Source organism: Psychrobacter piscatorii, assembly GCF_001444505.1.
In the GTDB taxonomy this organism is placed as follows: Bacteria; Pseudomonadota; Gammaproteobacteria; order Pseudomonadales; family Moraxellaceae; genus Psychrobacter; species Psychrobacter piscatorii_B.
In genome coordinates this window covers 1-55,721 of sequence record NZ_LNDJ01000048.1, presented here as the reverse complement: position 1 = coordinate 55,721, position 55,721 = coordinate 1, and the positions used below count along the sequence as shown (strand labels likewise).

General features: G+C 44.2%; 45 protein-coding genes and 1 pseudogene. 13 read left to right on the top strand and 33 right to left on the bottom strand.

All coding sequences use genetic code 11. The annotated features are described in order from the left end of the window. The 3 genes from AS194_RS03000 to AS194_RS02990 all read left to right on the top strand — a co-directional run. The coding region (locus AS194_RS03000; RefSeq protein ID WP_058023994.1) for a transposase at positions 1-453 on the top strand (453 nt) is incomplete at its 5' end. A gap of 48 nt (positions 454-501) precedes the next feature. Continuing rightward, positions 502-1,788 carry a saccharopine dehydrogenase family protein gene (locus AS194_RS02995; protein ID WP_058023993.1) on the top strand — a complete coding sequence of 429 codons (1,287 nt, stop codon included), beginning with the start codon at positions 502-504 and terminating at the stop codon, positions 1,786-1,788. Between the two features lie 723 nt (positions 1,789-2,511). Further along, positions 2,512-3,042, top strand: a complete 531-nt coding sequence (locus tag AS194_RS02990; protein ID WP_058023992.1) for a hypothetical protein — start codon at positions 2,512-2,514, stop codon at positions 3,040-3,042. 114 nt (positions 3,043-3,156) lie between these two features. Here AS194_RS02990 and AS194_RS02985 read toward each other — a convergent pair whose 3' ends face one another. After that, positions 3,157-5,700: a Tex family protein gene (locus AS194_RS02985; protein ID WP_058023991.1), complete on the bottom strand. Its 2,544-nt coding sequence runs from the start codon at positions 5,698-5,700 to the stop codon at positions 3,157-3,159. Positions 5,701-6,076: 376 nt separating this feature from the next. Between AS194_RS02985 and ompR the strand changes: the two genes are divergently transcribed. Next, positions 6,077-6,835, top strand: coding sequence for a two-component system response regulator OmpR (gene ompR, locus AS194_RS02980; RefSeq protein ID WP_058023990.1), 759 nt, complete (start codon positions 6,077-6,079; stop codon positions 6,833-6,835). A 64-nt stretch (positions 6,836-6,899) separates the two neighbouring features. Next, the gene (locus AS194_RS02975) at positions 6,900-8,114 is read left to right on the top strand and encodes a CobW family GTP-binding protein (RefSeq protein ID WP_227511561.1); all 1,215 of its coding nucleotides are present in this window, start codon (positions 6,900-6,902) and stop codon (positions 8,112-8,114) included. Positions 8,115-8,185: 71 nt separating this feature from the next. Here the strand turns inward: AS194_RS02975 and AS194_RS02970 are convergent, their stop codons facing one another. From AS194_RS02970 to ubiG, 4 genes are all read right to left on the bottom strand, one after another. Beyond that, the gene (locus AS194_RS02970) at positions 8,186-8,452 is read right to left on the bottom strand and encodes a DksA/TraR family C4-type zinc finger protein (RefSeq protein WP_058023989.1); all 267 of its coding nucleotides are present in this window, start codon (positions 8,450-8,452) and stop codon (positions 8,186-8,188) included. 150 nt (positions 8,453-8,602) lie between these two features. Continuing rightward, a complete protein-coding gene (locus AS194_RS02965) occupies positions 8,603-9,439 on the bottom strand; it encodes a YciK family oxidoreductase (protein ID WP_058023988.1) in 837 nt (278 codons plus the stop codon). A 98-nt stretch (positions 9,440-9,537) separates the two neighbouring features. Further along, positions 9,538-10,248, bottom strand: coding sequence for an HAD family hydrolase (locus AS194_RS02960; protein WP_058023987.1), 711 nt, complete (start codon positions 10,246-10,248; stop codon positions 9,538-9,540). Between the two features lie 69 nt (positions 10,249-10,317). Then, on the bottom strand, positions 10,318-11,166 hold the full coding sequence (ubiG, locus tag AS194_RS02955) for a bifunctional 2-polyprenyl-6-hydroxyphenol methylase/3-demethylubiquinol 3-O-methyltransferase UbiG (RefSeq protein ID WP_058023986.1): 849 nt from the start codon (positions 11,164-11,166) through the stop codon (positions 10,318-10,320). A gap of 521 nt (positions 11,167-11,687) precedes the next feature. On the opposite strand from ubiG, the gene AS194_RS02950 reads away from it, so the two are divergent. Continuing rightward, positions 11,688-12,308: a thiol:disulfide interchange protein DsbA/DsbL gene (locus AS194_RS02950; protein ID WP_058023985.1), complete on the top strand. Its 621-nt coding sequence runs from the start codon at positions 11,688-11,690 to the stop codon at positions 12,306-12,308. A 97-nt stretch (positions 12,309-12,405) separates the two neighbouring features. Here AS194_RS02950 and yjgA read toward each other — a convergent pair whose 3' ends face one another. From yjgA to mazG, 8 genes are all read right to left on the bottom strand, one after another. After that, the gene (gene yjgA / locus AS194_RS02945) at positions 12,406-12,918 is read right to left on the bottom strand and encodes a ribosome biogenesis factor YjgA (protein WP_058023984.1); all 513 of its coding nucleotides are present in this window, start codon (positions 12,916-12,918) and stop codon (positions 12,406-12,408) included. 48 nt (positions 12,919-12,966) lie between these two features. Further along, positions 12,967-13,947, bottom strand: a complete 981-nt coding sequence (rapZ, locus tag AS194_RS02940; RefSeq protein WP_058023983.1) for an RNase adapter RapZ — start codon at positions 13,945-13,947, stop codon at positions 12,967-12,969. Between the two features lie 50 nt (positions 13,948-13,997). Continuing rightward, a complete protein-coding gene (gene panC, locus AS194_RS02935; RefSeq protein ID WP_083499577.1) occupies positions 13,998-14,900 on the bottom strand; it encodes a pantoate--beta-alanine ligase in 903 nt (300 codons plus the stop codon). A gap of 50 nt (positions 14,901-14,950) precedes the next feature. Further along, positions 14,951-15,751 carry a 3-methyl-2-oxobutanoate hydroxymethyltransferase gene (gene panB / locus AS194_RS02930; protein ID WP_058023982.1) on the bottom strand — a complete coding sequence of 267 codons (801 nt, stop codon included), beginning with the start codon at positions 15,749-15,751 and terminating at the stop codon, positions 14,951-14,953. Between the two features lie 118 nt (positions 15,752-15,869). Then, positions 15,870-16,379: a 2-amino-4-hydroxy-6-hydroxymethyldihydropteridine diphosphokinase gene (gene folK, locus AS194_RS02925; RefSeq protein WP_058023997.1), complete on the bottom strand. Its 510-nt coding sequence runs from the start codon at positions 16,377-16,379 to the stop codon at positions 15,870-15,872. 13 nt (positions 16,380-16,392) lie between these two features. Next, complete coding sequence (pcnB, locus tag AS194_RS02920; RefSeq protein ID WP_058023981.1) at positions 16,393-18,537, bottom strand: polynucleotide adenylyltransferase PcnB; 2,145 nt, start codon at positions 18,535-18,537, stop codon at positions 16,393-16,395. Between the two features lie 166 nt (positions 18,538-18,703). After that, positions 18,704-19,096 carry a ComEA family DNA-binding protein gene (locus tag AS194_RS02915; protein WP_058023980.1) on the bottom strand — a complete coding sequence of 131 codons (393 nt, stop codon included), beginning with the start codon at positions 19,094-19,096 and terminating at the stop codon, positions 18,704-18,706. Continuing rightward, complete coding sequence (gene mazG, locus AS194_RS02910; RefSeq protein ID WP_058023979.1) at positions 19,080-19,946, bottom strand: nucleoside triphosphate pyrophosphohydrolase; 867 nt, start codon at positions 19,944-19,946, stop codon at positions 19,080-19,082. Before mazG ends, AS194_RS02915 begins: the two co-directional genes overlap by 17 nt. Positions 19,947-20,190: 244 nt before the next feature. Here mazG and AS194_RS02905 point away from each other — a divergent pair, with 244 nt between their 5' ends. After that, positions 20,191-21,678 (top strand): phosphomannomutase/phosphoglucomutase, encoded by a 1,488-nt coding sequence (locus AS194_RS02905; RefSeq protein ID WP_058023978.1) that lies wholly within the window; start codon positions 20,191-20,193, stop codon positions 21,676-21,678. A 66-nt stretch (positions 21,679-21,744) separates the two neighbouring features. Here the strand turns inward: AS194_RS02905 and AS194_RS02900 are convergent, their stop codons facing one another. The 12 genes from AS194_RS02900 to sdhC all read right to left on the bottom strand — a co-directional run bounded on the left by AS194_RS02900 (position 21,745) and on the right by sdhC (position 39,226). Continuing rightward, a complete protein-coding gene (locus tag AS194_RS02900; protein WP_058023977.1) occupies positions 21,745-23,151 on the bottom strand; it encodes a UDP-glucose 6-dehydrogenase in 1,407 nt (468 codons plus the stop codon). 34 nt (positions 23,152-23,185) lie between these two features. Next, positions 23,186-24,865 carry a glucose-6-phosphate isomerase gene (gene pgi, locus AS194_RS02895; RefSeq protein WP_058023976.1) on the bottom strand — a complete coding sequence of 560 codons (1,680 nt, stop codon included), beginning with the start codon at positions 24,863-24,865 and terminating at the stop codon, positions 23,186-23,188. Positions 24,866-24,867: 2 nt separating this feature from the next. Beyond that, positions 24,868-25,743, bottom strand: a complete 876-nt coding sequence (locus AS194_RS02890; protein WP_058023975.1) for a UTP--glucose-1-phosphate uridylyltransferase — start codon at positions 25,741-25,743, stop codon at positions 24,868-24,870. A gap of 336 nt (positions 25,744-26,079) precedes the next feature. Beyond that, positions 26,080-26,955, bottom strand: a complete 876-nt coding sequence (gene sucD / locus AS194_RS02885) for a succinate--CoA ligase subunit alpha (RefSeq protein ID WP_058023974.1) — start codon at positions 26,953-26,955, stop codon at positions 26,080-26,082. 98 nt (positions 26,956-27,053) lie between these two features. Beyond that, on the bottom strand, positions 27,054-28,220 hold the full coding sequence (gene sucC, locus AS194_RS02880) for an ADP-forming succinate--CoA ligase subunit beta (RefSeq protein WP_058023973.1): 1,167 nt from the start codon (positions 28,218-28,220) through the stop codon (positions 27,054-27,056). A 158-nt stretch (positions 28,221-28,378) separates the two neighbouring features. Continuing rightward, on the bottom strand, positions 28,379-29,833 hold the full coding sequence (gene lpdA / locus AS194_RS02875) for a dihydrolipoyl dehydrogenase (protein WP_058023972.1): 1,455 nt from the start codon (positions 29,831-29,833) through the stop codon (positions 28,379-28,381). Between the two features lie 256 nt (positions 29,834-30,089). Continuing rightward, the gene (odhB, locus tag AS194_RS02870; protein ID WP_058023971.1) at positions 30,090-31,325 is read right to left on the bottom strand and encodes a 2-oxoglutarate dehydrogenase complex dihydrolipoyllysine-residue succinyltransferase; all 1,236 of its coding nucleotides are present in this window, start codon (positions 31,323-31,325) and stop codon (positions 30,090-30,092) included. A 153-nt stretch (positions 31,326-31,478) separates the two neighbouring features. Next, complete coding sequence (locus AS194_RS02865) at positions 31,479-34,364, bottom strand: 2-oxoglutarate dehydrogenase E1 component (RefSeq protein WP_058023970.1); 2,886 nt, start codon at positions 34,362-34,364, stop codon at positions 31,479-31,481. A gap of 942 nt (positions 34,365-35,306) precedes the next feature. Continuing rightward, positions 35,307-36,017 carry a succinate dehydrogenase iron-sulfur subunit gene (locus tag AS194_RS02860; RefSeq protein WP_058023969.1) on the bottom strand — a complete coding sequence of 237 codons (711 nt, stop codon included), beginning with the start codon at positions 36,015-36,017 and terminating at the stop codon, positions 35,307-35,309. A 210-nt stretch (positions 36,018-36,227) separates the two neighbouring features. After that, positions 36,228-38,078, bottom strand: coding sequence for a succinate dehydrogenase flavoprotein subunit (sdhA, locus tag AS194_RS02855; protein ID WP_058023968.1), 1,851 nt, complete (start codon positions 38,076-38,078; stop codon positions 36,228-36,230). 354 nt (positions 38,079-38,432) lie between these two features. Further along, positions 38,433-38,819 (bottom strand): succinate dehydrogenase, hydrophobic membrane anchor protein, encoded by a 387-nt coding sequence (gene sdhD / locus AS194_RS02850; protein ID WP_227511562.1) that lies wholly within the window; start codon positions 38,817-38,819, stop codon positions 38,433-38,435. Positions 38,820-38,839: 20 nt separating this feature from the next. Continuing rightward, complete coding sequence (gene sdhC / locus AS194_RS02845) at positions 38,840-39,226, bottom strand: succinate dehydrogenase, cytochrome b556 subunit (protein ID WP_075105828.1); 387 nt, start codon at positions 39,224-39,226, stop codon at positions 38,840-38,842. Between the two features lie 1,029 nt (positions 39,227-40,255). Between sdhC and gltA the strand changes: the two genes are divergently transcribed. Then, the gene (gltA, locus tag AS194_RS02840; RefSeq protein ID WP_058023966.1) at positions 40,256-41,536 is read left to right on the top strand and encodes a citrate synthase; all 1,281 of its coding nucleotides are present in this window, start codon (positions 40,256-40,258) and stop codon (positions 41,534-41,536) included. A gap of 118 nt (positions 41,537-41,654) precedes the next feature. Here gltA and AS194_RS02835 read toward each other — a convergent pair whose 3' ends face one another. Together AS194_RS02835 and AS194_RS02830 are read right to left on the bottom strand one after the other, a co-directional pair. Beyond that, on the bottom strand, positions 41,655-42,551 hold the full coding sequence (locus AS194_RS02835) for a hypothetical protein (protein WP_058023965.1): 897 nt from the start codon (positions 42,549-42,551) through the stop codon (positions 41,655-41,657). 84 nt (positions 42,552-42,635) lie between these two features. After that, entirely contained in the window at positions 42,636-43,169 is a 534-nt protein-coding gene (locus AS194_RS02830) for a hypothetical protein (RefSeq protein ID WP_058023964.1), read from the bottom strand. 415 nt (positions 43,170-43,584) lie between these two features. Here AS194_RS02830 and AS194_RS02825 point away from each other — a divergent pair, with 415 nt between their 5' ends. Beyond that, complete coding sequence (locus AS194_RS02825) at positions 43,585-44,874, top strand: replication-associated recombination protein A (RefSeq protein ID WP_058023963.1); 1,290 nt, start codon at positions 43,585-43,587, stop codon at positions 44,872-44,874. Positions 44,875-45,184: 310 nt separating this feature from the next. Then, positions 45,185-46,297: a bifunctional 3,4-dihydroxy-2-butanone-4-phosphate synthase/GTP cyclohydrolase II gene (ribBA, locus tag AS194_RS02820; RefSeq protein ID WP_058023962.1), complete on the top strand. Its 1,113-nt coding sequence runs from the start codon at positions 45,185-45,187 to the stop codon at positions 46,295-46,297. Positions 46,298-46,428: 131 nt separating this feature from the next. Here ribBA and AS194_RS02815 read toward each other — a convergent pair whose 3' ends face one another. From AS194_RS02815 to AS194_RS02790, 6 genes are all read right to left on the bottom strand, one after another. Continuing rightward, positions 46,429-46,917 carry an acyl-CoA thioesterase gene (locus AS194_RS02815; RefSeq protein WP_083499576.1) on the bottom strand — a complete coding sequence of 163 codons (489 nt, stop codon included), beginning with the start codon at positions 46,915-46,917 and terminating at the stop codon, positions 46,429-46,431. Between the two features lie 53 nt (positions 46,918-46,970). Then, positions 46,971-48,008 carry a hypothetical protein gene (locus tag AS194_RS02810; protein WP_058023961.1) on the bottom strand — a complete coding sequence of 346 codons (1,038 nt, stop codon included), beginning with the start codon at positions 48,006-48,008 and terminating at the stop codon, positions 46,971-46,973. 179 nt (positions 48,009-48,187) lie between these two features. Further along, positions 48,188-49,177: a uroporphyrinogen-III synthase gene (locus AS194_RS02805; protein ID WP_058023960.1), complete on the bottom strand. Its 990-nt coding sequence runs from the start codon at positions 49,175-49,177 to the stop codon at positions 48,188-48,190. A gap of 95 nt (positions 49,178-49,272) precedes the next feature. Continuing rightward, complete coding sequence (gene hemC, locus AS194_RS02800) at positions 49,273-50,316, bottom strand: hydroxymethylbilane synthase (protein ID WP_058023959.1); 1,044 nt, start codon at positions 50,314-50,316, stop codon at positions 49,273-49,275. Between the two features lie 204 nt (positions 50,317-50,520). Next, entirely contained in the window at positions 50,521-51,258 is a 738-nt protein-coding gene (locus tag AS194_RS02795) for a LytR/AlgR family response regulator transcription factor (RefSeq protein ID WP_058023958.1), read from the bottom strand. A 244-nt stretch (positions 51,259-51,502) separates the two neighbouring features. Continuing rightward, positions 51,503-52,528: a histidine kinase gene (locus AS194_RS02790; protein ID WP_227511560.1), complete on the bottom strand. Its 1,026-nt coding sequence runs from the start codon at positions 52,526-52,528 to the stop codon at positions 51,503-51,505. Between the two features lie 239 nt (positions 52,529-52,767). Here AS194_RS02790 and argH point away from each other — a divergent pair, with 239 nt between their 5' ends. The 3 genes and pseudogenes from argH to AS194_RS02775 form a co-directional block, all read left to right on the top strand. Beyond that, a complete protein-coding gene (gene argH / locus AS194_RS02785; RefSeq protein ID WP_058023956.1) occupies positions 52,768-54,141 on the top strand; it encodes an argininosuccinate lyase in 1,374 nt (457 codons plus the stop codon). A 474-nt stretch (positions 54,142-54,615) separates the two neighbouring features. Continuing rightward, positions 54,616-54,906: an oxidative damage protection protein gene (locus tag AS194_RS02780; protein WP_058023955.1), complete on the top strand. Its 291-nt coding sequence runs from the start codon at positions 54,616-54,618 to the stop codon at positions 54,904-54,906. 402 nt (positions 54,907-55,308) lie between these two features. Then, positions 55,309-55,721 (top strand): annotated as a pseudogene (locus AS194_RS02775) (hypothetical protein); the annotation flags it as partial.

Sequence of the window (55,721 nt, the reverse complement as noted above, 5' to 3'; positions counted from 1 at the left end):
ATGGATGAAAGCGGCTTTGAGGCTGAAACCATTCGTTCTCATGGCTATGCACCGATAGGTAAACCCTGTATCGATAGCTACAACTGGCAAGCTCCGAGACGAACGAATGTCATCGGAGCTCTCTATGAAAAGATGCTGTTTGCCCTTGATTACTTTGAGCAGAACATCAATAGCAATATATTTTATGACTGGTGTAAGTTCACACTTATTCCAAGTCTTAAAACCAAGTGCGTGATTGTCATGGATAACGCTCGGTTTCATAAAAGTAGACGCATTCAAAAACTACTCAATAGGCATGGCCATCGTATTCTTTGGCTGCCGCCGTACAGCCCTGATCTAAACCCTATCGAGAAAAAGTGGGCACAGGCTAAGTTTCTGCGCCAAGGGTGGATGGAGAATAATCTACCTAAACTGTTTCATGATATGGGCTGTATCGATTTTATAAAGATTTAACTATAGTTTAAAATCACATTATCATCCAATCTATTAAGGACAATACTTATGAGTACCGAGACGGATACCACAAAACCCGCACAACAAGATACTAGCGACAACCGCCCTTATGCCGTCATCTTATATGGCGCAACAAGCTTTGTCGGACAAATCACCGCTCACTATTTAACCAATTTTTTATCCAATGCTAAAAATAAAGATGGCTCTAAGGTCACTTGGGCAATTGCAGGACGTGATGAAGAAAAACTCAATGAGCTACAGTCGAAACTTGAGAGCAAAGTAGATATTATCATTGCCAATAGTAAAGACTCTGCCAGCCTTGATGAGATGACCAAACAGACACAAGTCATCATCTCAACCGTCGGCCCCTACCTCAAATATGGTGAGCCTCTTATTAAATCTTGTGCCGAAAATGGTACCGATTACGTCGACCTTACTGGTGAAGCGATCTTTATCAAAGACATGATGGACAAATATCAAGATACTGCCAAACAAAGCGGCGCACGGATTGTCAACTCTTGCGGCTTTGATTCTATCCCATCAGATTTGGGCGTTTACTTTACGCAAACCAAAGCAGAAGAGAAGTTCGGAGAAGCTTGTAACGTGATTCACATGCGCGTAAAAGCGGCAAAAGGCGGCATCTCTGGTGGTACGATTGCCTCGATGGCTACGATATTTGAAGAAGTTGGTGAAGATAAATCACGCCGTCAGCAAGTAGCCAACCCTTATCTGCTAAACGATGACACAGATGTGCCCAATGTACGTCAAGACAATGTCAGCAAACCAGAATACGACAGCACCCATAAACGTTGGTTGGCGCCCTTTGTGATGGCGAGTATCAACACACGTATTGTCCATCGCAGTAACCAGCTACTTGGTTATGAATACGGTCGCGATTTTAAATATGACGAAGCCATGTGGATGAAAGATGGTGTCAAAGGTAAGTTATCAAGCTACGCGATGAGCGCGGGTCTACTAGGATTTGCCACTGCCATGATGATTAAACCAAGCCGTGAGTTATTGTCCAAGCATGTATTGCCCAAAGCAGGCACAGGCCCTTCTAAGGATGAGCAGGAAAATGGCTACTTTGATATTCGCCATTTCGGTCAAACAGCTAAAAACGACACCATCACGGTCAAAGTTACCGGCGATAAAGATCCTGGTTACGGTAGCACTTCTCGTATGCTCGCGCAGGCAGCATTATGTCTGGCACAAGATATCAGTAAAGAAGACGTTGGCGGCGGATTCTGGACGCCTGCCTCTGCGATGGGTGATAAGCTCATAGCCCGTTTAGAAGAACATTCAGGTCTAAGCTTTGAAGTTATCGATGGTTAACCGAATGTAAAACATTTAAATAATGATTTATTAACGCTGATGATTTTAATGACCGTATCTTGATAACAAGGTGCGGTTTTTTAATACGCAAATTTTATAGCGCTCAGCTATCATATTAGCGAATACTAATAGCGTACTTTTTTGGTAATCAATGTTGCGGCTTTTCGATTTTTTAGTACATTATGCTACAGATTTTTAGTCTAATGTCACAGCCATATTCTCCTCAATACGCTAGGATAAAATACGTTATGGTTTGGTTATTATAGAGAATATTCATTTAAAAATTTTAATCAAAGTTCACTTCAAAAAACATCCTCTAGTAAAAATATTTCTCTAAAACAATGTTATTGATCGAATTGATATTAGTCAAAATTTTCCAGTAGTTCGTGTGCCAGATAAAGGTTTTTAGCAGCCTGTTATCGATACAAATACTGGTAAATATATCATTGTTGAATAAAATAGATCCAAATGCTTACTTCATTTCTTAAATGAGATGTGGGTTTAATAGTTTCATAACGTCACAACAATATACCAAGCTGTTAGAACCTTAATGAGTTTACTACTGAAATGTCTGTTATATAACTGGTACTTTGTTTTTACAAATTATAGTAAGGTCAAACCAAAATCTGGCTGTCCTCAATTATCTGCATTTTAGACATAATTATATATAGATATGGCAGCTGTTTTTAATCATTGTTCATTTATTGAATTTGGAGTTTTTTAATGAGAAAAAATATTTTATCGTTAGTCTTAGGAGCGACCCTTGTTTTGCCAGCGGCAGCAATAGCTGCACCTGTCAATACCAGTGACATTATGCTAGCAGATATGCGTACCACTCCTGTCGATAATACTTTGCAAGCCGAAATAGAAGGCCCTGATGGCGAGCTTGTCGCTACTCAACCGGGTGCTGTTGATAACAACAACATGGACGCGATAAATGACGATATGGAATCTGAAGAAGGTGACATGGACGAAGATATGACCGTTACAGCGGACGAAAAAATGTCTGAAGATCAAGTTAAAGCTGAAGTTGCTCAAGCCAGAGCTGAATTGGCTCAGGCCCGTGCTACCGCTGAACGCCCTACTCAGATGACAAATGACGTTCAAAGCAGCCAAGCAACACCTGCTGACATGCGCGAAAAGCCAGTCGAGATTACCTTACAAGAAAAGAAAAAAGACCGTCGTGGTGAGCTTTTAGCGACTCAGCCTGGTCAAGTGGAATTTAACGAAAACCGTCGTTTCACCATTCGTTAATAATGACAGTGCTTGATTGAATAGTATGATTAATAGTTTACTACTATCAATAAGTGACACAAAAAAGGCAGCCAATTGGCTGCCTTTTTTGTTGCACACGGCTATAAATTTTGGCTATTTCTTAGTTTTAGTCACGCCAGCTTCTTGTAACAAGGCGCCAAGTGTACCCATTTTACTAGGTGCTTCCGCTTTATCGTTTTTGATCGGTTTGCTACGGTTACTATTCGTATTATCCTGACGTTTACCACGTGGCTTAGACGAACGCTTATCAGCAGCAGAACGACTATTATTTGGACGGTCACTATTCGCTTGATTACTGCGTGGACGGCTCACTTTTTCACCATCTGTACTGGTTGCAGTAGACTTAGCAGCCGTACGGACAGGTTTTTCAGACTCAGGCTTCATACTGAATCCGATACGACCACGTTTTTCATCGATAGAAATAACACGAACCGATACGATATCACCAGGTTTGACGCGGTTCATGGGATCTGCGACAAAGTCATTGGCCATCTGAGATATATGGACCAAACCATCCTGATGTACACCGACATCAACGAAACAGCCAAAGGCCGTTACGTTTGTGACCACGCCTTCAAGCTGCATACCTTCGCTCAAATCTTTGATACTATTGACATCATCACGGAAGTTAGCCGTTTTAAACTCAGGACGTGGATCGCGTGCAGGTTTAGCAAGCTCTTCGATAATCGCTTTTACGCTGATATTATCATCGTTAGCAGGCAGCGCAGTCGTATCGATAGCATTCAGTACACCATCGTTACCGATGACTTCTGACAGCGGTTTGTCGGCTTGTACTAACAGGCTGTCGACCAACGCATAGCTCTCTGGATGCACGCCTGTCGCATCTAGTGGATTGCTACCATTATGAATACGTAAGAAACCTGCTGCTTGCTCAAACGTCTTAACGCCTAGACGTGGGACATTTTTGAGTGCTTCACGGCTATCAAATGCCCCATGCTCACGGCGATAAGTCACGATTTGCTGCGCCACATTACGGTTCAGACCCGCAATATGTGCCAAAATAGCAGGACTCGCTGTATTTACATCAACACCAACCGCATTCACGCTATCTTGAGTGACTTTATCAAGACTATCTGCGAGCTGGTTTTGGTTCACATCATGCTGATACTGACCTACACCGATGGCTTTTGGATCGACTTTGACAAGCTCTGACAATGGATCCTGCAAGCGGCGTGCGATAGACACCGCACCGCGCACCGACACATCTAAATTGGCAAGCTCATCACTAGCAAGCTCGCTCGCCGAATAGACGGAAGCGCCTGATTCATTGACGATGACAGCTTTGGCTTTAAGTGCAGCGTTCGCGGCCAAAATCTCTTTAATCATCGCATCGGTTTCACGACTTGCCGTACCATTACCGATCGCGACCAAATCAACGTTATAAGTGCTTAATAGCTCATCAATGACTTTTTTGGCTTCATCCATTTTGTTGTCAGGGGCAAACGGATAAACGGTTGCGATGACAGGTTTTTCTTCGCTATCTAACATGACATGACCTTGCGCATCCACAATAGCCATTTTTACGCCATGACGGATACCAGGATCGACACCTAAGATCACTTTAGGGCCTGCTGGTGCAGCCATCAATAAATGCTGTAAGTTACTAGCGAACACATCAATCGCATCTGCTTCTGCAGCTAGGCGCTTTTCGGTCAGTAAGCGGTGCTCGATATGTGGACGCCATTTGTCTTTCCACAAACTACTGGCCGCCTCTATCAAAAACTCACGGCGTGCTGCTGGCGCTTTGGCATCGACATCGAAATGATTGATAATTTTTTCGATAAACGGTGCGTCTTCGCCTTCGATTTTTAGACCCAAGACGTTTTCTTGACGACCGCGTAACATCGCTAATAGGCGATGGTTTGGCAGTCGAGCCAGGCTTTCGCTATGCTCAAAGTAGTCTTTGAACTTTTCGCCAACTTCACGCTTTTCTTCGCTCGCAACGCTCGATACGATACTGGCAGTTTTGGCAAAACCATTGCGTAAGTTATCCAACAACCCCAATGCTTGCGTCCACTCATCAACGATAATGGCTTGCACACCAGCAAGCTGCTTGTCGATATCGCTAAAGTCAACGTCGATCTCATTACCACTATCATCAGTGATACTTGACTGAACTTGATAATCAGCCAGCGCCTCTGTCGGGGTGATCTCTTGCGTCAAGACAGCTTGCGCAGCAGCATCGAGTCCAGCGGCACGTGCTTTGGCAGCCGGTGAACGACGACGCGGACGATATGGCAGATAGATGTCTTCAAGCTCAAGCTTAGACGTCGCGTTATCGATACGCGTCTGTAGCTCATCGGTCAGATTGCCCTGTGTGCTCAGTAACTCAGTGATTTTGAGGCGACGGGTGGCCATGTCACGCTCATAATTCAGAGACTTCTCGAGAGCACGCAGCTGCGCGTCATCAAGGTTCTGCGTCTTTTCTTTGCGGTAACGCGCAATGAAAGGAACCGTTGCGCCTTCATCATAAAGCTTCACAAACGCATTGACTTGAGCAGTCTTAATGCCAAGCGCGCGAGCAAGCTTGTCGTGAATATTCGCGTGTGTGGTTGCATCCAAAACCTGTGCATTTGTCGAGGTTTGAGATGACGTTAAGGTATCAGTGCTACTCATATACGTATCAATCGTTGAGAAATGTAGTTTTGCATTATAGCAAAAGCTGCATGAATAAAAATCCTTTTTATCTTTTCGTTAATTATCGCCTGTTTTGCGGCATAAAACGTTTTATATCAAACGTTCTGTAGCCTTGTTAAACAAACGCATACAGCATTTATTCTTATGAGTGATGCAATTCGCAGTGCAATCTTATACACTAAAGTATCCATAGCACAAATATTGAGATGTGCTGATATATTGAACAATAGTTTTTGATTTTATGACGTGCTTGTTTTGATCCATCATTAAATAACGACAATTAATGGCAGTGCTTTATTCATCGCTTTTTACTCGTCATTTCTGCTAACAATAATTTTTATAAGAGGATGCCTGTATGACTGATAACAACAGCCCCGATACTTTGACTCAGCGTATTTTAGTTGTCGATGATGACGCTCGCCTGCGCTCTTTGCTACAGCGCTTCCTAGAAGACGATGGTTTCGTCGTTCGTACTGCCCATGATGGTAGTCAGATGGACAAACTCATGCAACGTGAGCTCTTCTCTTTGGTTGTGTTAGATTTGATGCTACCGGGCGAAGACGGTATCAGCATCTGTAAGCGCCTACGTGAAGACAATGCGGACATTCCAATCATTATGTTGACCGCCAAAGGTGGCGATGCTGACCGTATCGCAGGTTTGGAAGCGGGTGCAGATGATTACCTGCCTAAGCCGTTTAACCCAAAAGAGCTATTGGCGCGTATCAAAGCCGTGTTGCGTCGTCAAAACCGTGAGCTTCCAGGGGCACCAAGTCACCAATTAGAAGTGGTTGAATTTGGTCCATGGACACTAGATCTATCGACTCGCACGCTCAAACGTGATGGGAATGTCGTCACTTTGACGACAGGTGAGTTTTCGGTGTTAAAGGCTTTAGTTCAGCATCCACGTGAGCCGTTGACCCGTGACAAGTTGATGAACCTTGCTCGTGGTCGTGAGTGGGGTGCGATGGAACGCTCTATTGATGTGCAAGTATCACGCTTGCGTCGCTTGATTGAAGACAATCCATCACAGGCCCGTTACATTCAAACGGTTTGGGGTGTGGGTTATGTGTTCGTTCCTGATGAAGCTGAGGTAGAAACCGTCAAGAGTGAATAACCTTTGACTGATGACATTTCTTTTAATATAGGCCGTGTTTGGTTATTCATAAATACGTGCCGATATGATGAGCATACCTGTGAAAAACCCTATTATTTTTCAAAACATACCCTGCACGTTAGTGACAGGGTTTTTAGGTGCTGGCAAAACCACCGTCATCAATCAGCTACTTGCCACAAAACCTAATGACGAGCGCTGGGCTCTATTAATCAATGAGTTTGGCCGTATCGGGATTGATGGTGCACTATTGGCAAGCTCTCAAGATAACGATCTTGAGCAACAGAATATCGCCATGCGTGAAGTCAGTGGCGGCTGTATTTGCTGTACCAGTCAACTGCCCTTACAAATTGCGATCAGTCGTCTGCTTAATGACCATCACCCGCGAAGACTGCTTATTGAACCCACAGGATTGGCACATCCACGCGAGCTGATATTACAGCTCAGTGCGCCGCATTGGCAAACCGCACTACAGATGAATGCGGTGATAACTGTACTGAGTGGCGAGCAGTGGCAACAGATTAAGTATCGTGACCATGAGGGTTTTCAAGCGCATGTTCGTGATGCCGATGTGCTGATCGTCAATCGCTATGATCAACTAAGTAGTAGCGAAAAACACACCTTGATAGAGTGGATAGCCACGCTAAACTCACATGCAAAAATCATTTGGGCAGTATCCGAACTAACAACTGAGACAACAGACGCATCAAACACCCCATTAACCAAGGAATACATAGCAGGTCTAAACTACCAACTCGACAAGCCCAGCCATATCATTGCAAATCAACGAAAAGTCAGTATCGCTCATCTTCACAAACCGATGATCGGCTTGCAATCTCAAGCCCATTCTTTAGCAACTGTACCATCATCGAGTTCATCTACCGATGAGACAGAAGCTCAGGCTAGTGCTAATAGTGATCTGCCCTATCGCTATCATGAAGAGCAGCAGGATTTTCAGTTGGCTGGATGGCGATTACCTGCACACTACATACTAAACGCTGACGATTTACAGAATTGGTTGTTAGCACTGCCAAATTGGCAACGCATCAAAGGCGTGGTTCATACTTCTGATGGCTGGCTGCAGATCAATTTTAACCCTGGTAGTCTATCCACCAAAACAATCGATCCACATACTGATAGTCGATTGGAAATTATTTTGCAACTAGGCAATGCTGTAGATACAGCTACAGAAAAAACAGAAACTGAGCATGATGCCAAAGCGTCAGCAGCTTCTATAAATTGGGAGGATTGCGATCGCGAACTGATGGCAATGGTTATATAGCAACAGACAGAAAAAAGGCGGGCATTGCTATGTTATCTAGCAATGCCCGCCCTTTTGCTTTCTTCTTCCTTTTAGCGCAATTGGCTGTCTTTACTGCCGCGACGATTAAATAGCTCCACCGCCTTTGCCTCTTGCTCAAGCGCTGTTTGGCAACTGACGCAATGCTGGATACCAGGCACCGCTAGTCGCCGCGCCTCCGGAATAGAATTACCGCATTCGTCACAAAATTCTGCACTCACACCTGTTGGCAATGAGCGTCTTGCGCGCTCTAACGCATCATTGACCGTTGCATCCATTTGCTCATGCTCAGCACCATCTCTTGACCAGCCACCTGCCATAATTTTATCCTATTTGTTTTTTATTAGTCATTATTTTGTATATAAGTTCTTTAATAACAAATATATGGGGCTAGGTACGACTGATTACAACCTAATAATCGTCGCAATATCATAAATAGAACATGACCACATAAAGCAAAAATATCACTGTTAATCTTTTGGCTGCAACTCAACAACTTGCCCGCGCACGCCAATACTCGCATCACTCATCAAACAGACGTAGCCTGCCATAATATCTTCAGGTGTTTTTAAGCTCATAGGGTTCTCCCCTGGATAAGCATGAGCGCGCATATTGGTGCGAGTAGCACCCGGATTGACACAGTTAAAGCGCAGGTTGGTAGTGTTTTGAGTTTCTTGCGTGAAGATATCACTCATACCTTCAACCGCTTGCTTAGAGAGCGCATAAGCGCCCCAAAACGCACGAGGATGCGTACCTACAGTGCTAGACGTAAAGACGATAGAGCCATGATCGGCATCTTTTAGCAGTGGTAGCAATGCTTGGGTGAGCATAAAGGTCGCTGTAAAGTTAACCTTCATGACTTGAGCGAATGTATCAACGTCATACATCTCAAGTGGCGTCAATTGTCCAAGCACACCAGCATTATGCAAAACACCATCCAGCTGACCAACTTCTTTATCAATCAATCCTTCTAGCTGCTGCATTTCAGCATAGGTTGCCCCTTCTAGATTCATCGGCAACATAGCAGGCTGTTTACCGCCAAGGCTCTCAATCTCGTCATAGACATACTCAAGCTTACTGCTGGTACGACCCAAGAGCAACACCGTAGCACCATAACGAGCATAAGTCAGTGCCGCAACACGGCCGATACCATCCCCTGCACCTGTCACTAAGATAGTTTTTCCATCTAGACAATGAGTAGGTGGCACAAAATTGCGAATATCGTCATGAGTCAAAGGTTGAGTAAGACTTTGAACGTTTTTTTGGTTGTTTTTCTGATTAGCTGGCTGATTGATATTGTCACTCATGGTATTACTCACTACTTATCGTTGAATCATTAAAATATATGCTTATCAGTATGAACTCAAGATGACTCATACTGACCATTTACTACCCAAAAACCAGTCTATAAATACTCAAATTTGCCAGAAGAAAGCAGCAATTTGTTCAACTGCTCAGGGGTCTCAACAATATAGTCAGCTCCCCACTTTTTGAGCGTTTTTTGATCTTCAGGTGGAATATAACCATAAGCGGCCAAAATGGTTGGCATACCAGCGGCGTTGCCCGCTTCGATATCACGGATATGATCGCCCACATAGAGCACAGAGCCAGCAGCACCGCGAGGGATACCCAGTTTCTCTAGGGCCATATACATCGGCTCAGGATCCGGTTTTGAGCGTGATACATCGTCTGGACAGACCAAAGCGGCACAGCGCTCATCAAGTTGCATTTTATTGAGCAGTTTTTCTGCCAGATAGCGGGGCTTGTTGGTGACAATACCCCACGGTACGCCTTTGCTCTCTAGATCTGCCAGCACTGCGTCAAGGCTATCAAACAAGCAGCTATCGACACAGATGTCGGCTTCATAGTCATCTAGGAACTGTTGACGAAAATTAAGTAACTCGTCCTCGCCAACCTCTAGCTGATCGTTATGTCTGAGCATCAATTGCACCATAGCGGATGCACCCGCAGAAACTTGCTCGCGGATTTCTGTCTCAAGCGGCGCCTGCCAATTATTTTCAAGGCTCATTTTACCAATGATACGCACAAAGTCCGCGGCAGTATCGATTAACGTGCCATCAAGGTCAAATAAAACAGCTTTTACAAATTGGCTCATAGTGGATGCTCTTGAGATTGATAACGTGTTTAATAAAAATACAATGGATATCGCTGGTCCCTGACAATGTTAACCCAGTGGCTTTTGAACGGCGATCATATAATTGACATCGACATTTTGAGCAAGCCAATAACGCTTGGTCAAGGGATTGTAATGCAAACCGATGATATCTTGGCGTGCAAATCCTGTATTGATGGCCATTTTGTCTAGCTCAGCTGGCGTGATAAATTTGGCATAATCATGCGTACCGCGATCAAGCAATCGCAATACATACTCTGCCCCAACGATGGCAAACAAATACGATTTTGGGTTGCGATTGATGGTTGAGAGCACGCAGACGCCGCCAGGGGCTAGTAGCTCATAACACGCTTGTACAATTGAGCTAGGATCAGGCACGTGCTCCAGCATCTCCATACAGGTCACCACATCGAACTGACCTGCATGCGTTTTTGCTAGCTCTTCAACTGGAATATGCTGATAGCGCAATGTGTTCTCTAACCCGCCCTGTGAGGCATGTACGGTTGCGGCCTTGAGATTTTCAGTGCCCAAATCAATCCCTGTCACATCCGCACCGCGGCGCGCCATAGATTCCGACAATATGCCACCGCCGCAGCCGACATCCAGTACTTTTTTGTCAGCGAGCCCCTGCTCTGCTGTTTTGATCGCGCCAGTTTTGTTGCCATTGTTAGCGTCGTTTTGATAACCCCGTTTGACGTTTTCTTCTATCCAATTTAAGCGTAATGGATTGATTTCATGTAAGGTTGCAAATGCACCTGTATTGCTCCACCATTCACTCGCCAAGTTGTTAAATTTTTCGACTTCGCTGGGATCGACGTTTATCGTATTCGTTACTGTATCATCGAAGCGTTTTTTGGTTGTATCGCTCGATGTTGGCGAAGAAGATAAGGCTGAGCTCATAGTATTTCCTTTGTTGTCGTTATCGTTATTATCGTAGAAGGTGCACGATTATGTGTTCAATATTATCATGAGCGCAGCTTCTTTGTCGTAAGTACATCGTCACTGATTGTGAATAGACTGGGCAAACACCTAAGTTTGTGTGCCAGCTGCTTTGTAATAGCGCCGTTATACGGCCTATTATAAAAATATTCATTCATATTATCGACAATTACTCCTAGTATAGAGAGATCTGATCTAAAAATATAAATGAGCGGATAATATTGATAAAAATACAAAGCAGCGTAAGTAAGATACCTTAAATAATAGCTAACAGCTTTACAACTGTCGGTTAAGAATCCGATTCACAAGCGCCCACGTTTTACGTTATCATAGTCGATACCTCAATATTGTATTGGTGATACTCAATATTATGTCACTTAAGTATATTGAAATTCTTTTCGCTCAGATATCATGTATTATAAGCGCCATAGATACACAAACCCTTTAACAAACTCTAAATCCCTACATCTTAAGGATAAAGTATGAAACGTGTCATTACATTGACTGGTCTGGCAATGGCCATTGGACTTGCTTCTATGGGCGCACAAGCTGCAGACTATGTCGCTGGAAAAGATTATCGTGTGCTAGACAATCCAGAGACCATCAGCGGTGATGCTATTATTGTTCGTGAGTTTTTCTGGTACGGTTGCCCGCATTGTAATATTCTCGATCCACACATGGAAAAATGGGCAAAAACCAAAGACAAAGATGTCGTATTCTTCAAAACACCAGCAGCACTAAACCCTGTTTGGGAAGCCAATGCTCGTGGTTTTTATGCCGCTCAGCTTTTAGGATTTGAAGACAAAACCCATTCTGCCTTGTTTGATGCGATTCATAAAGATGGCAAAAAACTGTTTGATCAATCATCATTGAGCAAATGGTATGCATCAAAAGGCGTGAATGAGAAGAAATTCAACAGTCTTTACAACTCATTTGCTGTCGGTACTAAAATTGGTCGCTCACAAGAAGGCGCTAAGCGCTATCAGCTTACTGGCGTACCTGCTGTAGTCGTACAAGGCAAATATGTGGTCACAGGTGAAGATGCTAAAGTGCCTAAAGTGGTTGAATATCTAGTCGATAAAGCCCGCGCTGAGAAAAAATAGCCTCTATATACAAGCTTATACAGCGCATACAAAAAAGCCAATCAGTCATTGATTGGCTTTTTTGTATTGGGGTACACGTCCATATCGTCTGAGAGGTCTATTTTTTCAATTGCGACAAGATCGCCACTTCGCGAATATAAGTTGCCAAGTCTTCTTTTGATTCCGCCATCAACTCATCATCTTGCATATGCTTGGCGTATTCAATCCACAATAGTAACTGATACATACTATTATGTTCAGAAGCTTTGTATTGTTTTACAAATTGCTTGAGCGTTCCCTCATCATTGATATTTAGGCGATCGTACCAACTTTCAATTTTAGACACCTGCTCCTTGGGGAAAAACGCATCAAACAATGCCTTGACCAACTCGTGGCGATTTTCTTCGCTGATGAGCTTACCGACGCGTTTGGTCTGGCGATTACGGGCATTGGCGCTAGTAATGTCAGCTAATGCCATGAGTTCCGCCATAAAATAATCGCTGGCTGGCAACGTTTTTAACTGCTTTTTTGAGAGGCTAGCGAGTGGTATGGATAACTGCTGTAAGCGCTCGTGGGCTTTTTTGAGCTCTGTGCGCGAAACGCGCATATCTTGTTCTGACCAGTCAATCATAAAAGCTTTCCAAAATAACAAGTAATAAATTAATAGTGCTGAATACAACTACCAACGACTTTTTTCGCGATGTTTTGCCAGTACCTTTACACCTTCTGGCATCGTATCAGCGAGGCGACGCTGTAGATGATCGGTGATAAATACTGAACGATGCTTACCGCCGGTACAACCGATTGCAACCGTCACTGTATGACGATTATTATGCAAAAACTCTGGTAGCCAACGTGTCAAAAACTTATCGATATCATCTAGCATTTCAGCCACTTCAGGATACTCTGCAAAAAACGTGCTGACTTCAGCATCGAGCCCTGTCGAGGCACGTAGCTCAGGATTCCAATGTGGATTGGGCAAAATCCTGACATCAAATACAAAGTCAGCATCAATGGGACTACCGTGCTTAAAACCAAATGACAGTAGGTTAATGACAATTTGATTGTCCATGCCAATGTGTTCGCGTAACCTGTCTTTTAACTGATGAATATTTAAAGTCGTTGTATCGATCTTGATATCTGCTTGACTGGAGATGGGCTTTAACAGCTCAACTTCTTTTTTGATCGCGGCAGGTAGATTAAATACGACATGGTTTGCATTATCACTATCGACATCCTGAGACATGAGTGGATGTACACGGCGCGTCGCATTGAAACGTGCTATTAGGGTGCTCTCCTGTGCGGTCACATATAGGACTTGTACCGCTTGCGCCCCATAGGTTTCTTTCAAAGAAGCATAGATTGCTGCAAAATTGGACAGATCAGCTCGTGGCGTCCGTATATCAACACCTAGCGCAATGCGATTGATACCGCTCTCTTTTACCAGCTTGTGGGCGGCGCTCGGCAATAGAGACAACGGTAGATTATCGATAGAGTAATATCCTAAATCTTCTAGGATATTTAACACTGATGTTTTGCCTGATCCTGAACGGCCTGATACCACTAGAATGCTGAGCTTATCCGTTGATATTTTTGGCGCTGATATTTTTGGCGTTGTCGATGCAGCTTGATTCTCGCTTTGATCCTGACTTATATCCATGATCTACCCATTCTAGTTCATTGCATCCGATACATTATGTACCGAAGGGTTTACCCCACCACTACTAACTGATTATCCAATAAACGTGCGCGTCCCAGCCATGCTGCAACCAAAATAACAATGTTTTTATTTTCTATATTGAAAGTTGTAGAGTCACTTACGACAGAACCCAGCGCTTCAGTTTTTACTTCTAGATAATCGATCGTGAAACCTGCATCACTAATGCGTGTACGCTTGTCTTTTAGTAATGATTCAAACGCTTGCTGACTAATACCACCACCTTTCAACTGCTTTGCCAAATCTTGTAGCTCTCGATGCAGTATAGGCGCAACTTGTCGCTCAGATTCGGTTAAGTATTGATTACGTGAGGAGAGCGCTAGCCCATCATCAGCACGAATAATAGGTGCACCAATAATCTCAATTGAGTAGCTCAAATCACGCACCAACTGCTTAATAATAGCCAGCTGCTGATAGTCTTTTTGGCCAAATATCGCCACATCTGGTTGCACAATGTTGAAAAGCTTAGAGACAACGATACCAACGCCATCAAAATGACCAGGACGTGATTGACCACATAGTTGGCTACTAATAGCGCCAGCTAATACAGTAGTCGGTGGTGGTAATACTGGGTACATCGCATCAACGCTTGGCGCAAACACATAATCTGCACCAACAGTGGCAAGCTTAGCCACATCCTCGTCTAGTGTACGCGGATAACTATCAAAATCCTCGCCCACACCGAACTGAGTAGGATTGACAAAAATACTAACGACGACGATATCCGCATGCTGTTTAGCAATTTTTACCAGCTCTAGATGACCCTGATGCAGATTGCCCATTGTTGGTACTAACGCAATACGCTGCTGACGGTCTTGTTTGTCAATTTGGTGACCACGATAAGGCTGAAGCGCTGCACGTAGTGATGGGATATCATGATAAATAATTGGAGACATGGTAGTTTTTCTTATATTTCAATATTCTGATATTTGAAAGCTCAAATAGATTAGCTAAATTGATGCTGTTCAGTTGGGAAACTGCCCTCACGTACTGATTGCTGATATAACGCAAAAGCCCCTTCAATACTATGTGCACTGTTACGCTCATCGGTCAAAAAGTCATGTACAAAACGTGGCACACGACCGTGTACCATACCGAGCATGTCATGCATCACCAGTACCTGACCATCAGTATCTGCGCCTGCACCGATGCCAATGACTGGTACAGCGACAGCATCTGTCACTGTTTTGGCAAGTGCTGCCGGCACACACTCTAGCACCAACAGCGCTGCACCAGCATCAACCACTGCCTTAGCATCAGCGAGCAATTTGTCAGCCGCTTCGTCACCGCGGCCTTGAATCTTATAGCCGCCAAAGACATTGACCGATTGCGGAGTCAAACCAAGATGTACACAAGTAGGCGTTCCTGCTTGCGCTAAAGTCCTCACCAATTCACAGAGCTCACTACCGCCTTCGACCTTAATCACATGCGCGCCTGCTTGCATCAATTGGCGGCTATTGGCAATGGCTTCTGGCAACGTCACATAACTCATGAACGGCAGGTCAGCCAATATCAAAGCGTGTTTATTACTACGGGCGATATTGGCTGTGTGATATGCCATATCATTGACGGTTACAGGTAGTGTTGAGTCATGGCCTTGCACGACCATACCTAGACTATCACCAATCAAAATCGTATCGATCTGTGCCTTATCCATCATCCGTGCAAACATTGAGTCATAGCACGTCAAGCAAGTAAACTTAGTACCCTCTTTTTTAAATTTATTCAACGTAGATAATGTTGTCATATGACCCTCAATTAACTTGCAATGCCTTTAATTATCAACGTCTATCATTTTAGCTGGCGTTAGTGAGCTATCATAAAAAGTATCTGATACTTAATCAGTTATGATAAGCCACTGCAGATCAGTCGTTTGATAATAATTTTAAGCCTGTCCAATCATGACTTTGTGAGTAATCAGCTATTGGTGTTTCTACGATAGTCAAATGTGGCGCTAACTCTCGCAGTGGTATTAATACAAAATTACGCTCGCATAGTCCAACGTGCGGAACCGTTAGCTGTGGTTCGGCAATCTGCATATCACCATATAGTAAAATATCGACATCTAGACTACGCTCACCCCAGCGGCGCAAACGTGCCCGCTTGGCCATGCTCTCTAACTGCTGACAAAAACTAAGCAGCTCAAAAGGCGTCATTACCGTTTCAAACCCAGCAACCGCATTGATAAAGTCTGGCTGGTCTTGTGGACCCATTGGCGCTGAGGCATAAAAAGAAGACACGCTACTTTCGCGTATTTTCTCACTCTTTTTCATGCTTTCAAGCGCTTGCTGCAAATGGTCTATAGGCGAGCCCAACTCATTAGATAGATTGCTACCTAGGCCCACATAACAGGTAACCCAGTGACTATCATTCATACTGTTATTCATATCAGGCACTTTCAGTACTAGGCTGACGGCGACGGCGTTTTGATGGCACAGGGCCTTTATCATCGGTCACTTTAACAGCAGGAGCTTGATTACTATCAACTTGCTCAGTCTTTGCTTTGACTGGTTTCTTGGCCTTTGTTGGTGTAGCCGCTTTCTTTGTCCCTTCACGCGCTACAGTTTTTGCTTCTGTAGTATCAGCTGGACTAGCTGATGTCGCTACTGACTTAGGTGCTTTTCTCGCATACTTCGCTGTTGATTGTTCTTTATCATTCTTACTTTGCAACTCGACACTATTTGTACTATCAACAGTAGGCTGACGACGGCGACGCTTGTGCGGAATCGGCTCGTTATTCATACTGACAAGCGCAGGCGATCTGCCGATTGAGCGAGTTGGTTTTACCTGATCAGATGATGCCTTAACCTCTGACGAATTAGCTTTAGACAACTGAGTACTATCTGAACGATCAGCTTTATCCGTTTGCACAGGTGCATTCTTGCGCTTCGGCTGCGATGCACTCTCAGCTGGCAGCTGCTTTTGTAGCGGTGGCACAACTTTTTCGTGCTCTATAACGAACAGTGGCGCAGGTTTAGAGTGATGGCGTTTGTTTGTCGCTTGGTTATTACCAGCAAGCGATAGCTGCTGTAGCTGAGCAAGCTCATTGCTATCTTGCTTTACCTGCTGCGTATCATATTCTTTACCAGTGTTTTTGGTCTGACTGACAGCGCGACGACGGCGTGCTGGGATATTTGATGGGTCATTTACCATTGTCTGATCATTCCTACCTTTATCAGTACTAGTATTGGCTTTACTTTGTTTTGCACTGTTCTGATTAGATGGTGAATGATCAGTGATATTTGCTTCTGGTTTTTGACGATTGCGTCCGCGGCTACGTTGCCCTTTTTTATAGGCACCGCGGCGAATATTTTCATCAAAATCATCAATCGCTTGCTGCTGCTCTCGTTCAGACAATGTCTGATACGTCTGCCACCACTCGCCCATGCCATTCGTCGACTCTGACAATGGGTGCTCAGCATCACCGCATTGCTCACGCAATAATAAAAAGTCAAAACCCGCACGAAAGCGCGGATGCTCAGAGAGCTGAACGATTTGCTTGCTACGCGGAGCGGCAAGTTTTGGCTGCAATATCCAGATATCACGGATAAACTGCTCAGCAAATTTTGGAATAGCGGTTTTGATGCGTTGACGGTCAATGACTTTACCAGCGGCATGCATTTGTGCTTCAGCAAACGGCATATTGCGCTTTTTAGCTTTTGCCAATTGATGCAGATAGTTTTCCCACAATAGCGCCGCATAAAAGAACGCTGGATTGATGCTTTTGCCTGCCGCAATACGCTTGTCGGTATTGATGGCCACTTGATTGACTAAGGCGCTTGGCTCGGCTGGTGGATAAATAATGAGGCTATCGATCGCGCCAGACTCAAACAATAGTGGCAACAGTGGCACTAGATAGCCACCGGTAAACATCTTCTGTGTTTCATCGTAGAGACGATGTGGCGATATCTGCTCAAGCAGCGCCCAATTACCATCATGAAACTGATCGGATAATGCATCATCAAACTCAAAGCCCAATTTGGCTTTAAATCGCAGCGCACGTAATAGTCTTACTGGATCTTCTTCAATACGCACTGGCGCATGACCCAATAGACGAATAATTCTATTATCGATGTCTTCAAGCGCACCACAAAAATCATGCACCACGCCTTTGAGCGGTTGATAATAAAGCGCGTTGATAGAAAAATCACGACGAGCAAAGTCTTGCTTGATATCGCCCCAGACATTGTCGCGCAGGATCATACCGTCTTGGTTGGTATTGGCATTGCTCGTTGGTGGACCACGGAAGGTAGCAACTTCAATTAACTCGCGACCTGAATACACATGCGCCAATTGGAAGCGGCGACCGATGATACGGCAACGCTTGCCAAAGACGTCTTTAATCTCGTGCGGCTTGGCATCAGTCACGGCGTCAAAGTCTTTTGGGCGCAGACCCAATAAGGTATCGCGCACACCGCCACCAACGATATACGCATCAAACCCAGCTCGGGTCAATGTGGCAATCACTTCAGTAATGGAATTGGGTAATTCAGATTTGTTCAGTTCTAACTGCTTGGCGGCACGCTCGGCCATGCATCTACTCCTCGCCGGTATTCTTTAACCACCCCTGAATAACACAGCGTTTATCAGGCGGATGTACCCGCTAGTTTAACAAATTTTGCACGTGCTGGGTGTGTTATGACATTTACTTACATGCTATTTTGTCAATATTGGGATTGATTAATGCAAAATACCGCTATTAATCTTGCACACTTAAGCGTCTTCGATTTTTCTCAAGCGTTTTTGCACCAATACCTTTCACCTTTGTTAACTCATCTACTGTTTTGAATTCACCAAACATTTCACGATATAAAATAATCGCCTGAGCTTTACTGCTGCCAATACCATTCAGCGATACCAGCTCGCCTTCACTGGCAAGATTGATATTTACGGTGGCTTCATCTCGTGCCTGTATTTTGGCATTTTCTTGTGCCAACAGATAATTGTAAGCGCGCTGAGGGTTGTCAAAACAGGGAGCAGCGTGGGCATTATTAAGCATCAGCAGAGCGCATAAAAGACTAACAATAGACATTACTATGTAGCTGCTGGGCGAAATATAGCTACTAGGTAGAATTTTATGATGAGCGTTCATGTTGTTTCGCCGCTTCCCACAATGCATCCATTTCGGTTATATCGCTGTCCTCCAAACGCTTACCACTTAATGCTAATTGCTCCTCGATATAACCAAAACGTGATTTAAATTTATGTACGCAGGTTAAGGTAGCCGCTTCTGCATCAAGGTTTAGTTTACGTGCGACATTGACGAGCGCAAACATGCAATCGCCTAATTCCTTTTCTACCTCTCTGATATTGGCTTTGATCTCGACTATAGATTTATCTGTTAGCTCATGCTTTAGCTCGGCAATCTCTTCGTCTAGCTTTTCGACTGCACCAGCAACACCCTCCCAATCAAAACCCAGCGTTGACGCTTGGTTTTGCACATCTTGTGCCTGCATTAAGGCACTACCCGCTTTCACTTGATCTAAGCGACGTTTTGATTTGCCGCGTGCTTCGCGTGCCTGTTGCTCTTCCGCTTTAATTTCATCCCAGCGTACTTTTACTGCCGCATCATCTTTGAGCGTTTCGGCTTCAAATACATGAGGGTGACGGCGAACCAGCTTTTCTTGTAAAGTCGTAATGACATCACTCATATCAAAACGCCCTTGTTCAGCGTACATCTGACAATGAAAGATGACTTGTAACAGGACATCTCCCAACTCACCTTTGATATCTTCATCATCATCGCTTTGCACCGCTTCGCCCAGCTCATAGGCCTCTTCGATAGCATAAGGAATCAGGCTATGGTTGGTCTGCTTCCTATCCCATGGACAATCTGCTCGTAGACGAGCCATCAAAGCCAGAAGATCATCAAGCTCGCCGCTTGCTTTTGGTGTGCCTTGCACGGGCTTAGGTACGGTAATTTTATTGTCTAAAATACTCATAGGAAATACTCTTATATCTTATTTATCATGCCATTTTTTGGCTTGGTATAGCGTATAGTTTATCATTCTCGTATGTCAGTGTAGTACGAGGCTTAGTGATCGATCAGCATAAATCTGCGTCATACATATCGACATGTATCTAACTCATTGAGTAGTTAATGTATCATTGAACCCTGATTGGCTTATAATTATGCTATCTACTTTCTTATTTTATCATTGCTCATGCGCAAGGAATTTTATCATTATGTCGACTTCTGCGACCACCAGCTATCAGCCAGCCACGGAATTCAATGCTATCACCATCAACTCGTTTAAAGCCTATGATATACGCGGTGAGCTTGGCGTCAATCTCGATGAAGACATCGCCTACCGTATTGGTCGGGCTTTTGCTCAGATTTTATATCAGCGCTATCAGGCAGCCATTGAAACTCAAACCAATGATATGGCAGATCTAAAACCAGCTATTGTCATTGGTAGTGATATTCGCCACTCTAGTGAGCAATTAAAACAAGCCGCTATCAGAGGCATCGTTGATGCAGGCGTCGATGTAATCGATTTGGGCATGAGTGGTACGGAAGAGGTGTACTTTGCCACCAGTTATTATCAGGCGCTGGGCGGTATTGAGGTGACTGCCAGTCACAACCCTATCAACTATAATGGTTTAAAACTGGTCAAAGAACATTCAAAACCTATCAGTGCTGATGACGGTTTGGCAGAGATTCAGGCATTGGCAGAATCAGGACAATTTACCACTGACAATCAATCAGGACAGTTGCAATTATTGACTGATAAAAGTGCTTATATCGATCATGTCATGACTTTTATCGATATTGATAAACTAAAACCACTCAAACTGGTCGTTAATTCAGGCAATGGTAGTGCAGGTCCAGTCGTTGACTTGTTAATCAATAGACTGACGCAAGCTGGTGCACCCATTGAAATTATCACGTTGCATCATACGCCTGATGGTAGCTTCCCTAACGGTATTCCTAATCCAATGATTGAAGCCAATAGACTGGCGACCCAGCAAGCCGTACTAGAAAACAAAGCGGATCTTGGTATTGCTTTTGACGGTGACTTTGATCGCTGCTTTTTGTTTGACGAAAATGGCGTGTTCATTGATGGTAGCTACATCGTCGGTATGCTCGCTCAAGCATTTTTGAACAAATACCCGAGTGAGTCAATCGTCTATGATCCACGAGTGATATATAATACTGAAGCGGTTATCGAAGCGCATAATGGCAATGCCGTCATCAGTAAGTCTGGACATTCTTTTATCAAGCAAATCATGCGGGACTCAGGTGCGGTCTATGGTGGCGAGATGTCGGCCCATCATTACTTCCGTGACTTTTTCTATTGTGACAGCGGTATGATTCCTTGGTTACTCACCATTGAGCTGCTGTCTATCACAGGTAAGACCTTATCAGAATTGGTCACAGGCTATATTCAGTCTTATCCCAGCTCAGGCGAACTAAACTTCCGCCTCACGACTCATGATGCCCCAACCATCATCAGTGCCATTGAAGAAAAATTTAGTGTAGACAGCCCTAATAAATCTCTGCTTGATGGCTTAAGCCTAAATTTTGGCGAATGGCGCTTCAATTTGCGTGCTTCAAATACTGAACCACTGATTAGATTGAATATCGAAAGTCGCGGCGATCACTCGTTATTGGCTAGTAAAACGCAAGAAATTCAACAATGGCTAGCGGTACAAGGAGCAGTACCAGCGTAAACTCACAAAAAAAGCTCGCTAATCATGATTAGCGAGCTTTTTTAATAATGAAGAACTTCAATAACATTATTTAGATCGGCCAATGCCCACATAGTCGCCTACTAAGCGAGCAATTTGCGATCGAGTAAATGTATTTTGCGCATCAAATACTGGCATGGCTTGCTGATTGATTTTATCAATATCCAATCGATCTCGTGGCAACCAACTGATCAAAAAAACGGCCTGAGCATCATTGATTCTCTGATAAGGACTACTAATCAATTCAAACAATGGTTGTTGTTCGTACAGTGCAGCAAGCTCACCCTGTGCCTTATCACTATAAACCAGTGTACGGATACCATAAGACCAGAGTAATGCTAACAATGGATGAATGGCTGAGCCTGCGGTACGGCCTGAGCCTGCTTTATAACTGCCGCCCCAGATCATGACGGTTTTATTGTCAATGAAACCATCAAAATACTGCCAAAACTTGCGAAATATCAGCTCTTTTTGGTCCTCATTAATATGCACGACAGACTGTAAAAGAGGCATGTCTAAACTATGCATTTCGCTCGACTGCTGTAACTTAGCCAGCTCGGTAGGTAGTGTATTACCGCCAAACCCCCAGCCTGCCTGTAGATAGCTACTGCCTACGCGCTCGTCCAACCCCATGATACAACTCACCTGGCTGATATCCACCTGCTGGCTATCCGCCAAGCGTGACATCTCATTCATAAAGCTCACCCGGGTCGCGAGCATCGCCATGATACTACTACGCGCAAACTCTATTGTTGCGATATCGGCATGATGAGCGGCGCGAGCATGCTGCATTAACGGCTGTAACATCTCTAAATGTTGGTTGCTGTCTGCTGTTTTTTCACCCAGCAACCATAATGCAGGGTTCAACATGGAATTATAAGCATCACCATCTTGCAAAAATACGAACGGAACATAATAAACCCAAGCGCGCTGTAAACACTCAGATAGCGCTGAGATAGTCCCTAATTTCTCAATACCACTCATAATCACAGGTAATGCCTGTTGGTGACTATGGTTAAATGCCGTAATCCAGCTGTCGTCGTTCCATGTTGGCTTAATACTGTCTAAAAACAACCAGTAAAGCGCCACTTTATTTCGATCATCACTATGAATGCTCTGACTGACGACGTGGCTGTCACCATGATTTGCCGTTTCATAATATTGTATTAACGTCTCTGCACTCTCTGGTAATGCTTGACTCGTAATGACTTGCTGCTGTACATACATTTGCCATAGTGCTTGCAAATGGTGCTCAAAGCTATATTGCTGTATCTGCTGAGCCAATAGATCCATATCCGCATACAGATGAACGCGTTGACCTAAACTTGCCAGCACCACTGCACTGGTAATCGCTTCGATACTATGGCCAACCAGCACACACACATTGGAATTGGTCAATGGGCTTGATGCAAATTCATTATAAGGCGTAAATTGATCGTTTGTAGCAGTCTCCATGAGTGTACCTTTTTACATTATTGATTGATCAATATTACTGAGATAGTTTTTTGATATGCTGTAATAACTGGTCGGTAGAAGTGTCAAATTGGCTGTGAGTCTCTTGCTGCATAGCGTCATGCACAGACTCTGCCATTTGCTTGCCCATCTCAACCCCCCATTGATCAAACGGATTGATATCCCAAATACTGGCCATCACGTAGACTTTATGCTCGTAGAGCGCAACCAGCGCACCCAAACTATGAGGCGTAAGCTCATCGATAAGCAAGGTAGTCGATGGTTGATTACCACGGTAATATTTGTATTTATCTGCACTGGATACCGTTTTTGCATCACTATTCGATGCCTCTGTGACAGCAGCATTGCCAAATGCCAAGACTCGACTTTGCGCTAAGCAGTTTGCTAAAGATAGCTCATGCTGTTGTTGCAACGAGGCGTTTTGCACCTCGCCACTATAACGGCGTACACAAGCGATAAAATCACAGGAGACTTGCTGCGTGCCTTGATGCAGTAGCTGATAAAAAGCATGCTGAGCGTTTGAACCAATCTCGCCCCACAGAATTGGGCAAGTATCATAATCAATATGGTCGCCGTGCTGAGTGACCGACTTGCCATTACTTTCCATTTCAAGCTGGGTCAAGTAGCTAGGCAGATAGCCCAACCGTCCATCATAAGGTAGTACGGTATGTGCATTCACCCTCAAAAACGTACTGTTCCATACAGCTAGCAGCCCTAGCAATACTGGTAAGTTATCTGTAAAATGCGCCTGTGCAAAATGCTCATCCATACTGTGAGCACCACTTAGTAGCTCCCTAAACCTATTCATACCAACACGAATAGCAATGGCTAGCCCAATCGCTGACCACAAAGAAAACCGGCCTCCAACCCACTCCCAAAGCTCTAATTGATGCTCAGGATGTATCCCCCAAGCGCTCATCTTTTCACTGTTTGCCGAGATACCAATAAAGTGCCGACGCAACACACTGTCTTCAGTACCAGCACGCAGCGTCGCCGTCGCAAGTAACCATGACAGTGCGGTTTTGGCATTAGATAAAGTATCAACCGTACCGAAGGATTTGGAAGAGATAATAAATAATGTGGTTTCAGGATTGAGGTGCTTTAGTAGATTATCAAGCTGAGTGCCGTCCATATTAGAGACGAAATGTACACCGATTTCCGTATCTGCCCATTCATCAAGCGCAGCGGTCGCCATAAGAGGCCCAAGATCAGAGCCGCCAACGCCAATATTAACCACATCAGTGATGGCCTTACCTGAGAACCCTCGCCATGTGCCACTACGGACACGCTCGGATAATCTCGCTACCTGCGCCAAACTATGATGTACATCGGCAACCACATCTTGCTTACCAACTTGTAGCTCTGCATTCTCAGGCAGACGTAGTGCTGTGTGTAAGGCCGCTCGCTCTTCACTATTATTGACCATCGCGCCTTGCATCAACGCATCAATTCGAGCGGACAACTCACAGCTATCTGCTAGCCGCAATAAAGCATCCATAACTCGCTCATCGATACACTGCTTGCTATAGTCCATGTATAGCGCGCCAGCTTGCGCACTAAATCGTGTCGCACGACTGTCATCTTGTGCAAATAAGTTTGCCAGCGACCATGGCTGCGCCGCAAGCATTTGCAACTGTTCCCAGTATTTGGAACGGCGAGCGCTATGATACTTCTTATCGTCCTTTATCTTATCCATCGCTATTTTTCATCTGCTAATTGCTGCTCGGCAAAATAGATAAACGCTTGCATATACGAGCGCATGTCACCGGCATCATAACTGGCACCGCGCATCGTTGTCACATTCACACCATATTCGTTAATAAGCGCATCGATAGCATCAGTCAGTTGAATCTCACCACCGACTGAGGCTTCGGTATCAGCCAAATAATCAAAGATTTTATTATCAAATACGTAACGGCCCACTACGGCAAGTTTAGACGGTGCTTCTGCTAAGCTTGGCTTTTCTACAAAACCTGCCACGCCAAAGCTGGCATTAACGCCGCCAGATATCTCATCTATATGACTGGTATCGATAAGTTTGGCGATACCGTATTTGTGCACATCTTCGTCAGCAACTTCATTTACCAATATTTGCGAATGGCCATCATGACTAAAAGCATCAATCATAAAGGCCAAATTATCAGCAGCCATATCAGTAGTAAACGGATCGAGAACGACATCAGGGAGCAATACAGCAAAATCATGCTCGCCAATGATAGGACGCGCAGCTAGTACTGCATGCCCCAAACCTAAGGCCTTACCTTGACGTATCATTGATACCGTTACATCCTCTGGTAGCCAATTTAAACTATCAGCCAGCTCATCTTTACCTTTGTGGCGTAACTGATTATCTAGCTCAGCATTGATATCGAAGTAGTTTTCAATCGCGCTTTTTTGTGCATGACCGACCAAGACAATATGCTTGATACCCGCAGCGATAGCCTCTTCGACCACATAATGGATAGCAGGACGATTGCCAAGCGGTAACAATTCTTTTGGCACAGATTTAGACAATGGCAGCATACGCGTACCAAAGCCTGCGACAGGGATAACAGCATGAGTGATTTTTTTCATAATAAGAGGACTGTTTTAAGAAAGTAGGTCAGGTAAAATAATGCTAACTTAGCAAATACTTAGTAGATATTATAGCGATTTGGATTTGTACCTTGCTAATATCAAACGTCTCAGCAGATATACAGAAATTATCAGTTCAAGAACCCTGAATCAAAAATTACGAGCTATATCATTCAAAATAACATGTTTATGAAAACTGATACAATCTTTATAAGTAATGGCCAATATCTCGCTTTTCATAGGATTTTCAGATATAAAAAAAACACCCCATTGTAGGGGTGTCTTCTTAACATTTCAATATAGTTTTAGTAGTTTCACTATAGACTAATGTCTATCTTACCAGCCAGTAACTTCTTTTAGTTTGTCGCCAAGCTTAGATGGGTCGCGTGTGTACGCGATACCAGCATCTTCAAACGCTTTGAATTTCTCTTCAGCAGTACCTTGACCACCAGAGATGATAGCGCCAGCATGACCCATACGCTTGCCTTCTGGAGCGGTAACACCAGCGATATAACCAACCACTGGCTTAGTGACGTGGTCTTTGATGTAAGCAGCCGCTTCTTCTTCAGCAGTACCACCGATCTCACCAATTAGGATGATTGCTTCAGTTTGTGGATCAGCTTCAAACAGTTTTAGCGCGTCAATCTGGTTCATACCAGGGATAGGATCACCACCGATACCGATACACGTTGACTGACCAAAACCAAGCTTAGTTGTCTGAGCAACCGCTTCATAAGTCAACGTACCGGAGCGTGAGATAATGCCCACTTTACCTGGCTGATGGATGTGGCCTGGCATGATACCAATTTTACATTCGCCTGGCGTGATAACACCTGGGCAGTTAGGACCAACCAAACGCACATCGCCTGCTTCTTCAAGATAGCGTTTTGCTTTTAGCATATCGATAGTTGGTACGCCTTCAGTGATCACAACGATCAACTTAACGCCAGCATCGATGGCTTCAACAATAGAGTCTAGTACAAATGGTGCTGGTACATAGATAACAGAAGCGTCAGCTTGAGTCGCTTCCATGGCTTCCGCCATTGTGTTAAACACTGGTAAGCCTAGGTGCGTTTGACCGCCTTTACCTGGGGTTACGCCGCCAACTACTTTGGTGCCGTATTCGATGGCTTGTTCTGAATGGAACGTACCGTTTTTACCAGTAAAACCTTGTACCAATACTTTGGTATCTTTATCGATTAATACACTCATTATATTTTCCTTGTATTCGGTTGTCTTGTAATGTTGGCAGTAGGCGTCGGCTGTCATTAGCATTTCAATATGCCACTGCCGTCATTACGCTTTGGCTATTACGCTTTAACAGCGTCGACAATTTTTTGCGCGGCGTCAGAAAGACCTTGAGCTGAAATTAATTTCAAGCCAGACTCTTCTAAGATCTGCGCGCCTTTCTCAGCATTGTTACCTTCTAAACGCACGACCACAGGAACTTGTACATCAACTTCTTTTACTGCAGCAATAATCGCTTCTGCAATCATGTCACAGCGTACGATGCCGCCGAAAATGTTGATTAGTACGCCTTCAACACTGCTGTCTTCAAGGATAATTTTGAACGCTTCAACAACACGATCTTTAGTTGCGCCGCCGCCAACGTCCAAGAAGTTAGCAGGTTTACCGCCATACAATTTGATGATGTCCATGGTCGCCATGGCAAGACCAGCACCGTTAACCATACAACCGATGTTACCTTCTAGAGCAACATAGTTTAGGTCAAACTCAGCCGCTTTAAGCTCACGCTCGTTTTCTTGAGTTTTATCTTGTAGTGCTGCGATTTTTGGCAGACGATATAGGGCGTTTGAGTCGATGCCAATTTTGCCATCAACACAAACGATTTCGCCATTTTCACGAACAGCTAATGGGTTGATTTCCATCAATGCAAAGTCATTTTCAACAAATGCTTTATAGGCGCCAGTCATCAATTTAACAAATTGATTGATTTGCTTGCCTTCTAGACCAAGTTTGAACGCAACGTCGCGCGCTTGGAAAGGCATTAAACCAACTAAAGGATCAACGTGTACTTTGAAGATTTTTTCTGGTGTGTTGTGCGCTACTTCTTCGATATCTACGCCGCCTTCGGTAGATGCCATGAAAGTCACGCGACGAGTCGCACGGTCAACAACAGCGCCAAGATATAGCTCAGTTTGTACTGGATACATATCTTCTGCAACCAATACAAAGTTGACTGGCTGACCATCAGCATCAGTTTGGAACGTTACTAGGTTAGTACCGATCAGCTCTTCAGCAACTTGCTTGGCTTCTTCACGAGTTTTAACCAGTTTTACGCCACCAGCTTTACCACGGCCACCAGCATGTACTTGCGCTTTGATTACCGCGATATCCGTTGGGGTTTTATCAAAAGCTGCAGCAGCTTCGTCGCCGTTATGAGCGATGATGCCTTCTTGAATTGGCAACCCGTAGCTTTTTAATAGCTCTTTTGCTTGATACTCATGTAAATTCATTGATTGTATCCTTTATTTTTTACAATTAATAAAAAGTGAAATCAAGTGCGCACATATACATATGAATCATACGTCTGACGCACTCATGATTGTGGCATCACCCAAATAGCGATACCCCAATCAGGTTGTAAATCGATAATAATTAAACGAGCAACTAGTTATTTCTTACGCTTTTTGCGCTGGATAGCGTGGATAGCACGGCCATCTGCAGATAGCGCAGCTTCATGCACTGCTTCTGAAATCGTTGGATGCGCAAATGTCATCAGCTGCAAGTCTTCAATACTAGAGACAAACTCCATCGCGATCATACCTTGATGGACGATATCACCCGCGCCAGCAGAGATCGCATGCATACCTAGCAGGCGATCAGTCTTAGCATCAGCAACAACTTTGATAGAGCCTTGTGCTTCACTTTGCGCTAATGCACGACCGTTAGCAGCTAAATTGAAAGAACCGGTCTTCACTTCGTAGCCAGCTTCTTCAGCTTCTTGCTCAGTCAAACCTACCCATGCGATTTCTGGGTGAGTATAAATGACATTGATGATAGTGTCATAGTTAACTTGAGGTTTTTCGCCATGAATACGCTCAACAGCCATCATGCCCTCTTCCATCGCTTTATGCGCAAGCATTGGACCACGGACCAAATCACCGATAGCATAAACGCCATCAAGGTTGGTTTTGCACTGATCATTGACATCGATAAGACCACGTTCAGTCAACGTGATACCGCTGTCCTCACCAAGTAGCTTTTCAGAATAAGCACGGCGACCAACACAAACGATTAGCTTGTCAAAGCTCTCCTCGCTCGATTCGCCATTGCTTTCGCTAGTGACGACAACTTGATCACCTTGTACTTCAGCATTGGTGACTTTAGTATCAACGCGGATATCAAGACCTTGCTTTTTGAGCATTTTGCCGGCTTCTTTTGAGATGTCTTTGTCAGCAGCAGCTAGGAAACTAGGAAGTGCTTCATATACGACTACTTCCGCACCCAGGCGACGCCATACTGAACCAAGCTCAAGACCGATAACACCCGCGCCAATAACGCCTAGGCGCTTAGGTACTTCAGTGAAATCAAGCGCGCCAGTTGAATCAACAATACGGTCACCGTCAGTTTTGGCAACAGGGATTTCGATAGGCACAGAACCTGCCGCAAGAATGACATTCTTAGCAGTGATCGTGGTTTCGCTTTCGTCTTCTAGCGCAGTAAATTTGACTTTTTTGTCAGTGCCCGTGCCATCAACTAGCGTACCCCAGCCTTGTAGCCAATCGACGCCATTACCTTTTAGCAACGCGGCAACACCGCCAGTCAACTGCTTGACGATGCCTTCTTTACGAGCAATCATCTGCTCGATATCGATAGCCACATCACCAGTGCTGATGCCGTGTTCGCCAAGGTCGTGTTTGGTGGCTTCATAACGATGTGAGCTGTCAAGCAAGGCTTTTGATGGGATACAACCGACATTTAAGCAAGTACCGCCAAGTGCTGGCTCGCCTTTATAAACGCGCTTTTCGATACAAGCAACACTCATACCGAGCTGGCCTGCACGAATCGCTGCTTCGTAACCACCAGGACCGCCGCCGATGACGACTAAATCATAATTGTCTTTCATAGTACGTTCCTATTTTTAATTTTATGTGTTATTTAAACTGGTTTTTTTACCAAACGCTCAGCATTGTCTACACTTGATAGCTAATACGCTATGTCCGTGAGAGAAACTTACTTATCGATCACTGAGCGTCAGTCACCATTATTAAATTCTTTGAATATATTTAGCAGCAAATCAGTTGCTGCTTATCAGGTAGAGCTATTATCTGTACCAAAGCTAAAAAGCTTGTATCAGCGGTTGCCAATACAAGCTTAGAAGCTTACAAGTCTAGTAGCAACATAGCTGGGTCTTCGACCAACTCTTTGATAGTTACTAGGAACTGCACCGCTTCTTTACCATCGATCATACGGTGGTCATAAGATAACGCCAAGTACATCATTGGCAAGATTTCAACTTTACCGTCGACCGCCATTGGGCGCTCGTTGATCGCATGCATACCTAGGATGGCAGTTTGCGGTGGGTTCAAGATAGGGGTTGACATCAATGACCCAAATACACCGCCGTTTGAGATAGTAAATGTACCACCCGTCATCTCGTCTAGACCAAGCTTGCCTTCTTGCGCCTTGCTACCGTATTCACGGATTTTGGCTTCGATGTCCGCCATACCCATACGGTCAGTATCACGCAGTACAGGAACGACCAGACCACGATCTGATGATACGGCTACACCGATATCATAAAAACCATGATAAACAATGTCATCGCCATCTAGTGAAGCGTTTACTGCTGGGAAGCGTTTTAGTGCTTCAGTTGCCGCTTTTACAAACAACGACATAAAGCCTAAACGGACGCCATGACGCTTTTCGAACTTCTCTTTGTACTTAGCACGCATGTCCATCAATGGCTTCATGTTCACTTCGTTAAACGTCGTCAACATCGCGGTATCTTGTGATGCTGATAATAGACGCTCAGCAACACGCTTACGCAAGCGAGTCATTGGAACGCGTTTTTCAGTACGCTCACCCATTGATTCGGCAACTGGACGACCGCTGTCAGACTTGATGCTGCTGTCTGATTTCAGTGTTGGGTTAGCCATATCAGTTTTAGTGACACGACCGCCGCGGCCGCTACCTTCAACTTCTTTAGGATCAACGCCTGACTCTTTTGCCGCTTTACGGACGGCTGGGCTTTGATCTTTGTGCTCTGCTTCATCTTTTTTGTCAGTGACTTGTACTGGCTCGCCACCATCTGCAGCTTGCTTTTCTTGTACTGGCGCAGCAGGTTGATCTGTCTCTACCGCTGGTGCTTCACCAGCACTTGCGCCTGCTTCAAATTGTGCGATTAGCTCATCAGACAGAACAGTATCGTCAACATCTTTGACGATCTTGGTCACAACACCATCATCAGGTGCCACAACTTCTAGTACCACCTTATCAGTTTCGATTTCAGCTAATAGGTCGTCACGGCTAACTTGTTGACCTTCAGTGACATGCCATTCAACGATTGTGCCATCGGCAACCGATTCTGGAAAAACGGGGGCTTTGATGTCAGCCATCGATATACTCCTTAGATTTGGATATTCATACTTATTATTAAGTCGTGATAGGCAATCAGTATCGTTTTAATAATGCTATTTGGCAGAATATTAAAACATACTGACTGTCATCGCCTGATTCATTTATCTTCTATAATCTTAATAGACAATCTATTATTGAGCTAATTCATCAACACTTACACCAAGGCCACCAGCAATCAGTGCTTGTTGTTGCTGTGCATGCAGTTTTGGAGATCCTGTTGCAGGTGCTGCACTAGCAGGACGTGCCACGGGCTCCATAACTTTTGCTTTGGTTGGATGTGGTACAACAATACGGAACATATGCGGTGCTAAGTAGTACCAAGCGCCCTGATTCAATGGCTCTTCTTGCGTCCATACAATCTCGGTCAAGTTGCTGTATTTTTCAATCTCAGCGACCAAACGTTGCTCTGGTAGCGGATATAGCTGCTCGATACGAACGATAGCAACATGATCGAGACCTAGTGCACGACGCTGTTCTAGTAGATCGTAATAAACCTTACCACCACATAGCACCATACGAGTCACTTTATCTGCGTTGTGATCGTCCATCTCTGGCAATACCGTTTCGAACTTACCGTTAGCAAGCTCTTCTAAATGAGAAGTTGCTAGCTTATGACGCAATAAACTCTTTGGTGACATAACAATCAAAGGCTTACGGATCGGACGTACCGCTTGACGACGTAAGGCATGATAAATCTGTGCAGGAGTCGTTGGCGTGATGACTTGCATATTGTCTTCAGCACATAGCTGTAAGAAGCGCTCAAGGCGAGCAGATGAATGCTCAGGGCCTTGACCTTCAAAACCATGCGGTAACAACATCGTCAAACCACAGACACGTTGCCACTTGGTCTCACCACTTGAGATGAACTGGTCAATGACGACTTGGGCACCGTTCACAAAGTCACCAAACTGAGCTTCCCAAACAATCAAGGCGTTCGGTACTGTCGTAGCATAGCCATATTCAAAGGCCAATACAGCTTCTTCTGACAATAACGAGTTATAAGTAGCAAAACGTGCTTGTTTCTCGCTCAAATGAGCAAGTGGCACATACATGCTGCCATCATTAACATTGTAGATTTCAGTATGACGATGTGAGAATGTACCACGGCCGACATCTTCACCAGTAATACGTACCAAGACATCATCGTTATCAACTAATGATGCATAGGCTAATGTCTCAGCGGCACCCCAGTTGAGAGGCTCTTCGCCTGTTTGCATAGCTAGACGCTGCTCAACAACCTTTTGAACCTGACGCTGTAGCTTGTATCCTTCTGGCATCTCAGCCATACGGCGTCCATAACCTTTGAGCTTTTCGATATCAACACTGGTATCCCAATCGTCAACCAAGTCATGACCTAGATAAGGCTTCCAGTCTACAAATAGCTGCTCGTTAGGCTCTTGAACCAGTGAGCTGACAACGTAATCGCCACGGTCTAAAGATTCACGATAATTATCTTCATACTGTTTTTCTTCTTCAGCATTTAAGATACCTTCTGCGATGAGCTTTTGTGCATAAAGGGTACGTGTCGTTGGCAGTTTCTTAATAACTGCATACATCAATGGCTGAGTGGCTGAAGGCTCATCTGCCTCGTTGTGACCGTTGCGACGGTAGCAGAACAAGTCAATAATGATGTCTTTATCAAACTGATGACGATAGTCTAAGGCTAATTGAGCCGCGAAAACGACTGATTCAGGATCATCACCATTCACGTGTAGGATTGGTGCATGTACCATTTTTGCGACATCAGTACAATATTCGGTTGAACGAACATCTTCTTGACGGCTAGTGGTAAAGCCAACTTGGTTATTGATAACGATATGTACAGTACCGCCAGTGGTATAAGCACGGGTCTGTGACATTTGGAAGGTTTCTTGAACCACACCCTGTCCAGCAAAAGCCGCATCACCATGGATAACGATTGGTAATACTGAGTTGCCACCAGTATTATCTAATGACGGCTGATCATTACGGCGCACTTGACGTGCACGTACTGAGCCTTGTAATACTGGTGCAACGATTTCAAGATGCGATGGGTTAAATGCTAAGGCTAAATGCGCTTCACCACCTGGGGTCATCACGTTAGATGAAAAACCATTGTGATACTTAACGTCGCCTGAGCCTTTTTCTGGCTGCACTTTACCGTCAAACTCATCAAATAAGTCTGCAGGGTTTTTGCCCAAAATATTGACCAACACGTTTAGACGTCCACGGTGAGCCATACCAATGACCATCTCTTTTGTACCATAGCCACCAGCACGTTGGATGATTTCATTAACTGCAGGTATGAAACTCTCACCACCTTCTAGACCAAAACGCTTAACGCCTGTATATTTACGCGCCAAATATTTTTCTAGACCTTCGGCCGCTGTTAGACGCTCAAGAATAGACAAACGCTTTTCTTTGTCAAACTTGATATAGCCTAGATTGCTTTCTACATACTCTTCCATCCAGCGTTTTTCTGTACTGGTGGTCACATGCATATACTCAATACCAATATGGCGGCAGTAAACACGCTCCATGATCTCGATAATTTCACGCAATGGCGCTTCATCTTTACCGATCACTAAATCATTGGTTGGGAATACAGTATCAAGATCGGCTTCTGATAGGTTGTGATAAGCTAGGGTTAGATCTTCCACTTCTGCACGTGGATGTAAGTTCAATGGATCTAGCTTGGCGCGGCGGTGACCACGGCGGCGGTATGCTGAAATGAGTTGCTGTACGCCCATTTGCTTAGGATCAGTACAGTTGTCTGAATTACTACTACTTGTACCGGTACTTTCGTTACTCGATTTGTTTGCCGTTTGATTGCGAGCAAGTAACAAAAATTGGTCTTTAATAGCATTATGCTGAGCATCATTTGACGATTTGTACTGTTCGAAGTACGCTTGCCAATCTGTGTCAACACTATCAGGGTCCGTTAGGTATTGCTCATAAAGAGCTTCTATATAGCTGGCATTATCGGCGGCCAGTTCAGTATGTCCTTGGTCCGCTTTTTCTTTGGTTATACTATTCATAATAATCGTCTATTTGATAGATAAATGAATGGAATCGTGCTTATTATGGTGTCAGTCGTTGTATGCTAGGCGTTCAGAAAATTCGTCATACCCCATTAAATACGGTTCGATAAAACACTTTTATCCCTAAGTATTGCCGTCACTATAGAATATTGCTGTCATTGTCTAAAAGAGCAAGTAATGCTAAATAGTGATAACAAGTCTTATTGCAACACCTATGTTAAAAATAAATTTATTTGTGAATACTCAGTTTTCTGATCTAGCTCGTTTCACAACATTAATTTATATATACTTCTTTTAGCCATAACCAATTCATCAATGATAAATTATTAATAAATGGTCAATCTTTCAGCTAGCCTATAAACTGGCTATTATCGCTGAAATATCCGCTATTTGCTAACAAATCTTATCGTTTCAGATAAACATACATTGCTGTATAGAATATCATGAGCGTTTTTTACGATATAGTTTGTTTGTTCAATACTAAGTATTTACGTAATGAATATCTATTATCAATTATAGAAGCCTCGTTATTGTATACATAACGTTTTATTGTATTAATGCAATAGCCCGTATAGATGCTACTTTTAATGCATCGGAAACAAAATTTGCAATGTTTGATCAAGTTCAAGATGTAATTATACCAAACTTTACGTGTATCTGATTGTATAGATTGACTGTTTATATAATATGTCTTCTTGCATATGACCAACGTATCGCCCGTACGGATTTACGGATAGACTAACGTCCTATTATTCACCAGTGTACTAGGCTTATTATTCTACCTATCCGGCACAATTGCTCATCGCCACAGACAGAAGCCCACTTCAAACAATAGTGATCAGAAAATTAACACTACTATAATCAGTGATTTTGACTAACAAAAACACCACCTAATGAATAGGTGGTGTTTTTTTGTGCTATCAACAATAATCAAAACAATTAACCAGCTTGATCAATCAACATATTACGTAAATGACCGATTGCTTTGGTTGGGTTCAAGCCTTTTGGACAAACTGACACACAGTTCATAATGCCACGGCAACGGAATAGACTAAACGGATCGTCTAAACGCGCCAAACGTGCTTGAGTGTCACCATCGCGGCTGTCAGCCACAAAGCGATACGCATGTAGCAATGCTGATGGACCTAAGAACTTATCAGGGTTCCACCAAAAAGATGGGCAGCTCGTTGAGCAGCATGCACACAGAATACACTCATACAGACCATTTAACTTTTCACGCTCAGCAGGAGACTGCAAACGCTCAGTTGGTGGTGCTGGCTGATCGTTGATTAAGTACGGATGTACTTTTTCGTATTGCTCGTAAAATTGGTTCATATCAACAACCAAGTCACGAACCACTGGCAAACCAGGTAACGGACGAACGGTTACTTTTTCTGGTAGCGTGTTCATGTTGATTAGACATGCTAGACCATTTTTACCATTGATGTTCATGCCATCAGAACCACAAATACCTTCACGGCAAGAGCGACGGAAAGTGATTGTTTCATCTTCTTTCTTTAGGCGTAATAACACGTCAAGCAACATACGATCTGAATCAAGTAATTCAATCGTATAAGTTTGCATGCGTGGGGCTGCGTCCACATCAGGATCGTAGCGATAGATTTCGATGGTGCGAGTACCTCGGCTCATAATGCTAAACTCCACACGTAGGTGATGGCGGGCATACAAAGATTGCAACATATGAGTGCTGGCTATTAATCACTAATGATAATTGAATAACAATTAGTTAGTAGCCTAGCAGCACTCCTATGAGCATGTAGCTGGCGGTCACCTTTTTAATAAATGAATAAGGGATAAAACGTTTAAGCTTTCTGTTTATATCGAGCGCATAGTCTAGGATTAATAGACGCGAACTTTTGGTTCGATATAGTCAACAGTCAGTGGCACTTTGCGAACTGGTTTGTAAATGATACGGTTGCCTTCAGAATACCATAAAGTATGCTTCATCCAATCGTGGTCATTACGGCCGTTTGGTGCATAGTCATCATCTTCTGGACGATCATAATCAGAGACACTATGCGCGCCGCGGCTTTCGTGGCGACTCGCGGCTGATACCATCGTCGCTTTTGCTACTTCGTATAGGTTTGCCACTTCAAACGCTTCGATACGAGCAGTGTTGAAGACTTGTGATTTATCAGCCAAATGGATTTGTTCGACTTTCTCACCCAGCGCTAAAATTTTCTCAACGCCTTCATCCATCATGGCTTGCGTACGGAATACACTGGCATGTGCCTGCATGGTGGCGCGAATCTCATCAGCCACGTCTTGTGCATTGTAGCCTGATGTTGATTGCTGCAATTTGTTTAAACGACCAACCGTGATGTCAAGTACATGCGGATCAAGTGGTTTGTAGTTATGATCGTTTTGATGGAACTCATCAACAATGTGCTTACCAGCAGCACGACCAAACACAACCAAATCAAGTAGTGAGTTAGTACCTAAACGGTTGGCACCGTGTACACTCACACAAGCGCACTCACCAATAGCGTATAGGCCTTTAACGACGTTACCATTAGCATATAAACCGTCTTCATCAGTACCCGCTTCTAGATCCGGCACGATTACCTGACCATGGATAGTGGTTGGAATACCACCCATCATGTAGTGAATGGTTGGGATAACTGGGATAGGTTCTTTAGTAATGTCAACGTTGGCGAAGTTTTTACCGATCTCAAATACTGACGGTAGACGCTTCATGATAGTGTCGACACCCAAATGGGTCATATCCATGACGATATGGTCAGCATTAGGGCCACAACCACGACCTTCTTTGATTTCTTGGTCCATAGAACGCGATACGAGATCACGTGGTGCCAAATCCTTAACGGTTGGCGCATAACGCTCCATGAAAGCTTCGCCATCCTTGTTACGCAAGATAGCACCTTCGCCGCGGCAACCTTCGGTCAATAGTACACCTGCACCATGAACGCCCGTTGGATGGAACTGCCAGAACTCCATATCCTGTAGTGGGATACCAGCGCGAACTGCCATACCAATACCGTCACCAGTATTGATATAAGCGTTGGTAGAAGCGGCAAAGATACGACCTGCACCACCTGTTGCTAGAACAGTAACTGGTGCTTGGAATACCGCAACAGTACCTGTCTCTTGCTCAAGAGCGATAACACCGTTGATGTTACCCGCTTCGTCTTTGATCAAATCAAGCGCAATCCACTCGATAAAGAACTCAGTACCTTGCTGTAAGTTTTTCTGATACAGCGTGTGTAGCAATGCGTGACCTGTACGGTCAGCAGCAGCGCACGCACGTTGTACCGCTTTTTCGCCATAGTTTGACGTATGACCGCCGAATGGACGCTGATAAATCGTACCATCTTCGTTACGGTCAAACGGCATGCCCATGTGCTCAAGCTCATAGACTACCTTTGGCGCTTCACGGCACATATACTCGATAGCATCTTGGTCACCTAACCAATCTGACCCTTTTACGGTATCATAAAAGTGGAAGTGCCAGTTATCGTTACTCATGTTGCCCAAACTTGCACCGATGCCACCCTGAGCGGCAACCGTGTGCGAACGTGTTGGGAATACTTTGGTCAGGACTGCAACCTTCATACCCGCTTCCGCTAAGTGCAATGAAGCGCGCATACCTGAACCACCGCCACCAACGATAACTGCATCGTAGTTTAGGGTCTTAATATTACTAATGGTATTGTCTTGTCTAGTTGCCATTACGGTTTTCCTAATGCCTGTTAATGCTTATAAGTAAATGAAAAGCGTGTTTTAAAATCTTCTTATTACAGGTTTAAGGGCTTTTATCTGGCCATCACATGCACTCATTAAAGAAGATGATATAACAGTCTTTGACCACTTAATTTGCATATCTATCGTTATACTGAACCAAACCTGCTCAACCTTGTTGCTCATTCAGCGACAATCTAAATAGTAGGCGCTGTTGGTCCAATGCTATGACTATTTTTGGCTATCAACGGATACTTTTAAACTACTCTATCAGCTGACATACCAGCTGCGCGCATCCGTTATATATAGATACTTATATCAATACTAAAGCTGGTCACTCAATCATTAAACAGCAACAACACTAAAGCCGTTACCCCAAAAAATCATGATGCCCCAAAATAGAAATACTAAAATAGCGATAATCATCAATGACTGTAGCACTAAACGTAAACCTGCTGCGCTTGAGCCTAGTTTGCCTGTCGTAATATAGTCAGTAAATACTGTCCACATTCCCACCCAAGCATGGCCAGCTAATGCAAGTACAGCAACTAAGCTGAATAAACGCATTGGCAGGCTAGTCATGAATGATGACCACTCAAGATACGTGACATCGCCGTGGGTCAAAAAGAAGCCCAGCAACACCACACTATAAACGGCTAAAACAACAGCACTAATACGCTGAATAATCCAATCGCGTGAGCCTGAACCTGTCAGACCAGTAGCACTTTTGATTCCTGAATCATTTTTAATCATTAGAACATCACCCATATAAATGACGCGACAACTAAAATCGCTGCAATTACAAAACTGACCATAGAGGCAGTGCGGCCAGATTTTAGCTCTTCGTTCATGCCCATATCAGCAAATAAATGTTTGATACCCATCACGAAGTGATATGCGATGGCGGCAACAAATATCCATGCCAAAAAGCGCACAAGTACGTTGTCAAATACGGTCTCAAAACTCTCAGGCGACGCCAATGAGTTTTGTAATAGCCATAACATTACAGGAATTAATAAGAATAAAATAATGCCAGAGATACGATGCAAAATAGAGGCGATTGCGATCGGTGAGCGATTAACGCTAATCACTTGGCTTAGAGGCAGATCAATAGGTCGGTTGCTTTTCACAGCGGGCATCCTTTTTGCGGTTATACTCCTGTATCTGCTATCAACGCTTGACAAAAATGGTGTCAGTTGAGCATCGAGCAACACACGAGACGAATAAAGTAAGGAAGAGCTAGCTGACTTCTTTTAGTTTGTGCTAAATATGAAGAAAGAATCATGTATATAAGGTATTGATAAGCTGTCTAGTGTCGCTTGTCGAGCTGACAGGCCTACAAAACAACCTATCTATTATACAACAAAGAAAATAAACATGAGTAAGATCGACTAACCAGTCTATTTTTATTGGTCGTATGAATAGCCAGACAACGTTAATATGTCTTCTCTATCAAAATAAACCTTGTACTGAGCACTAAATACTGGTGCTGAGCATCTAAAAATAGAGCAGTTAACAAGAACATTTAAACCACAGAATTCGGTTTGGTTTATCAAAACACCAGACAATCGTAAATAAGCATGTATAAAGTAAGCTCTAGGCGACACTATATCATGACCACTTATCAATTCGCACAAAGCTAGTGCCAGTCAATTCCTGCAATTATAAAATGACTGGGCGATAATTACAAATTTATCCCTAAAGTAATAAAGGCACACACTTAATTAACAAACGAATAGATATATGCAATACTGAATGTGGAAAACGCTTACCTCTGACAATTATGCTCGACACTTAACTTGTCTACTGCTCTTGCCCTGTCTGTTTTTAGCCTCGTTTTTTGCGAAAATCCTGCTGCGTTTTTGCGACAAACCCCAAAATATAACGTCAATACTGACGTTGTAAATATGTTTGATAAACAGAAAGTTTGGCGCAAAATAACCAATCAGACATATTTTGATACAAAAATTACAGCGAACAACCACCGCTAGGCCGTGCCAATTGGACCTACGGTCAATAAAAGTTTTTTCAAATCACAAGTAATTGCTGCTAATATACCTTGCGTATTAAATGAGTGAAACGGATTTTGCCGTTTGACAGATAACGACGTGAGGTATGCGTCTGTAGTAATTTTATTCTAACAAATCAAAAACAATGGAGAGCAATTTATGGCTGACACTAATGCCAAACTAACCGTGAATGGTGAAGAATACGAACTTCCTATTATTGAAGGTACTTTAGGGCGCCCAGTTATCGATGTTGCTGCTTTGCAAGAATCAGGATTTTGGTCTTATGACCCTGGTTTTAAAGTAACTGCTCCTGTTGAATCAAAAATTACTTATATCGATGGTGGCAAAGGCGAATTATTACACCGCGGCTACCCTATCGACGAGTTAGCAAATAATGCTGAATACCTAGAAGTGGCATATGCGTTGCTAAATGGGGACCTACCTAACGCTGAGCAAAAGGCAGATTTCTTTGAAAAAATTCGTGAACATACGGCTGTTCATGATCAATTGCGTAAATTCTTTGAAGGTTTCCGCCGTGACGCGCATCCAATGGCCATTATGGTTGGTGTCGTTGGTGCGTTATCAGCGTTCTATCATGACAACCTAGACCTCAGTAACGAAGAGCATCGTGAAATCACAGCTATTCGTTTGATTGCTAAGATGCCTACGCTTGCGGCGATGAGTTATAAATACTCGCAGGGCGAACCGTTCATGTATCCGCGTAACGACTTTAGCTACGCTGAGAACTTCTTGTACATGATGTTTGCGACTCCTGCTGATGTAGACTATCAAACAAACGATGTCATCACTCGTGCAATGGACAAAATCTTTACCTTGCATGCTGATCATGAGCAAAACGCGTCAACATCAACAGTCCGCTTAGCTGGCTCTACTGGTGCTAACCCTTATGCTTGTATCGCTGCTGGTATCGCTGCTCTTTGGGGACCTTCTCATGGCGGCGCAAACGAAGCTGTACTAGAGATGCTTGATGAAATCGGTACGGTTGAAAACGTGCCTGAATTCATGGAAAAAGTGAAAAGCCGTGAAGTGAAGCTAATGGGCTTTGGTCACCGTGTCTACAAAAACTTCGATCCACGTGCGAAAGTCATGAAAGAGACTTGTGATGAAGTATTAGAAGCACTTGGTGTCAACGATCCTAAGCTTGAATTGGCAATGGCACTCGAAAAAATTGCACTAGAAGACCCGTTCTTCATCGAGCGTAACCTATATCCAAACGTTGATTTTTACTCTGGTATTATCTTAAAAGCCATCGGTATCCCAACATCAATGTTTACGGTAATCTTTGCACTGGCTCGTACTTCAGGTTGGATCAGCCATTTGTTAGAGATGCACAGCGCCCCATACAAGATCGGTCGTCCACGTCAGTTATATACTGGTGAAACGCGCCGTGACTTTGTCAAGGTTGAAGACCGTAAGTAAGCAAAAATAGTATCTTTACAATAAAAAATCCCGCCATCGTGCGGGATTTTTTATTGTGTCTGTAAAGTCTATAGCAAATACGATACTTGGCACGCGACTACCGCCATCACGTCATACGCTATTGGAACTCTTTTAACGTCTGTTCATATTTGGCAATCTGCTCGTCATATCCTTTAATCGTATCGTTGAATTTGGCCATGAGCGTTTCAAATTCCTGCTGCTGTTGTTGCTTCATTTGCTGCATATCAACCACTTGCTGCGCTTCTATTTGCTCCCATACTTGGTGCTGAATAATCAACCGAGCCAGCGCAGGGCTTTTTGCACTGACCCTTCCTGCAATCTCTGCATGCTCAAACAGCTGAGGTATTAAGGTCGCTATATTGATCAGCGTATCAGAATCCTCTGCACTAAGTGGCGTAGTCACAGGCTGATATAACGCTGCCATCGTTTGCTGATATCGCTCGATGATCTGCTCTTCCGTCAATATAATCGGTTTGCGCGGCTCAAGGCTGATACGCTTTAATACAGTCAGATCACGCTCGCCCACTTCGGTACTTGTATTCATCTCTGCATCCGAACCTTCCTCACTGGTAGCGTTAGCTTCTACTGGACTATCAGTTGGTAATGGTTCGGAATTGGCGCTATTCTCATTTTCTGTAAGAGTAGCTGAATCGTTAGTCGCTCCATTGAGTAATAGCGACTCTTCGCTATCTGAAGCATCTGCCGCTTGCAGTGACTCATACTCTGCTTGTAGTCGACGCTGTAGCCCTTGCGCTTGCGCAACGTATATAGGCTGAAACTGCTCTATACGCGCCGCAGCAGAATCACTTTGCTGCATAGGTTGACTGTCTTCCTCACTTGTTTTTTCAGTTGTCTGAGCCTCATCTGGTACAGGCGGTGCGTCAGCTTGCTGCTGACAGCCGGTCAGAAATAGCACGCCCGTTAGCGCTACTGCGGCCAGAGCTGAGCTAGCAAAAGTATCAATATTAGGCTTTACTGGCAAAAGTCGAAGCATGAGAGTACGTATCCTTTAATAAAGCAAAAATATAAAAAGCTAAAATGGTGGTGCACGTAGGCTTTTCGCTTACTATGAGGCAGTTTAAGCAGTAAAATTGCTGTTGGCGCGTTTTTTGTCAGTGATAGCACTCACTGTCAAAAATGGTATACAGGCTTCTAAATCCTGACAATCCTGTCCTTTTTGACGGCGCACAAAATAATCTTGAACCATTCGCGCCTGCTGCTCGATACCGTATTTAAAAAAGGACTTACCCGTCTCTAGCACATAATCATATCGCCGATCGATAAGGGCACCGCGTACCACTTTCAAGCCTTGCTGTAACTGCCACACATGGGTGAGCTCATGGATGAGCCAGCTTTGCTTGCCCAACGAGGCCACACTAAAATCTGTGATCCAATCGGCTGGATTAAAGTAAATATGACCATTTGGACTCACCGCGTAGTTTTTTAGTACCCACCAAGTGGTTTTTAGTCGCACTTCATCTAATCTGATACTGTCACCGAACACTGAGCGTGCCAACGCGATCTCACCAACTGTCAGACAACGCGACTGCTGCTTTTTTACGCTGCTGCGTGAATATCGATTCAACAAACGCTTGAGAGATTGTCCAGACATCGTCAATGTAATACCTTATATTTGCTAGGGCAGTGATAATAAATGGCGTTTGGTCAACCATTCTGATCGTTACCATTGAACCGTTAATAAGGATGAATCATTAAAAATAAAGTGCTGGGGACATAAGCTATACGCTTAGTTAGCTTTCATTAACATGTTTTTGCGTTAGCCTAGCGTGTATTATCTATAGCAAGTACCCTACTTATAAATTAGCCTACTTTAACTTCTGATGTCTAATACTCATTGTCATAGTAAAGTTGCTGCGAGAATCATGCCAAGCAAACAAACGCTTTTTACTTCAATAGAAATGATAACTATAGACGAGTATGTCGTTATTTAGATTTGACTATAAAATCTCTCAATGGCCGCCACTTTAGCCAATAGACCGTTTTTTAATTTTTCAATAGAGAACCTTATGCCGCCTAACTTTCATGCCGACACCCCTCTTGCTCAGCGTATGCGCCCTGCTTCTCTCGCGGCTATTATTGGCCAAGAGCATCTTTTGGCCACTGGCGCACCTTTACGGCGTTTGGTCGAACAAGGGCATCTGCCCTCTATTATTTTGCACGGCGAAGCAGGTATCGGTAAGACAACCATTGCAATGCTATTGGCGGATGCGGTTAATAGACCTTTTCATGCGCTTTCTGCATTGAATACTGGGGTCAAGCAGTTACGCGAGGTGCTCGATAGTAAAGACTCACTGGCATTTGAATCACCAGTGGTGTTTATCGATGAGATTCATCGTTTCAATAAGGCGCAGCAAGATGCATTATTGGGCGCGGTAGAGTCTGGTGATATTACGCTGATTGGCGCCACGACAGAGAATCCGTCGTTTAGTGTGAATAACGCGCTCTTATCACGTTGCCAAGTGTACCGCTTGGAGCCATTAACGCCTGAGCAAATCAGTGCGGTATTACAGCGGGCACTCTTGGAGGACCCTATACTCCAAAAACTCACCATCGACTTGCAGTCACAAGACACCATCAGTCAACTGGCTCACGGTGATGCAAGAAAGGCACTAAATTTATTAGAACTAGCGATTCAAACAGCGGATGCCAAGCAATCACCGATTATTATCAATGATGAATTGGTCAGCCGAGTGGCGCAGACCGCGTTGGTACGTTATGACAAAGATGGCGAACAACATTACGATATTATCTCAGCCATGATCAAATCAGTGCGTGGCTCAGATCCTGACGCGGCGCTGTACTGGATGGCGCGGATGCTCGTTGGCGGTGAGCCTGCCGATTTTATCGCGCGCAGATTGGTAATCTTAGCCAGTGAAGATATTGGCAATGCCAATCCAAACGCCCTACTCCTCGCTGATGCAGCCCTGCGCAGCGTGCAATCCATCGGTATGCCAGAGGCACGCATTATCTTAGGGCAAGTGGTGGTCTATTTAGCCACCAGTGCAAAGAGTAACAGCACGTATAAAGCAATCAACGCGGCGATGGCGTTGGCAGAAAAAGACGCCTCGCCAGTACCACTACATCTGCGCAATGGCGTGACCAAACTGATGCGCAATCAAGGCTATGGTCAAGGTTATGCTTACCCGCATGATTATCCCAATCACTACTACCCTCAAAGCTATTTGCCAGAAAACTTAGCAGGCACGAGCTTTTATGAGTTTGCCGATAACCAGCGAGAACAGCATAGCAAGCAGTTTATGGCGTGGCTAAAAAGCCAAGCGGCCAGTAACGACTGATCTATTGACCCACTGGATCAAAAGGTTTGAAAGTTAGTTGCATATACTATTGGTAAAACTGAACCCTGTTTTTAAAAGACTAAGCGTTATAGTTCAGCTTTGGGTCAGCACGCTGAGGCAAAAACCGTTAAAATACCTATCGTCATGATGAATAAGCATCATGAAACATTTTCATATTTGGTTGCTATGATGATCAAACGATTTGCTCAACAGCAACAGCACGTGTTACCAACTACTGCTACAATGAGCCGACAACCCTTTATATTACAAACCACACATATTTATTAATAATAAAATATTGAGATTTACTATGAGTTTAAATACGATTCCTGAGATTATCGAAGACATTCGTGCCGGAAAAATGGTCATCTTGATGGATGATGAAGACCGCGAAAACGAAGGCGATATCATCATGGCGGCGACCCATGTTCGTCCTGAAGACATTAACTTTATGATTACCCACGCGCGCGGCTTGGTATGCTTAACGCTATCACAAGCGCGTTGCCAGCAATTGGCATTGCCGCTGATGTCAGATCGCAATGAAGCGAAATTTAGCACCAACTTTACAGTATCGATTGAGGCGGCTGAAGGCGTGACCACAGGTATCTCTGCCGCTGACCGTGCTCGCACCATTCAAGCCGCTGTATCTTCGGCAGCCAAACCAGAAGACATCGTACAACCTGGCCATATCTTCCCTATCATGGCACAAAACGGCGGCGTCCTGCACCGTGCAGGCCACACAGAAGCAGGGTGCGATTTATCAAGACTGGCAGGATTAGAGCCTGCTGCGGTGATTGTGGAAATCATCAACGCTGATGGCACCATGGCACGTCGCGATGATCTTGAGATATTTGCCAAAGAGCATAACATCAAGATGGGCACCATTGCTGATCTCATCAACTACCGCATCGCCAATGAGCAAACGGTAGAGGAAATCGAAACTCGTCCTTTTGAAACAGAACATGGCACTTTTACCTTGCACCGTTTCCGCGAGTTCGGCGCTGAAGAAACTCATATCGCCTTGGTAAAAGGAGATGTGAGCGAAGGCGTGAGTACCGTACGTGTCCACGGTTTTCATCCACTGCGTGATTTATTTGCCGCCAAAAACGACATGACAGGTCGTAGCGGCTGGAGCGTCCAATCAGCGCTAGAAGAGATTAGCGCCTCAGAGCGCGGTGTCTTGGTTTGGGTCGGCAACCATCAGCCGATCGATTTAGGAGATGCGTTAGATAAAGCCTTGGACAATGAGTCACAATCGACCATCACCCAGCAGCCTTATCGCAGTATCGGCGTTGGTGCACAGATATTACGTCATTTAGGCGTCCGTGATATGCGTCTATTGTCATCGCCCATGAAGTTTTATGCGTTATCAGGTTTTGATCTCAATGTGGTGGATTTTGTGCACGCACCGCAAGAGAGCTAAACCCATTTGGAAAATGGCCTGAGAAAAGTCATGAAAAAAGGCACGCTACGATAATGTTAGCGTGCCTTTTTTATTTTTGATGGTTATATAACACTATCCGAGATAGGTCATCAACGCAGCTAAAGCCTATTCTAATATTCAGGGGTATGACCAAATTTTGCCTCTAATGCCAGTAAGCGCGCACGTTCTTCTGCTGTCCACGGTAACTTACCTTTCCCATCACTATCGAGACGCACCACGACGGCATCAGCGGTCGCAACGATTTTGTTTTGTGCTGTACTATAGTAGCTATATTCCATCGCAATACTGGTATTGCCCAGACGCTGACAGCGAACGCCCAATAACAAAGTATCAGGATAGGTCACTGGGTGCAAATACTGGCAGCTCGACTGTGCTAAGACGGTGACCATACTGCCATCGAACATATCTAACGCGTGCAAATAACCAATGCGCGCTGACTCAGAATAACGATAATACACCACGTTATTTAAATGATTAAAGGCATCCATCTCACCCCAATGAATCGGCTGATAATGAATCACTGGGTAATGCGCCAGTACTTCAGGTCGATCAATTGCTACCTCAGACATAAAATCTGGCTTTTCACTCATATTGGTCATAACTTACCTTGTGTCTCATGTTGTCTATATATAGCTGTTTCGAACCGTATCGATTAGGGTTGTGGCTTATCCAAAATCTGTGTGGTTAACAAGGGTGTTGGCTTAGGAGCATTGACAATCAGTTGGTCAAGCCAGGCAATGACCTCTGGTATATCATTTGGCGACTGCATGGCCTCTAGGTTGTTGTCCGTACCCTTTGGCTTTTTGTCGGATGGAGCAATGCCAATGGCGCCAACTTGCGCGGAGTTTTTGCCATTGCTAACCGATGATTTAGGTAGTAAGGTTTTTAGCTGTTTGCGCGCTTGGGTCAAATAATTGATCAGTTGATCCTGCTCGCGCATATTGCTCGCTTGACTTGCCAGATTCAACGTCATAATGACTTCATGAATCGTCAGTTGTCTACGCGTTAATGTCATATCGTTACGCGCTGACGTTTGAGCAGGCGGGTTCGCTACTGCACGCTTCTGGTCACCCTCAGTTGCAGCATCAACTAGCTCTCGGCGCTGAATATCAGCACCCTCGTAGCTGCTGAGGCGCTCATGACTATGCAAAAACTCTTGGATGTTTTGAATCGCAAGATTTTGTATTTGCCATGGGCTAGGTTGTGAGCTTTGCGCTTGTAATCGCTCGATGTCTTTGAGCAAACTTTGCTTGATTACGACGGTCAATGCAGGTGCAATCTCGTTGCTGCTTTGTGCCAATTGCCAATGCAAACCTCGCAACAACTCGATCGCGGCACTATCATTGTTGTCTGCTAGCAATCTGTCAGCGGCTTTTATTTGAATACGTAGTAAATCCAGCTGGTTTTGCGCTTGGCTACTGGCTTTGACTCTAGGCTCTGGTAGCGTCTGTTGGCTCATAGCAAATAAACGATCGTCCATCTCATTTAAACGACTGACAACCTGCTCATTGCTCTGCAACCGCTCATTGACACTGTGCTGAAAACGCTGCTGACTAATATAGAGCCAGAGTAATGCCGCGATAAGCAGCAAAATGACCAACCACTGCATCCGCAGCAGCAAGATATTTGCTTGCCGACGCTGCTGTATAGCAGAAGGATCCTTAGATAAAGACTCAGAATTCATTGGCATAAGACAGTACCGTGATGGGTAGGTATAAACATATTTAAATCAAATAGAAATTATAAAATTAGGGCATGTCTCCAATTCAAACGTTTGTCACTAAATGGAATAAAAATGGCTAAATCTTTGACGCTGTTTGCCTGTGATTTATCTCATTTTTATCACCATTTTTAAAATAGGGACACGCCCTAAGTATTGGTAGTGATGGCTGAAAGAATGGTGTCTGGCGCCAAATCCTCTACACGCCAATAGCTCAAGCGCTGCGCTGCAACCATATTTGCTAAGCGCTCACCCAATACGACATAAGAAAAGTCCGCTAGCGTGAGTGGCAAATTATCTCTTGCATCAGTCATTATGTCATTACTACGTTTTGGTTCTGACATTTTTTCTCTTGCACCTTGGACGATGCTCGTCCAATGCTCAAAAGCAGCGCCACTACTCACGACGACGATAGGTTTTGCCTGCTTTGGTGTTGTATTTGTCGTTTGATTACATACAAAAAAATCTTTTTGCCACTGCTGATACTGAGTCATTGCCTCGGTAGGCATCGTACGCTTATACCACGCAATACTATCGATATGTACACCGCGTGCTTGTAAAGTATCGACCAATAATCGTCGCCCGCCCAGTCCGCGCCATATCAGCAGCTTATCACCCGCCTGTAAACGCTCTATCTCAGGCATTGCTAGCATACCTTCATTATTGGCAACTTCAGGCTGTCGTACTTGGTAGTTTGCCGCGTCTATATTGGCTTGAGTCAATGCCGTAGCGGTTGCTTGACCCACTGCAATGATTTGACTTGGGGCTACCAAAGCTTCAGAAGCTATGTTGGCTGCTTTATTGTCCGGTTGCGCATAACTACTATCGTCATGCTCACTGTACACAAGCGACTGCCAAACATTCAACCCCGAAGTGGCCGCCGTTGGACTTATGATGACCAGAGCCTTATATTCACCTGCTAGCCACGCACGCATCAATGCTAGGTCATCGCCAGTCGTTGGGCGCGGCTGCAACGTCAACATCGGCATCTCAACCACCGTGAACCCTGCTGCTCGCAAATGATTCGTCAATGGCGCAGCGCGTGCTATCGGCCGCGTATTGATGACAATTTTTGGCACCGACCCATCAGTGGATTGATTTTTATGAGTAGACCTAGCTTTAGTTGACGTTGATGACATAGATGTACCACGACAAAAGGCTTATAGAATGGACTGAATCATCGACCAAACAGTGGATATGTGGATCAATGACTCAGTATGACAAAGTAAATACGCTACTCAGCGTGATAAATCGCTGACAAGATAGCCCCTGCACCATCAGCAAGTAGTATATTGGCAACATCAATACCGAGCTGATTTGCCTGCGACTCTTGCTCGTCTTGTGTACCAACCAATGTCACTCGCTTTTCTGCTTTTAACAGCTTACTACCATCCGCTTGACCCACTCGACCACGTAACCACAATACATTACCGTTATCGTTGTTGCCGTTGTTGCCGTTTTCACCATTGTCATCGTTATTCGCACTGGTTTCATCCGCCATCTGCAACACTGCGTAGGCTGCAATCGGGACTTGGCAGCCACCCTCCAAGTGACGGTTAAGCGCACGCTCAGCGATAAGGCGAATACGCGCTTTATCATCGTTCAATGGCGCTAGTAATTTCAACACCTCGTCATCACCTTCACGGCACTCAATCGCCAAAGCCCCTTGACCCACCGCTGGCAGGCACGCATCAATATCTAGCTGTCCGCGAATGCGCTCATCTAATTCGATACGCTGCAAACCACTGGTGGCCAAGATAATGGCATCGTACTCGCCTGCATCTAGCTTGCCTAAACGCGTACCAACATTGCCGCGCAAGGTTTTGATCTGTAGATCTGGGCGGTAGGCTTTGATCTGACACTGACGGCGCAAACTTGAAGTCCCAACAACTGCACCTTGCGGCAATTCATCAATACTATTATAAGTATTTGAGACAAAAGCATCAGTTGGTGAAGCACGCTTGCAATAGACACCTAGTGTCAAGCCTTCAGGCAGCTGCATCGGTACGTCTTTTAGCGAATGTACCGCAATATCTGCTTGCTTGTTATATAATGCTTGCTCGAGCTCTTTGACAAATAAACCCTTACCGCCAATTTTGGCCAATGGTGTGTCCAAAATCTTGTCACCCTTAGTGACAATTTTTAGTAACTCAATTGTCAACTCAGGATAGAGCGCCAGTAAGCGATCACGAATATGCTCCGCTTGCCATAGAGCCAAAGGACTCTGTCGCGTGGCGATGGTTAAGGTAGTCAAAGCAGGTTGCTGCGGATTGCTCATAAAGGGCCTCAATAAATTCGATACTATAATCTAAATGCTACAATGTCAGTGCTAAGTTGGTGCTAAGCGATTAGGAAAACTTGCCACAAAAAATGGTCGACTCACATCAGAGATAGTAAATGCTGGCGCAAAAAAATACCCCTATTTAAGCATAAATAAGGGTTTGATGATATGGGATGATTATGTCGCTCTGAAAACATCCTATTACATGCTTTGAATTTTGTCACGTAAGGCTGGCAGATGACGACGACTCACGGCCAACGTCTCATCGATTCCTTTAAAACGTATCTGATATTGTCCAGCGTCTAGGGTTTCTAAAAAATCTAAAAAATTCAGATTGATAATAGCGTTGCGATGCACACGGAACAAACGATCATCAAACTCTCGCTCTAGCTCTTTTAGGGTTTCATCAATCAATACAATGCCATCTTTGTGACGTACTTTGACGTATTTTTGATCTGCCGCAAAATAATAGATATCTTTAAGTTTAATCAGCTCTACACCGCGGTGAGTACGAGCAGCAATATGCTCGCGTATCGGACGCGCCGTTGGATTTGCAAGCTTGCGAATTTCATTCAATTGCGCCGCGTTTAGGTTTTTTGCTTTGTTCAGTGCTTCTAATAGCTCGTCTTTATTTGCCGGTTTCAATAAATAACCAATTGCATTGGCTTTTAGTGCCGCTATCGCATAATGATCGTAAGCGGTGACAAATATAATGGCTGGTGGATGATTAAGTTTGTCCAGCTCTTGGGCACAGCGCACCCCATCCATCTCAGGCATACGAATGTCTAATAATATAATGTCAGGCTGCTGAGTTTTTACGGCGACAATCGCTTCTGCCCCTGTGGTAGCTTGAGCAACCACCTCATGACCTGACTCCTGTACGATTCTGACCAAACGCTCACGCGCTAAAGGCTCATCATCACAAACTACAATACGCATGTAAGCTCCCACCCCAAACTCTACTGAATATGTTTCGATGGTATGACGAATGTACTGACCAGTTCAATATGGTGAAATTTTCTGCATCATATTTTTGATAGTAACCATTCATTGTCAATAATTGCCAGATAAAAATCGCAATAACCATATAGATATAAAAGACGATGCAATAAATATGCCACAACATCTTATAATAAGAATATAGTGTCTGAGAACATCATAAAAAATGGTAAAAGAGGAAAGATTATAAACTGACGTCTTGTAAGGGATAGTCAATAATGGTAGTGATGTGGTTACCAGTAACTGTGCTTTGGATATCAGCACTTTGACCAAAGTACGCACGTAATCGATCCGCTTGAATATAAAAATCCATATGCTGACGCAAATCATGGTTAATGATTAAGGTCTTTGTAGGAAGTTCCACGTCGATCTGAATAGCTACTCTGTGCTGCTCCCAAGTGACTTTAATATTAAAATGGATGGTTTCAGTGGTCATCTCAACCACATTGAGTAGCATTTTCTCCAGTACGCTTTGTAAGGTTAACGCCGTAATCACCATATCATACATAATATCTTCATCAGGCAAATCCCAATGGACCTCGAGTTTGTCTGCCAAACGGCTAGACTCGATCGCTAGATAATGCTCGCACAGCGCCACCTCCTCTTCAAAGCTAATCTCACGTTCGCCGCTAAAACTGGCACGATATAAGACCGAAACGTTTTGTAATAAAGCAGAGGCTTTTGACGGATTGGACTCAATGAGTGAGACCAGTGTGTTGATGGTATTAAAGAAAAAGTGAGGCGCGGTGCGGGCTTTTATTAAGTCATTCTGTGCGGTCAATTTGTATTCAAACGATAGCTTGAGCGCATTAAGCTCACGGTAGCTACGCAAAAAGTACAGCAAAAACATAATGGTAAAACCGCCCGTCAGTACGGTATTGAAAAACAGATTGGTCATAAAAGCTTGACGATCATATTCCATCAAACCCATATTAATCAAAACCAAAACGACTAAAGCCATAGATACCGTAGCGGCAAACATCATCAGCATGACGATACGCACACTCACACTCGGAATGCTGGCATTTTTGAAGACAGGGCGCAGATAATCTACCAAATATAATGCAGGTATAACGGTCAAACCGTTTTGTATGGTTCGCGCAACAAGCTTGATGATAAAGTCCGACCAACTGGACAGACCATGCCGCTCAATCACTGTGAGAAACAGTGACCAAAAAGCAATATATGTCAGCCACTGCAAAGGCCTCATGATCTCCATGAGTTTTGGAATAAAAAACTCTAAGCGCGTAGCTAGTAAGGCAACCTCATCATTTGCTATACTTGAGTTCTTACTCTCTTGACTTGTCTTGTACCAATATGAACGCCAATTCTTCAAACCTTAGTAATCCCGAATCAAGTAAAAGTTCATCTGCTTCTGATTCTAGCACGAATGTCTCAGTAACAAACAAAGATGCACAAAACAGCCCTACCAGCACTCAGGGCCAGCAGATGTGGGGTGGACGCTTCAGTGAAGCGACGGACAGCTTCGTGGCTGCCTTTACCGCCTCTGTCGGCTTCGACCAACGCTTTGCTCGTCACGATATTCAAGGATCGATTGCCCATGCAACGATGCTCAAAGAATGCGATATCTTGACTGCTGATGAAGTGACCACCATTATCGACGGTCTTCATCAAGTATTACGCGAGATCGAAGCAGGTGAGTTTAGCTGGTCAATCGCCCTCGAAGACGTGCACATGAATGTCGAATCACGCCTCACTGATATTATAGGCGCTGTTGGCAAAAAACTACACACGGGTCGTAGCCGTAACGATCAGGTCGCGACCGACATTCGTTTGTGGTTACGTGAAGAAACCGATAATATTATCGAGCTGCTCATACGCTTACAAAGTGGCTTGCTTGACCTGGCTGATCAACATACCGATACCATTATGCCTGGTTTTACGCATTTACAAACCGCCCAGCCTGTCAGCTTTGGTCACCATGTAATGGCGTGGTTTGAGATGTTGTATCGCGATACCGAGCGTTTGATTGACGCCCGTCGCCGTATCAACCAGATGCCACTTGGTAGCGCCGCACTCGCTGGCACGACGTTCCCGATTGATCGTACCATCACCGCTGAGCTGCTAGGGTTTGAAGGTATTTGTCAAAATTCGCTCGATGCGGTCTCAGATCGTGATTTTGCGATTGAGTTCACCTCCGCCGCTTCTATTTTGATGATGCACATGTCACGTATGAGTGAAGAGATTATTCTGTGGATGTCAGCGCAGTTCAACTTTGTGCAGATACCCGATCGCTTCTGTACTGGCTCATCAATCATGCCGCAGAAGAAAAACCCTGACGTGCCTGAGCTGGTACGCGGTAAAGCGGCACGTGTCTTTGGTCAGCTGATGACATTGCTTAGCCTGATGAAAAGCCAGCCACTCGCCTACAACAAAGACAATCAAGAAGACAAAGAGCCTTTGTTTGATTGTGTTGACACGCTAACAGGCTCACTACTTGCCTTTGCTGATATGCTGCCCAACATTGTCCCAAACAAAGAAAGTATGCGTGCTGCAACGATGAAAGGCTATGCCACTGCCACTGACTTAGCCGATTATCTGGTACGTCAAGGCGTTGCGTTCCGTGATGCTCATGAAGTGGTGGGTAATGCGGTCGCACTAGGCATTAAAGAAGGCGTTGATCTCAGTGACTTATCCTTGGCACAATTGCAACAATTCAGCGATGCCATCGGTGATGATGTCTTTGACTATCTCACTCTAGAGGGATCACTAGCAGCCCGTGACCATCTGGGCGGTACTGCGCCAAACCAAGTCAAGCAAGCAGTGGTCAATGGCCGTGCTCGCTTAAAAGCCTTTGCCTAATCAGACCCTTTTCAGCCAGAGCTAACTTATCGCTATATATCTGACACCCGCTATTGATGCGGGTGTTTTTATTTCATTAACCATTCGCTATTCGCGCTTTTTCGCGCAGCCTCATTCGGCGTCATATGAAACCAGCAACAATAAAAGCAGAAAAAAAGTAGAATGTACGGATGACGCCTTGTAGATTGATGTCTGTTGGTTAAGAGACACGAGATACCCTTTGCTAAATTGACCAAGACCGTTATCATAGACTCATACGATTATTTAACTTGCCTGCTAGGGCATATCATCATTTAGATAGCGAGGCTTAAAATAAGATAAATGGTAGTCAAACAAGGAAAAAACTGCAGAGAATATCGGTATATTCACAAAGTTTTTGACGATGTTTGACAAGATTTAGCCATTTTAAGACCGCTAAATGACTGAATAGGCTAATTGATGACACGCCCTAATATAATAAATAAGGAACGCCTGATGACTGAGACTTTTAATCCCCAAGACAATACCGTGTTTTGCCGCAAATACAAGCAAGAACTACCAAAAATGCCCCATCCGCCCTTCCCTAATAAAAAAGGCCAAGAGCTACAAGAAACAGTCTCTGACAAGGCATGGAAAGAGTGGCTAGAACATCAAACCATGCTCATCAATGAGAACCATTTGAGTATGATGGATCCTGAAGCCAAAAAATTCTTGACCGAGCAGCGTGATAAGTTCTTGGATAATGAAGACTATGAGCGCGCCCAAGGCTGGACGCCAGAAAGCTAGGCTGAGACCACTGTATTACATCCATAAAAAAACGCGCTATAGTAAGCGCGGTGTAATGGACATTTTTCATGCTGGCGTATGGTCTAACGCTATATACTGTCTATATTTGCAAGGAATCAACGCCATGAATCAAAAAACTGCCCTTTTTGTCGTGATAAACACACCAAGAAGAATGGACGCAAGCTTGGCAAACAGCAGTATCAATGTCTCGCTTGCAGACGGCAGTTTTTAGGTGGAAAAAGACTCAATAACCAAACCCTTTGGACTGAATACACTCAGGGAAAACAGACCTACCAACAGCTGGCTGATAAATATCACTGTAGTCTCAAGACCATTCAAAGACGCTTAGATAAAGTCAGTACCCAGTATCAGATTAAGCAACCAAAGACTGCTAATATCATCATGGACACCACTTACTTTGGTCGCAAGTTTGGTTTAATGGTCTTTATGGACAATACCACTAAAGCCGTACTTTATTACGCGATAGTGGGTCATGAAACCAACAGTGCCTACAAGCAAGGTGTTGATCATCTAGTATCGTTAGGCGTTGATATACAAAGCATCACCTGTGATGGTAGACGAGGACTGCGTACGCTATTCACCCACACCCCTTGCCAGATGTGCCAGTTTCATCAAGTGCAAATAATAACTCGCTATCTCACTCGTCGACCTAAGAACAGTGCCAGTATCGAGCTTAGACGGCTCACTTTAGACTTAACTAAGCTTGATAAAGCCACGTTCACAAAATGCTTAGATCAATGGTATTTAACCCATGAAGACTATCTGAGTGAGCGTAGTACCAATGAAGATACTGG

Coding starts and splice junctions, on each gene's coding strand:
- AS194_RS02905 (WP_058023978.1), top strand. CDS start 20,191: ATGTCGACTTCTGCGACCACCAGCTATCAGCCAGCCACGGAATTCAAT.
- AS194_RS02860 (WP_058023969.1), bottom strand. CDS start 36,017: ATGAGCCGAGGTACTCGCACCATCGAAATCTATCGCTACGATCCTGAT.
- AS194_RS02985 (WP_058023991.1), bottom strand. CDS start 5,700: ATGAGTAGCACTGATACCTTAACGTCATCTCAAACCTCGACAAATGCA.
- ubiG (WP_058023986.1), bottom strand. CDS start 11,166: ATGAGCTCAGCCTTATCTTCTTCGCCAACATCGAGCGATACAACCAAA.
- AS194_RS02965 (WP_058023988.1), bottom strand. CDS start 9,439: ATGAGTGACAATATCAATCAGCCAGCTAATCAGAAAAACAACCAAAAA.
- pcnB (WP_058023981.1), bottom strand. CDS start 18,537: ATGGCCGAGCGTGCCGCCAAGCAGTTAGAACTGAACAAATCTGAATTA.
- sdhC (WP_075105828.1), bottom strand. CDS start 39,226: ATGCCCGCTGTGAAAAGCAACCGACCTATTGATCTGCCTCTAAGCCAA.
- odhB (WP_058023971.1), bottom strand. CDS start 31,325: ATGGCTGACATCAAAGCCCCCGTTTTTCCAGAATCGGTTGCCGATGGC.
- folK (WP_058023997.1), bottom strand. CDS start 16,379: ATGAATGATAGTCACTGGGTTACCTGTTATGTGGGCCTAGGTAGCAAT.
- AS194_RS02960 (WP_058023987.1), bottom strand. CDS start 10,248: ATGAGCCAATTTGTAAAAGCTGTTTTATTTGACCTTGATGGCACGTTA.
- AS194_RS02950 (WP_058023985.1), top strand. CDS start 11,688: ATGAAACGTGTCATTACATTGACTGGTCTGGCAATGGCCATTGGACTT.
- AS194_RS02825 (WP_058023963.1), top strand. CDS start 43,585: ATGCCGCCTAACTTTCATGCCGACACCCCTCTTGCTCAGCGTATGCGC.
- rapZ (WP_058023983.1), bottom strand. CDS start 13,947: ATGGATATAAGTCAGGATCAAAGCGAGAATCAAGCTGCATCGACAACG.
- AS194_RS02995 (WP_058023993.1), top strand. CDS start 502: ATGAGTACCGAGACGGATACCACAAAACCCGCACAACAAGATACTAGC.
- AS194_RS02810 (WP_058023961.1), bottom strand. CDS start 48,008: ATGCCAATGAATTCTGAGTCTTTATCTAAGGATCCTTCTGCTATACAG.
- mazG (WP_058023979.1), bottom strand. CDS start 19,946: ATGAGTATTTTAGACAATAAAATTACCGTACCTAAGCCCGTGCAAGGC.
- argH (WP_058023956.1), top strand. CDS start 52,768: ATGTGGGGTGGACGCTTCAGTGAAGCGACGGACAGCTTCGTGGCTGCC.
- lpdA (WP_058023972.1), bottom strand. CDS start 29,833: ATGAAAGACAATTATGATTTAGTCGTCATCGGCGGCGGTCCTGGTGGT.
- AS194_RS02900 (WP_058023977.1), bottom strand. CDS start 23,151: ATGGAGACTGCTACAAACGATCAATTTACGCCTTATAATGAATTTGCA.
- AS194_RS02990 (WP_058023992.1), top strand. CDS start 2,512: ATGAGAAAAAATATTTTATCGTTAGTCTTAGGAGCGACCCTTGTTTTG.
- hemC (WP_058023959.1), bottom strand. CDS start 50,316: ATGAGCAATCCGCAGCAACCTGCTTTGACTACCTTAACCATCGCCACG.
- AS194_RS02970 (WP_058023989.1), bottom strand. CDS start 8,452: ATGGCAGGTGGCTGGTCAAGAGATGGTGCTGAGCATGAGCAAATGGAT.
- sdhA (WP_058023968.1), bottom strand. CDS start 38,078: ATGGCAACTAGACAAGACAATACCATTAGTAATATTAAGACCCTAAAC.
- sucC (WP_058023973.1), bottom strand. CDS start 28,220: ATGAATTTACATGAGTATCAAGCAAAAGAGCTATTAAAAAGCTACGGG.
- panB (WP_058023982.1), bottom strand. CDS start 15,751: ATGACAACATTATCTACGTTGAATAAATTTAAAAAAGAGGGTACTAAG.
- AS194_RS02805 (WP_058023960.1), bottom strand. CDS start 49,177: ATGTCATCAACGTCAACTAAAGCTAGGTCTACTCATAAAAATCAATCC.
- gltA (WP_058023966.1), top strand. CDS start 40,256: ATGGCTGACACTAATGCCAAACTAACCGTGAATGGTGAAGAATACGAA.
- ompR (WP_058023990.1), top strand. CDS start 6,077: ATGACTGATAACAACAGCCCCGATACTTTGACTCAGCGTATTTTAGTT.
- pgi (WP_058023976.1), bottom strand. CDS start 24,865: ATGGATAAGATAAAGGACGATAAGAAGTATCATAGCGCTCGCCGTTCC.
- sucD (WP_058023974.1), bottom strand. CDS start 26,955: ATGAGTGTATTAATCGATAAAGATACCAAAGTATTGGTACAAGGTTTT.
- yjgA (WP_058023984.1), bottom strand. CDS start 12,918: ATGATTGACTGGTCAGAACAAGATATGCGCGTTTCGCGCACAGAGCTC.
- AS194_RS02790 (WP_227511560.1), bottom strand. CDS start 52,528: ATGAGGCCTTTGCAGTGGCTGACATATATTGCTTTTTGGTCACTGTTT.
- AS194_RS02915 (WP_058023980.1), bottom strand. CDS start 19,096: ATGAACGCTCATCATAAAATTCTACCTAGTAGCTATATTTCGCCCAGC.
- AS194_RS02780 (WP_058023955.1), top strand. CDS start 54,616: ATGACTGAGACTTTTAATCCCCAAGACAATACCGTGTTTTGCCGCAAA.
- ribBA (WP_058023962.1), top strand. CDS start 45,185: ATGAGTTTAAATACGATTCCTGAGATTATCGAAGACATTCGTGCCGGA.
- AS194_RS02815 (WP_083499576.1), bottom strand. CDS start 46,917: ATGACCAATATGAGTGAAAAGCCAGATTTTATGTCTGAGGTAGCAATT.
- panC (WP_083499577.1), bottom strand. CDS start 14,900: ATGTCTCCAATTATTTATCATGATATCCCATCACTACGTGCAGCGCTT.
- AS194_RS02975 (WP_227511561.1), top strand. CDS start 6,900: ATGATGAGCATACCTGTGAAAAACCCTATTATTTTTCAAAACATACCC.
- AS194_RS02835 (WP_058023965.1), bottom strand. CDS start 42,551: ATGCTTCGACTTTTGCCAGTAAAGCCTAATATTGATACTTTTGCTAGC.
- AS194_RS02865 (WP_058023970.1), bottom strand. CDS start 34,364: ATGAATAGTATAACCAAAGAAAAAGCGGACCAAGGACATACTGAACTG.
- AS194_RS02795 (WP_058023958.1), bottom strand. CDS start 51,258: ATGCGTATTGTAGTTTGTGATGATGAGCCTTTAGCGCGTGAGCGTTTG.
- AS194_RS02830 (WP_058023964.1), bottom strand. CDS start 43,169: ATGTCTGGACAATCTCTCAAGCGTTTGTTGAATCGATATTCACGCAGC.
- AS194_RS02890 (WP_058023975.1), bottom strand. CDS start 25,743: ATGAAAAAAATCACTCATGCTGTTATCCCTGTCGCAGGCTTTGGTACG.